At 49.3% G+C, this 57,671-nt stretch carries 53 protein-coding genes and 1 riboswitch (1 of these 54 running past the window's edge); of the genes, 6 read left to right on the forward strand and 47 right to left on the reverse strand.

Annotated features, from left to right (window positions below):
- Nucleotides 1–167: 167 nt before the first annotated feature.
- The 5 genes from rpsP to smc all read right to left on the reverse strand — a co-directional run bounded on the left by rpsP (nt 168) and on the right by smc (nt 6,895).
- The gene (gene rpsP / locus KNQ04_RS00005) at nt 168–443 is read right to left on the reverse strand and encodes a 30S ribosomal protein S16 (RefSeq protein WP_012370770.1); all 276 of its coding nucleotides are present in this window, start codon (nt 441–443) and stop codon (nt 168–170) included.
- A gap of 94 nt (nt 444–537) precedes the next feature.
- Complete coding sequence (gene ffh, locus KNQ04_RS00010; RefSeq protein WP_214846484.1) at nt 538–1,890, reverse strand: signal recognition particle protein; 1,353 nt, start codon at nt 1,888–1,890, stop codon at nt 538–540.
- A 12-nt stretch (nt 1,891–1,902) separates the two neighbouring features.
- Nucleotides 1,903–2,223: a putative DNA-binding protein gene (locus tag KNQ04_RS00015; RefSeq protein WP_214846487.1), complete on the reverse strand. Its 321-nt coding sequence runs from the start codon at nt 2,221–2,223 to the stop codon at nt 1,903–1,905.
- 101 nt (nt 2,224–2,324) lie between these two features.
- Nucleotides 2,325–3,329, reverse strand: a complete 1,005-nt coding sequence (gene ftsY / locus KNQ04_RS00020) for a signal recognition particle-docking protein FtsY (protein ID WP_214846488.1) — start codon at nt 3,327–3,329, stop codon at nt 2,325–2,327.
- Entirely contained in the window at nt 3,326–6,895 is a 3,570-nt protein-coding gene (gene smc / locus KNQ04_RS00025) for a chromosome segregation protein SMC (protein WP_214846489.1), read from the reverse strand. The genes ftsY and smc overlap by 4 nt, the downstream gene beginning before the upstream one ends.
- Nucleotides 6,896–7,021: 126 nt before the next feature.
- On the opposite strand from smc, the gene KNQ04_RS00030 reads away from it, so the two are divergent.
- Entirely contained in the window at nt 7,022–7,222 is a 201-nt protein-coding gene (locus KNQ04_RS00030; RefSeq protein ID WP_029330856.1) for a DUF1128 family protein, read from the forward strand.
- A gap of 51 nt (nt 7,223–7,273) precedes the next feature.
- Here KNQ04_RS00030 and rnc read toward each other — a convergent pair whose 3' ends face one another.
- The 11 genes from rnc to KNQ04_RS00085 all read right to left on the reverse strand — a co-directional run bounded on the left by rnc (nt 7,274) and on the right by KNQ04_RS00085 (nt 17,457).
- Entirely contained in the window at nt 7,274–8,044 is a 771-nt protein-coding gene (rnc, locus tag KNQ04_RS00035) for a ribonuclease III (RefSeq protein WP_251136804.1), read from the reverse strand.
- A gap of 58 nt (nt 8,045–8,102) precedes the next feature.
- Nucleotides 8,103–8,342, reverse strand: coding sequence for an acyl carrier protein (gene acpP, locus KNQ04_RS00040; RefSeq protein WP_012370777.1), 240 nt, complete (start codon nt 8,340–8,342; stop codon nt 8,103–8,105).
- A gap of 69 nt (nt 8,343–8,411) precedes the next feature.
- Nucleotides 8,412–9,143, reverse strand: coding sequence for a 3-oxoacyl-[acyl-carrier-protein] reductase (fabG, locus tag KNQ04_RS00045; protein WP_214846490.1), 732 nt, complete (start codon nt 9,141–9,143; stop codon nt 8,412–8,414).
- Nucleotides 9,140–10,063 (reverse strand): ACP S-malonyltransferase, encoded by a 924-nt coding sequence (gene fabD, locus KNQ04_RS00050; protein ID WP_214846491.1) that lies wholly within the window; start codon nt 10,061–10,063, stop codon nt 9,140–9,142. The genes fabG and fabD overlap by 4 nt, the downstream gene beginning before the upstream one ends.
- Nucleotides 10,064–10,076: 13 nt before the next feature.
- Entirely contained in the window at nt 10,077–11,069 is a 993-nt protein-coding gene (gene plsX, locus KNQ04_RS00055) for a phosphate acyltransferase PlsX (RefSeq protein ID WP_214846492.1), read from the reverse strand.
- Nucleotides 11,069–11,635 carry a transcription factor FapR gene (gene fapR / locus KNQ04_RS00060; protein ID WP_214846493.1) on the reverse strand — a complete coding sequence of 189 codons (567 nt, stop codon included), beginning with the start codon at nt 11,633–11,635 and terminating at the stop codon, nt 11,069–11,071. The genes plsX and fapR overlap by 1 nt, the downstream gene beginning before the upstream one ends.
- An 85-nt stretch (nt 11,636–11,720) precedes the next feature.
- Nucleotides 11,721–13,751 (reverse strand): ATP-dependent DNA helicase RecG, encoded by a 2,031-nt coding sequence (gene recG, locus KNQ04_RS00065; protein WP_214846495.1) that lies wholly within the window; start codon nt 13,749–13,751, stop codon nt 11,721–11,723.
- Nucleotides 13,735–14,631: an L-serine ammonia-lyase, iron-sulfur-dependent, subunit alpha gene (gene sdaAA, locus KNQ04_RS00070; RefSeq protein WP_214846497.1), complete on the reverse strand. Its 897-nt coding sequence runs from the start codon at nt 14,629–14,631 to the stop codon at nt 13,735–13,737. Before sdaAA ends, recG begins: the two co-directional genes overlap by 17 nt.
- Before the next feature lie 4 nt (nt 14,632–14,635).
- Nucleotides 14,636–15,298, reverse strand: a complete 663-nt coding sequence (sdaAB, locus tag KNQ04_RS00075; RefSeq protein ID WP_214846499.1) for an L-serine ammonia-lyase, iron-sulfur-dependent subunit beta — start codon at nt 15,296–15,298, stop codon at nt 14,636–14,638.
- 91 nt (nt 15,299–15,389) lie between these two features.
- Nucleotides 15,390–17,069, reverse strand: coding sequence for a DAK2 domain-containing protein (locus tag KNQ04_RS00080; RefSeq protein WP_483299236.1), 1,680 nt, complete (start codon nt 17,067–17,069; stop codon nt 15,390–15,392).
- A 25-nt stretch (nt 17,070–17,094) separates the two neighbouring features.
- Nucleotides 17,095–17,457, reverse strand: a complete 363-nt coding sequence (locus KNQ04_RS00085; protein ID WP_214846503.1) for an Asp23/Gls24 family envelope stress response protein — start codon at nt 17,455–17,457, stop codon at nt 17,095–17,097.
- 284 nt (nt 17,458–17,741) lie between these two features.
- On the opposite strand from KNQ04_RS00085, the gene rpmB reads away from it, so the two are divergent.
- Both rpmB and KNQ04_RS00095 read left to right on the forward strand, forming a co-directional pair.
- Nucleotides 17,742–17,930, forward strand: coding sequence for a 50S ribosomal protein L28 (gene rpmB, locus KNQ04_RS00090; protein WP_023468758.1), 189 nt, complete (start codon nt 17,742–17,744; stop codon nt 17,928–17,930).
- 139 nt (nt 17,931–18,069) lie between these two features.
- Entirely contained in the window at nt 18,070–19,482 is a 1,413-nt protein-coding gene (locus KNQ04_RS00095; protein WP_214846505.1) for an amino acid permease, read from the forward strand.
- A 204-nt stretch (nt 19,483–19,686) separates the two neighbouring features.
- On the opposite strand, the gene KNQ04_RS00100 is transcribed toward KNQ04_RS00095, so the two are convergent.
- The 12 genes from KNQ04_RS00100 to gmk all read right to left on the reverse strand — a co-directional run bounded on the left by KNQ04_RS00100 (nt 19,687) and on the right by gmk (nt 32,466).
- Entirely contained in the window at nt 19,687–20,286 is a 600-nt protein-coding gene (locus KNQ04_RS00100) for a thiamine diphosphokinase (RefSeq protein ID WP_214846506.1), read from the reverse strand.
- 1 nt (nt 20,287) lies between these two features.
- A complete protein-coding gene (gene thiT / locus KNQ04_RS00105) occupies nt 20,288–20,848 on the reverse strand; it encodes an energy-coupled thiamine transporter ThiT (RefSeq protein ID WP_214846508.1) in 561 nt (186 codons plus the stop codon).
- A gap of 64 nt (nt 20,849–20,912) precedes the next feature.
- Nucleotides 20,913–21,019: riboswitch (TPP riboswitch) on the reverse strand.
- A gap of 20 nt (nt 21,020–21,039) precedes the next feature.
- A complete protein-coding gene (rpe, locus tag KNQ04_RS00110; RefSeq protein WP_214846510.1) occupies nt 21,040–21,696 on the reverse strand; it encodes a ribulose-phosphate 3-epimerase in 657 nt (218 codons plus the stop codon).
- Between the two features lies 1 nt (nt 21,697).
- Complete coding sequence (gene rsgA, locus KNQ04_RS00115; protein ID WP_214846512.1) at nt 21,698–22,603, reverse strand: ribosome small subunit-dependent GTPase A; 906 nt, start codon at nt 22,601–22,603, stop codon at nt 21,698–21,700.
- 37 nt (nt 22,604–22,640) lie between these two features.
- Nucleotides 22,641–24,557: a Stk1 family PASTA domain-containing Ser/Thr kinase gene (gene pknB, locus KNQ04_RS00120; protein WP_214846514.1), complete on the reverse strand. Its 1,917-nt coding sequence runs from the start codon at nt 24,555–24,557 to the stop codon at nt 22,641–22,643.
- A gap of 2 nt (nt 24,558–24,559) precedes the next feature.
- Nucleotides 24,560–25,294, reverse strand: a complete 735-nt coding sequence (locus KNQ04_RS00125) for a Stp1/IreP family PP2C-type Ser/Thr phosphatase (protein WP_214846516.1) — start codon at nt 25,292–25,294, stop codon at nt 24,560–24,562.
- A gap of 61 nt (nt 25,295–25,355) precedes the next feature.
- The gene (rsmB, locus tag KNQ04_RS00130) at nt 25,356–26,684 is read right to left on the reverse strand and encodes a 16S rRNA (cytosine(967)-C(5))-methyltransferase RsmB (RefSeq protein WP_214846517.1); all 1,329 of its coding nucleotides are present in this window, start codon (nt 26,682–26,684) and stop codon (nt 25,356–25,358) included.
- Nucleotides 26,681–28,066 carry a methionyl-tRNA formyltransferase gene (gene fmt / locus KNQ04_RS00135; protein WP_214846519.1) on the reverse strand — a complete coding sequence of 462 codons (1,386 nt, stop codon included), beginning with the start codon at nt 28,064–28,066 and terminating at the stop codon, nt 26,681–26,683. The genes rsmB and fmt overlap by 4 nt, the downstream gene beginning before the upstream one ends.
- 9 nt (nt 28,067–28,075) lie before the next feature.
- On the reverse strand, nt 28,076–30,400 hold the full coding sequence (gene priA, locus KNQ04_RS00140; RefSeq protein ID WP_214846520.1) for a primosomal protein N': 2,325 nt from the start codon (nt 30,398–30,400) through the stop codon (nt 28,076–28,078).
- Entirely contained in the window at nt 30,397–31,587 is a 1,191-nt protein-coding gene (gene coaBC, locus KNQ04_RS00145) for a bifunctional phosphopantothenoylcysteine decarboxylase/phosphopantothenate--cysteine ligase CoaBC (RefSeq protein ID WP_214846521.1), read from the reverse strand. The genes priA and coaBC overlap by 4 nt, the downstream gene beginning before the upstream one ends.
- A gap of 56 nt (nt 31,588–31,643) precedes the next feature.
- Complete coding sequence (rpoZ, locus tag KNQ04_RS00150) at nt 31,644–31,847, reverse strand: DNA-directed RNA polymerase subunit omega (protein ID WP_029330878.1); 204 nt, start codon at nt 31,845–31,847, stop codon at nt 31,644–31,646.
- 1 nt (nt 31,848) lies between these two features.
- Entirely contained in the window at nt 31,849–32,466 is a 618-nt protein-coding gene (gene gmk / locus KNQ04_RS00155; RefSeq protein WP_214847362.1) for a guanylate kinase, read from the reverse strand.
- A 169-nt stretch (nt 32,467–32,635) separates the two neighbouring features.
- On the opposite strand from gmk, the gene KNQ04_RS00160 reads away from it, so the two are divergent.
- On the forward strand, nt 32,636–34,330 hold the full coding sequence (locus KNQ04_RS00160; protein ID WP_214846522.1) for an Rqc2 family fibronectin-binding protein: 1,695 nt from the start codon (nt 32,636–32,638) through the stop codon (nt 34,328–34,330).
- A 328-nt stretch (nt 34,331–34,658) separates the two neighbouring features.
- On the opposite strand, the gene KNQ04_RS00165 is transcribed toward KNQ04_RS00160, so the two are convergent.
- The 4 genes from KNQ04_RS00165 to KNQ04_RS00180 form a co-directional block, all read right to left on the reverse strand.
- A complete protein-coding gene (locus KNQ04_RS00165; protein ID WP_214846523.1) occupies nt 34,659–35,570 on the reverse strand; it encodes an FUSC family protein in 912 nt (303 codons plus the stop codon).
- On the reverse strand, nt 35,567–36,466 hold the full coding sequence (locus KNQ04_RS00170) for a DUF4097 family beta strand repeat-containing protein (protein ID WP_214846524.1): 900 nt from the start codon (nt 36,464–36,466) through the stop codon (nt 35,567–35,569). Before KNQ04_RS00170 ends, KNQ04_RS00165 begins: the two co-directional genes overlap by 4 nt.
- A gap of 767 nt (nt 36,467–37,233) precedes the next feature.
- Nucleotides 37,234–37,923, reverse strand: coding sequence for a metal-dependent hydrolase (locus KNQ04_RS00175; protein WP_214846526.1), 690 nt, complete (start codon nt 37,921–37,923; stop codon nt 37,234–37,236).
- 36 nt (nt 37,924–37,959) lie between these two features.
- Nucleotides 37,960–38,262, reverse strand: a complete 303-nt coding sequence (locus KNQ04_RS00180; RefSeq protein ID WP_214846528.1) for a winged helix-turn-helix transcriptional regulator — start codon at nt 38,260–38,262, stop codon at nt 37,960–37,962.
- Nucleotides 38,263–38,368: 106 nt separating this feature from the next.
- Here KNQ04_RS00180 and KNQ04_RS00185 point away from each other — a divergent pair, with 106 nt between their 5' ends.
- Nucleotides 38,369–38,860: a lactoylglutathione lyase family protein gene (locus tag KNQ04_RS00185; protein ID WP_214846530.1), complete on the forward strand. Its 492-nt coding sequence runs from the start codon at nt 38,369–38,371 to the stop codon at nt 38,858–38,860.
- Between the two features lie 2 nt (nt 38,861–38,862).
- The gene (locus KNQ04_RS00190; protein ID WP_214846532.1) at nt 38,863–39,834 is read left to right on the forward strand and encodes a zinc-binding dehydrogenase; all 972 of its coding nucleotides are present in this window, start codon (nt 38,863–38,865) and stop codon (nt 39,832–39,834) included.
- Nucleotides 39,835–40,041: 207 nt separating this feature from the next.
- On the opposite strand, the gene KNQ04_RS00195 is transcribed toward KNQ04_RS00190, so the two are convergent.
- The 15 genes from KNQ04_RS00195 to KNQ04_RS00265 all read right to left on the reverse strand — a co-directional run.
- Nucleotides 40,042–40,854 (reverse strand): GNAT family N-acetyltransferase, encoded by an 813-nt coding sequence (locus KNQ04_RS00195; protein WP_214846534.1) that lies wholly within the window; start codon nt 40,852–40,854, stop codon nt 40,042–40,044.
- 153 nt (nt 40,855–41,007) lie between these two features.
- The gene (gene pyrE, locus KNQ04_RS00200) at nt 41,008–41,640 is read right to left on the reverse strand and encodes an orotate phosphoribosyltransferase (RefSeq protein WP_214846536.1); all 633 of its coding nucleotides are present in this window, start codon (nt 41,638–41,640) and stop codon (nt 41,008–41,010) included.
- Nucleotides 41,637–42,335: an orotidine-5'-phosphate decarboxylase gene (pyrF, locus tag KNQ04_RS00205; protein WP_214846537.1), complete on the reverse strand. Its 699-nt coding sequence runs from the start codon at nt 42,333–42,335 to the stop codon at nt 41,637–41,639. The genes pyrE and pyrF overlap by 4 nt, the downstream gene beginning before the upstream one ends.
- Nucleotides 42,310–43,239, reverse strand: a complete 930-nt coding sequence (locus tag KNQ04_RS00210) for a dihydroorotate dehydrogenase (protein WP_159172386.1) — start codon at nt 43,237–43,239, stop codon at nt 42,310–42,312. The genes pyrF and KNQ04_RS00210 overlap by 26 nt, the downstream gene beginning before the upstream one ends.
- The gene (locus tag KNQ04_RS00215) at nt 43,236–43,967 is read right to left on the reverse strand and encodes a dihydroorotate dehydrogenase electron transfer subunit (RefSeq protein ID WP_214846538.1); all 732 of its coding nucleotides are present in this window, start codon (nt 43,965–43,967) and stop codon (nt 43,236–43,238) included. Before KNQ04_RS00215 ends, KNQ04_RS00210 begins: the two co-directional genes overlap by 4 nt.
- Entirely contained in the window at nt 43,964–47,176 is a 3,213-nt protein-coding gene (gene carB, locus KNQ04_RS00220) for a carbamoyl-phosphate synthase large subunit (RefSeq protein ID WP_214846539.1), read from the reverse strand. The genes KNQ04_RS00215 and carB overlap by 4 nt, the downstream gene beginning before the upstream one ends.
- Nucleotides 47,169–48,257: a carbamoyl phosphate synthase small subunit gene (locus KNQ04_RS00225; RefSeq protein ID WP_214846540.1), complete on the reverse strand. Its 1,089-nt coding sequence runs from the start codon at nt 48,255–48,257 to the stop codon at nt 47,169–47,171. Before KNQ04_RS00225 ends, carB begins: the two co-directional genes overlap by 8 nt.
- Nucleotides 48,250–49,521 carry a dihydroorotase gene (locus KNQ04_RS00230; protein ID WP_214846541.1) on the reverse strand — a complete coding sequence of 424 codons (1,272 nt, stop codon included), beginning with the start codon at nt 49,519–49,521 and terminating at the stop codon, nt 48,250–48,252. Before KNQ04_RS00230 ends, KNQ04_RS00225 begins: the two co-directional genes overlap by 8 nt.
- Nucleotide 49,522: 1 nt before the next feature.
- On the reverse strand, nt 49,523–50,437 hold the full coding sequence (locus KNQ04_RS00235; protein ID WP_214846542.1) for an aspartate carbamoyltransferase catalytic subunit: 915 nt from the start codon (nt 50,435–50,437) through the stop codon (nt 49,523–49,525).
- 122 nt (nt 50,438–50,559) lie between these two features.
- Nucleotides 50,560–51,879: a uracil-xanthine permease family protein gene (locus tag KNQ04_RS00240; RefSeq protein WP_214846543.1), complete on the reverse strand. Its 1,320-nt coding sequence runs from the start codon at nt 51,877–51,879 to the stop codon at nt 50,560–50,562.
- A 52-nt stretch (nt 51,880–51,931) separates the two neighbouring features.
- On the reverse strand, nt 51,932–52,462 hold the full coding sequence (gene pyrR / locus KNQ04_RS00245) for a bifunctional pyr operon transcriptional regulator/uracil phosphoribosyltransferase PyrR (RefSeq protein ID WP_214847363.1): 531 nt from the start codon (nt 52,460–52,462) through the stop codon (nt 51,932–51,934).
- A gap of 237 nt (nt 52,463–52,699) precedes the next feature.
- A complete protein-coding gene (locus KNQ04_RS00250; RefSeq protein ID WP_214846544.1) occupies nt 52,700–53,623 on the reverse strand; it encodes an RluA family pseudouridine synthase in 924 nt (307 codons plus the stop codon).
- Nucleotides 53,623–54,096 (reverse strand): signal peptidase II, encoded by a 474-nt coding sequence (lspA, locus tag KNQ04_RS00255; protein WP_214846545.1) that lies wholly within the window; start codon nt 54,094–54,096, stop codon nt 53,623–53,625. The genes KNQ04_RS00250 and lspA overlap by 1 nt, the downstream gene beginning before the upstream one ends.
- 73 nt (nt 54,097–54,169) lie before the next feature.
- On the reverse strand, nt 54,170–56,905 hold the full coding sequence (gene ileS / locus KNQ04_RS00260) for an isoleucine--tRNA ligase (protein WP_214846546.1): 2,736 nt from the start codon (nt 56,903–56,905) through the stop codon (nt 54,170–54,172).
- A gap of 288 nt (nt 56,906–57,193) precedes the next feature.
- Nucleotides 57,194–57,671: the 3' portion of a DivIVA domain-containing protein gene (locus tag KNQ04_RS00265; protein WP_214846547.1), read on the reverse strand. Its footprint extends 44 nt past the window's final position; 478 of the gene's 522 nt are visible here — the last part of the coding sequence; its start codon lies beyond the right edge, outside the window; the stop codon is at nt 57,194–57,196.

Consider the following 57,671-nt stretch of genomic DNA (forward strand, 5'->3'; position numbering starts at 1 on the left):
GGTAAGATGAACATAGCTCATAACGAATCCTCCGTTGAATGTGGTGTGGTAGCTTTATTCTACACGAGGTCGTTATGGGTTTTTTTGTGTTTTCTCCTAGGTGTTGCACTTAATATTACAATTCGTCCAACAAAAAGGAGGTAAGCTTTCGCTCACCTCCAAATGTCTTACTTCGCGAGTTTCGCGTTGTGGAATTTCTCCATGATACCAGCTTTTGAGAAGAGGTTACGAACTGTGTCTGATGGTTTAGCACCTTCAGCGAGCCATTTAAGAGCGAGCTCTTCGTTAAGTTTTACTTCTGCTTCTGGTTTAGCAACCGGGTTGTAGTATCCGATTTGCTCGATGAAACGACCATCACGTGGTGCACGTGAGTCTGCTACTACCACACGGTAGAAAGGTGATTTGTTTGCGCCCATGCGCTTAAGACGAATTTTAACTGCCATTCGTAAGTCCCTCCAGATATTAAATAGTTTTTTTGGTTTAGTCAAATTGACAACTTCACTAGTATACAACGTTACAGCAAAAGAGAAAAGACTTTTAGAAGAATGGGAGGCCAAAGCCGCCTTTCTTTTTCCCTTTGCCCATTTGGCCGGAGAATTGTTTCATCATCTTCCGCATGTCTTCAAATTGCTTAATCAACCGGTTCACTTCTTGAATGCTACGACCACTGCCGCGCGCAATCCGTTTCCGACGACTCGCATTGAGGATTTCCGGTTCAGTCCGCTCCCGTTTTGTCATCGATTGAATAATCGCTTCGACATAAACAAGTTGCTTCTCATCGATTTGAGCATTTTTCAAGCCCTTCATCTTCCCTTTACCGGCACCCGGAATCATTCCTAACAACTCATCCAAAGGACCCATCTGTTTCACTTGCTGCAACTGCTCGATGAAATCGTCAAACGTGAACGATGCATCGCGCATTTTTCCTTCGAGTTCCTTGGCGCGTGTTGCGTCCATTTGGAACTCTGCTTTTTCAATCAGCGATAACATGTCTCCCATACCGAGAATCCGTGACGCCATCCGCTCTGGGTAGAATGGCTCGATTGCGTCTAGCTTCTCTCCAAGACCGACGAACTTAATCGGTGCTCCGGTGACTGCCTTGATGGAGAGTGCTGCTCCGCCTCGAGTATCTCCGTCGAGTTTCGTCAGGACGACCCCTGTTACACCAAGCTTTTCATTAAAGCTTTCTGCAACATTGACCGCATCCTGACCCGTCATCGAGTCGACGACAAGGAAGATTTCGTTAGGCTTGGCGATTTCCTTCACATCCACGAGTTCCTGCATGAGGCCCTCATCGACATGTAAGCGTCCCGCCGTATCGATCAACACGATATCGTGGTGATGCTCTTTTGCATAGTCGAGCGCGCCGGTAACGATTTCTTGTGGACTTACCTGATCTCCCATCGAGAAGACCGGTAATTCAAGTTGTTTTCCTAGCGTCTCAAGTTGTTTAATCGCAGCCGGACGGTAAATATCCGCTGCGACGAGCAGTGGACTGCGATTGTGTTTTTTCCGTAAATGATTGGCGAGTTTTCCGGTTGTCGTCGTCTTACCAGCCCCTTGAAGACCTGTCATCATGATGACGGTCGGTGGTCGGTTAGCGAGTGTCAACGGAGATACTTCTCCCCCCATCAATTTCGTCAATTCGTCATGGACGATTTTGACGACTTGTTGACCAGGTGTGAGAGACGTCATCACGTCTTGACCGACGGCGCGCTCTTTCACATCATTAACGAACTGTTTCACAACTTTGAAGTTGACGTCGGCTTCTAATAACGCAAGACGAACCTCACGCATCATTTCCTTTACGTCCGCTTCAGAAATCTTACCTTTACCTCGCATTTTGGCGAGACTGGCTTGAAGCCGTTCCGATAATCCTTCGAATGCCATTGATGATGCCTCCTACTCTAATTGCTCTAGTGACTCAATCGCCACCAGTGCCTCGCTTGGAAGGTCGAGCTGCTTCAGTTCTTCAAGAAGGATCTTTCGTCGCTCATATTTTTGAAACAAGGAAAGTCGTTCTTCATATTGCTCAAGCATCGCTTCCGTACGTTTTATGTTGTCGTAGACTGCTTGTCGGCTGACTTCAAACTCATCGGCGATTTCACCTAACGAAAAATCATCTAAATAATAGAGTGACATATAATTTCGTTGCTTTGGCGTCAAAAGCTCCTGATAAAAGTCAATCAGATAATTCATCCGGTTCGTTTTATCAAGTGTCATCCGAGCACCTCCACGGTTGTTAAGTGAAATTCCTTTACAGATAGTATAGTACAGCCCCCACAGTGTGTTGTCAAGTTTTTTTCTTTACAAGCAAACCTAGCTTATTCCTCTGCTGATGCCTCGTCCGTCGTTTGCTTTTCCTCAAATAAGTCACCGAAGAGACCATGGACGAATTGCTCGGCATTAAACGGTTGGAGATCGTCAATTTTTTCACCTAATCCAACGAACTTCACGGGTAGGTCCAGTTCGTTCTTGATTGCGAGAACGATACCACCTTTTGCTGTCCCGTCGAGCTTCGTCAAGACGATGCCGCTGACATTCGTCGCTTGTTTAAATGCCTTTGCTTGTACCATCGCATTTTGTCCGGTCGTCGCGTCGAGCGCCAGCAGGACTTCGTGTGGAGCGCCTGGAATTTCACGTTCGATGACGCGTTTGACTTTTTCGAGCTCATTCATCAAGTTGACTTTGTTTTGGAGACGTCCTGCCGTATCACAAATCAAGACATCGACTTTCCGCGCTTTTGCCGCCTGAACAGCATCGAAGACGACGGCAGCAGGATCTGACCCTTCTCCTTGACGGATGACCGGTACGCCGGAGCGTTCGCCCCAGACTTGCAACTGATCGATGGCTCCGGCACGGAATGTATCGCCTGCTGCGAGCATGACCGTTTTCCCTTCATTCTTCAATCGATTCGCAAGTTTCCCGATTGTCGTCGTTTTCCCGACACCGTTGACACCAACGAATAAGATGACACTGAGGTCGTGGTCTAAATCCAGTTCCGTTTCTTCTTCTTCAATCAACATGTTAGCGACGACTTCGACGAGCACGTCCCGGACCTCTTTTGTATCTTTAACATTTTTTCGTTTCACTTCAATCTTTAATTTTTCGACGAGATCCATCGTCGTCGTCACACCGACATCAGCTTGAATCAACACTTCTTCTAACTCTTCGAAAAATTCTTCATCGACTTCACGGAAACGGTAGACGAGGTCATTGACGGCACTCGCTAGCCCGTCCCGCGTCTTTGACAGACCTTCTGTAAATTTAGTCGTGACTTCTTGTGTCGACGTCGTCAAACGGTCTTTTAGTTTCTTAAAAAAACTCATCGTTTTAGCTCCTTTGATTCTACTTCTTCACTCAATGTTCGCCGTGCTTCTTCTAGTTTAACGGATAATACTTCCGAAATACCGTTTTGTTGCATCGTCACACCATATAAAACGTCTGCCGACTCCATTGTCCCTTTTCGGTGCGTGATGATGATGAATTGTGTGTCACGTGCCAGTTGATGAACGAATTCGCCAAACCGGGCGACGTTCGCTTCGTCGAGTGCGGCTTCGACTTCATCAAGAACACAGAACGGGACAGGGCGCGTCTTCAAAATTGCGAACAATAGTGCAATCGCTGTTAATGCCCGTTCCCCACCAGACAGGAGAGACAAGTTTTGCAGCTTTTTCCCAGGTGGTTTCGCGACGATGTCGATACCGCTCGTCAAGAGGTCGCTCGGATCAACTAAAATCAAGTCAGCTTCGCCGCCGCCGAACAGTTCGCGGAATGTCTCACGGAAGTGTTCCCGGACCGCCGTAAAGGTCTGTTTAAAGAGCCGGACGACTTCCCGGTCCATCTCGTCAATGACGGCATACAAATCTGTTTTCGCCGTCACTAAATCATCGCGTTGCGTCGAGAGGAATGTAAAACGTTGATCGACTTCTGCAAACTCTTCAATCGCACCGATGTTAACGATGCCGATTTCTTCTAATTGGCGTTTGAGCAAATGTAACTCTTCTTTCGCCTCTTCGAACGGAATCGTCAGTGGTTCGATCAATTCAAGAATCAAGCCCATCTCATCAAGTGTCTCTTGGCGTGTTTCGAGACGGGTACTGATTCTCCCTTGACTCAGTCGCGCTTGGTCGAGTTGGTATTTTGCTGTTTGCTGTTCTTCCTTGAGCTTCGCTTCCCGGATTCGGAGTAGTCGTAAATTCTCCCCCTCCTGCTGAATCCGTTCCGTGATGGCTTTTAATTCTTGTTCGACCGTTGCTTGTTCTTGTAGCATCTGTGTCTGCTCCGCGTGTAAGGCGACAATTTGATCTTCACCGAATCCCTCGAGGACATGTCTCAAATCACGTCGCTTGTGACTCCGCTCGAGTTTCGTATGATTCAATGATTCCTCGATTCGCTCAACTTCACGATTGACTTGATCAAACTTCAAGGCCATCGTTCGTTCTTCGAGTAAAGCATCTGCCTGTTGTTGCTTCAGCTCATCGATCGTCACAGCCCCCCGTGCCTGTGCCTCTTTTAGCTGATCGAGATCACGTCTGAGTTCTTGTTGACGCTTCGTCAACTTCGCGATATCGTGTTCTGCTTGTTCAATCGTCGCCTTCGCGTCCCGTTCTTGCTCCGCCAATCGTTGCAATTGACCATCTTGGACGGACAGCTCAGAGGCTGTGATTGCGAGACCATGTTTCGCCTCCGTCAACTCATCCCGAAGTGATTCAAGTGTCGTTCGTATCGTTTTCATGTCTTGCGCAAGCGTCTCAAGCGTAGCGTTCAATTGTTCGCCCGCTACTTTCATCTCCGCGAGGCGGCGCTCTTGTTCACGAATGACGGCTTGTCCTTGTGTCAGACCTTCTCGGAGTTCGTCTAACTCCCGTGATTGACTAAAGAGTGGCGTCCCTTTTTTCCGACTCCCCCCTGTCATCGAACCACCGACGTTGACGACATCTCCGTCAAGCGTCACGAGTCGATACCGATGTCCCGTCGCGCGGGCAATCGCATTCGCCTGTTCAAGCGATTCGACGACAAGCGTCGTCCCAAGCAAATTTTGCTTTAATTTCGTCAGCTCATCCGTCGTCGTCACGAGTTCACTCGCAACGCCGATGTATCCTTGCATCGCAGACAGTTGATCGCGCACCGATTGATTCAAATCACGCCGTTGAATCGAACTGAGCGGCATGAATGTCGCACGTCCCGCATTTAGCCGACGTAATTCCTGGATCAATGTCCGCCCCGTCGCGTCTGTATCGACGACGACGTTTTGCATGGCACCGCCAAGTGCCGTTTCAATCGCCGCTTCATAGCGCGCGGGGACTGAAATCAACTCAGCGACCGCACCGTGAATCCCTGAAACCCGCTCCCGTTGTTTGAGAATCGTTTTGACAGCACCGAAATAACCGCTGTAATCCGCCTTGACGGACTCGAGAAACTCAATCCGGTCCTCTGTTTTATCACGCCGGCGATGAAGATCGACAATCGATCGTTCGACCTGACTGATCGTTGTTTGTTGCTCCTGCCGCTCCCGCTCACTGTGTGCCTCTTGCTCGACCAACAAGTCTAGTTGTTGACGCGCTTCCTTGACTGCCGCTTCGAGTCGCGTGACGTCGGCTTCGTAAGCAGACCGGACAGATTGTTTTGTCCCGGCCCCTTCCGTAAAGGTCCGCCGTAACGCCTCCGCATCATGCAAGTCTTGTTTCGCACGATTGTAGGCATTGTTTGTCGCCGCCAGTCGACTCGCCACTTCGAACGCTTCAGACCGAAGTTGTTCCGCTTCTTTTTCAAAATCACGATCCGAGTAGGTTAATGCAGCATCTGCTTGTTCACGCCGCTTGACGGTCCCCATGTGTGCTTGTTGTGTCTCTTCTCGCAACAAGGCTGCTTTTTTTGCTTCCCCATCGATTTGAGCAACACGGGCTTCGAGTGTCGCGACTTCTTGTTCGAGCCGTTCCTTCATCTGCGTCCCATGTTTCTCCCGTTCTTTTGCTAAATTCAACGAACCCTGAATTTCAACGAGCGTCGTCGAGACGTGACGTAACCGTTCTTGCATATCCGTTTCCATCCGGCGAATTTCTTCCAGTCCGGCTTCTTGTGTTTCTCTCGCGGCCTGTGTTTGTTGCAGGCGTTCTTGTTCTGTTCCTAGCTGCTGATCAAGTGTTTCGATTTCCATCGTCAACTGCGTCAGTTGTGTCATGTATCCTTGAATTTCTTCCGCGATGATACCACGCTCTAAAAACTCAAACCGGTCGCGGGCAATCAAATATTCTTTCGCAAGCGACGCTTGTTCGCGTAACGGTTCAATCCGTCCGCCGAGTTCAAACAAAATATCATCGACACGTGATAAATTCGTTTCCGTGTCACTCAGCTTCCGTTCTGCCTGTTTTTTCCGGTGGCGGTATTTTAACACACCCGCTGCTTCCTCGATGACGGAGCGCCGCTCTTCCGGTTTCCCGGAGATGACCTGCTCGACACGACCTTGACCGATGATTGCAAAAGCATCGCGGGACAGACCCGTGTCCATGAAGAGATCGAGGACGTCCTTTAAGCGACATGGTTTTTTATTCAGGAAATAATCGCTATCTCCATTACGACTGACGCGTCGTGTCACGCTTAACTCTTGATACGGTAACGCGACCGTTCCCGATTCATTATCGAGGACAAGTGTCACCTCAGCGAACTGCTTTCGATGTTCTGACATACTGCCGGCGAAGATGACATCTTCCATCTTCGCGCCGCGCAATGATTTAGCCGATTGTTCACCGAGGACCCAGCGCACGGCATCCGATATATTCGACTTCCCACTACCGTTCGGTCCGACGACTGCCGTCACTCCCGGTAGGAAGTCAAGTTCTGTCCGGCTCGCAAAAGATTTGAAGCCGTTGATTTCAATTCGTTTTAAGTACATCTTTACCACCCGTATGTTTAAATTTCTTTTAATTTTCTTTTAGTTTACCATAGCCGAAAGGTCTACAAAATGGTAGGTTTTATGGTAATGTTAACCGTAAAGACGTGAAGAGGAGAATTCAACGACATGACAATTGAACAAATGATTGAAGCAATTTTGGATAAATTGAATATTATTAATAAAGGTGTCATCAAAGCCGAGCAATTCGACGGCACAAAAAATGACGATTTGAAAGAAATTTATGAGTTCGTCATGATGCGTGAATCGTTATCACTCGCTGAAGTCGATGCGATCGTCGACGAACTGAAATCTCTGAAGACGGTTTAAAACCCGTACAAAAAAGGCGGTCCTACTGGGGCGCCTTTTTTGTACGGGTTTTTAAAATTGTTTTTTCAGTTCAAGCAAAGCTTGTTTCGCCGCTTGTTGTTCTGCCTCTTTTTTAGAACGTCCTGTCCCGATACCTTCTAGCTTACCTGGAACTTGAACACGTGAGATGAACTCTCGGCTATGCGCAGGTCCCCGCTCTTCGATGATCTCGTATTCAATCTGTCCGAGACCGACACGCTGAATGGCTTCTTGTAACTGACTTTTAAAATCGGTCTGTTCTTCAAAAAAGCCAGACGCCACTTTCGGAAAAACCGCTTCGGCGAGGAATCGCTCTGCTGCTTCAATGCCTTGATCGAGATAAAGTGCACCGATAAACGCTTCAAATACGTCAGCAAGTAATGCTGGACGATTTCGTCCGCCTGTCAGTTCTTCCCCTTTACCAAGCAAAATCAGATCAGAGAATTCATAATGGTTCGCAAACTGGACGAGCGATGGTTCACAGACGATAGCTGCTCGCAGTTTTGTTAATTCCCCCTCGGAACGTTCCGGGTAGTGTTCAAATAAATAGCGCGAGACGGTCAACTCTAAAACAGCATCTCCTAAAAACTCAAGTCGTTCATTATCTCCATCTGATTCGCGTTGTTCGTTGACGAACGACGAATGCGTGAATGCTTGTTTCAACAACTCGACGTTTGTAAAATGAATCGCGAGACGTGTTTGTAAATCTGCAAATTTCTGCTCAATCTGCGCTAACGTCCGAGCATCTTTTCGACGTTTTACGTAAGGTCCTTTTCGGACACGTCGTCCTTTTTGATTCGTCATATTTCCTCCTAAACAGCTAAATCCCACCGCAAAAAGCGCGGTGGGTCAGCGTCATTGATTAGACTTGTGTTTCGATGTAGCTGACGACATCGCCGACAGTCTTCAAGTTTTCTGCTTGATCGTCTTCGATTGTGATTTCGAATTTATCTTCGAGATCCATAACGAGTTCCATCACTTCAAGTGAATCGGCACCGAGATCGTCCTTAAACGATTTGTCGAGTGTGATTTCACTCTGTTCTTTTCCTAATTTTTCTGCGATTGCTTCTTGTACGTCTACTAAAATTTGTTCTTTTGTCATTTGAAAATCCCTCCATGAGTTGAGTATATAAGATGATTGCCAATTTGGCAAAGTACTACCGTTGTTACCTTACATTGTCATGCCGCCATCGACGGCAAGTGTTTGCCCCGTGATGTAACGGGCTTCGTCAGAAGCGATGAAGCTGACGAGTGCTGCGATGTCTTGCGTTTGCCCAAACCGTTTCAATGGAATTTGTCCAAGTGACAGATTCCGTTGCTCGTCCGTCAATTCATCGGTCATATCTGTCTCGATGAATCCTGGGCAAATCGCGTTTGCTGTGACACCTTTACTTGCCAGTTCACGGGCGACGGATTTCGTCAACCCAATCAAACCAGCTTTCGCGGCCACATAGTTGGCCTGCCCCGGATTCCCTGTAATTCCGACAACCGAAGCGATGTTGATGATTCGGCCACCTGTCTTCATCAACGGCCGTGACGCAGCTTGTGTGACGAGGAATGCACCTTTGAGATTCGTATCGACGACAGCATCAAAGTCAGCCTCTTTCATCCGCATCAATAAACCGTCACGTGTGATCCCCGCATTGTTGACGACACAATCCAGTTGACCAAACGTATCGACCGTCTGCTTGACTAACGCCTTGACTTGATCGGCGTTCGCAACGTCTGCTTGGATGGCGATTGCCTCACCGCCAGCCGCGATGATGTCCGCGGCGATGGCTTCTGCTTTTTCTGTGCTCCCGGCGTAGTTGACGACCACTTTAAAGCCGTCTGCCGCGAGGCGTGTTGCGATTGCCGCACCAATCCCCCGGGAAGCGCCAGTTACGAGTGCTACTTTACTCATCCACGAATTCCCTCCGCTTCTAGTTGTTCAAGTGTCGTGATACTAATGATCTTGACATCTTTTTTGATTCGTTTGACGAGTCCGCTCAGTGGCGAAGATGGTCCGAATTCGATAAATGTATCTACACCGTCTTCTATCAACTGTTCGACACACGCCTCAAAGCGGACAGGGGAATACAATTGTTGGACGAGCAACCGTTTCAAGTCGTCCGGTTGATCGTGAAACGCTCCGTCAACGTTTGAAATGAATTTTGCTTGCGCTGCTTCGAAGGGTGAAGAAGCGAGGAAATCTTCAAACCGTGACGCGAACGGTGTCATCAAGGACGAATGGAACGCACCTGAAACATCGAGTGGTAAAACACGTTTCGCACCGAGTTCTTTCAATTTTGCTATCGCCGCTTCGACGGCAGCGACGTGTCCCGAGATAACGAATTGCCCAGGGCAGTTGTAGTTCGCGATTTGAACGATTTCACCTGTCGCAGCAATCGATTCGACTGCATGATGCGCCGCTTCGACGTCATTCAACCCGATGACGGCAGCCATTGTTCCACCAGATACTTGGTTCATCAACTTCCCACGTTCGTGGACGAGGTACACGGCTTCACTCGGTGTGATGACCGACGCCGCGACGAGCGCACTATATTCTCCGACACTGTGTCCAAGGACATAATCTGGTTTGTTCCCAAGTGCTGCATAACGGCTCGCAAGAAGTGTGCTGTGTGCGACAATCGCAGGTTGAGCGAGATCTGTCGCTTTCAACTCTTCTTTTGTTCCTGTCGTTAACAATGTTGTTAAATCCAAGCCGATTCGTGTCCCGAGATCGACTAACGCTTGTTTTGTTTCTTCCTCAGTGACAAGCGTCTGACCCATACCGGGCATCTGTGAACCTTGCCCTGGAAACATCCATACCGTTTTACCCATCTCGCTCACTCCTTTAGCTCTGTTTCGTCTTCGCCTCGATGATTTTCGTGACAACGTGTTGCTCGACCATCATCTCTGCCTGCGCAAGTGCGCGGCTGAAGGCATAGGCATTACTTGAACCATGCGCTTTAATGACAGGCGCAGCGATTCCAAATAATCCAGCGCCACCGTATTCCTCATAGGCAAGCAATTGTTTCATTTTTTTTAGTTTTGGTTTTAAAATCAAAGCAGCGATTTTCGAACTGAATGAACTCATGAATTGTTCCTTCATGACCCCCATGATCATACTAGCGGCACCTTCTGTACTTTTCAGCAACGTGTTGCCAGCAAATCCTTCCGTGACGATGACATCCACATCACCACTCATCGCTTCTCTCGCCTCGACATTTCCGACAAAATGAATCGGGGCCGTCTCAAGTAAAGGATACGTCTCCTTCGTCAATGCGTTGCCCTTACCGGCTTCTGAGCCAATATTGAGTAGACCGACTTTCGGTTTCGTAATCCCACGGACTTGTTCTGCGTAGACGGATCCCATAATCGCATAATCAAGCAGATGTTCTGCTTTTGCGTCCGGATTTGCGCCGACATCTAAGATGACGACACCTTTTCCGTTTCGCGTCGGGAACGTCGGGGCCAGTGCAGGACGGTCAATTCCTTCAATCCGACCAATCACAAACAATCCAGCGGTCATCAAAGCACCCGTGTTGCCTGCTGAAATTAAGGCATCCGCCTCTTTCGATTTCACCAGGTTTGCAGCCACGACGAGTGAACTATCTTTTTTCCGCCGAATCGCCCGGACCGGTTCGTCTTCTCCAGTAATGACAGTTGCTGCGTGAACGATCGTCACGCGAGGATCCTTGATGTCATAAGAACGTAATTTTAATTCATCTCCGACTAATCGAATCTCGATGTCTGCTTTCGGGCGCTCTGCTAAGTACTGCGTCACCCCTTCAACGATGGCACGTGGAGCATGATCGCCCCCCATTGCGTCTACTGCTAAAATCATCATGATTCCTCCTTACTGCTGCGATACACCGTGAATTCACCGATAAAAACACACTCGTCGCCGACATAACTTTCGACGTTGATGTCCGACCGTCCATCTTGACGGTGTGAACTGACGAACGCTTTCGCGACGACCCGTTCTCCGACGTGGACCGACCGTGTGAATTGGACATTGGCACGTGTCGTCAATGCCAATTCATCATCAATCAACGCAATCGCAAGCGAATTGGCTTGCGCAAATAAAATATGTCCGCGCGCAATCGCATTGCGGCTAAACGCATGTTCCGGTAAGATTTCTAAAATCGAAATCGCGGATGTATCGAGTTTCAGGTCAATCATATCACCAATGACTTCACTTTCGGTTAAAGTACGCACATCATCGAGTCGCTCTGTCGCAACGTGTTTAATCCGTTCCCGTAATTCAGGAATCTTTAACTCCATTCGATCGAGTCGAATCGTCTGGATGCTGACATTAAATCTGACTGCAAGCGCCTCATCGGTGATGAATGGATTTTGTTCAATCGTATGCTGTAGTTCTACTTGTCGTTCTTTTTTAGGTACCCGCATGTACGTTCCTCCTACAAGAAGGATAACTACTATTATCACCTGGTACTAATAGTAGTATATATCCCCTGTTGTTCACTTTCAAGTATTATTCAATTCTTTCTCCGTCAAGCAAGCCTTGTTCCTCGATATAGTCCCGTAATACAGCATAATCAGCCGCCTGCCAAAACGCGTCTGACCGTAACAAACGAACGGCATCATGACGCGCTGTCTCCATGACTTGGATATCGAGGGCGGGATCTGTCAAAACGAAACGTGGTAATCCGCTTTGTTCCGTCCCGAAGAAGTTTCCGGACCCACGTAATTCTAGGTCTTTTTCCGCCAATTTAAACCCATCATTCGTTTCCGTCATCGTCTTGATCCGCTCTTTTCCGGTATCGGACGACGGGTCAGCAATTAAGATACAGTATGACTGGGCATCCCCACGCCCGACACGACCACGTAACTGGTGCAGCTGCGCGAGGCCAAACCGTTCCGCATCGTAAATGACGATGATCGAAGCATTCGGTACGTTGACTCCGACTTCGACGACCGTCGTTGAGACGAGGACTTGTACCGCATTGTCTTTAAAGGCTTGCATGACCTCGTCTTTTTCAGACGAGCTGAGTCGTCCATGCATTAAGCCCACGGCGTGATCCCGGAACCGTTCGACGAGGAGCATGTGAAGTTCGATTGCATTTTGGACATCAAGTGATTCAGATTCCTCGATCAATGGCGTGATGACATAGGCTTGTCGCCCGAGAAGTAATTCCTTCTCAATAAAACCAAAGACGCGTTCAATCTGTTCTGGTTTCGCCCAGTACGTCTCGATTTCTTTACGTCCTGCCGGCATCTCGTCGATGATCGAAACATCCATATCGCCAAACACGGATATCGCAAGCGTCCGTGGAATCGGAGTCGCTGTCATATAGAGGACATCCGCTTGTTCTGCTTTAGCTCGAAGTCGTTTCCGCTGTTCGACACCAAAACGATGTTGTTCATCCGTAATGACCAGATGGAGGTCTTTGAAAACAACCGTATCTTGAATCAATGCATGTGTTCCGACGAGGATGTCGATTTCTCCTTGTCGTAATGCTTCTAACAACAATTTCCGGGCTTTACCTTTGACGGAACTCGTCAGCAGGCCCACCTTAATCCCGAACGGCTCTAGGAGCGGTGCCAAGGAAGAAGCATGCTGCTCTGCGAGGATTTCAGTCGGAACCATCAATGCCCCTTGTTTGTTTGCACGGATCGTCGCAAACAGCGCAATCGCTGCAATGACGGTTTTTCCGCTACCGACATCTCCTTGAAGCAGCCGGTTCATCCGTTCCGGTCGATGCATATCATTCAATATTTCTTCTGTCACCCGTTTTTGGGCACCTGTTAGCGGAAACGGTAATCCGGCGATGAACTGTGCTACCGCCTCTTGATGTAACGGTAACGCCAGACCTTGCCCCTGTCGTTTACCGAGACGTAAGGTCTGAAGCTTCAGTTGAAAATAGAGACATTCTTCATAGACATAACTTCGTCTTGCCGCCGCCAATTCTTTGCGGTGCGTCGGGAAATGTAAGGTCTTCAGCATCGTCATTCGGTCGAGTAACCGGTACGCCGTCCGGATTGAATCCGGCACACGTTCCCCAATCGATTCAACCGCCGCGAAGGCCAGTTCGACCACACGCCGAAAGGTCTTCATGCGCATGTCACCCTTTAAGGAATAGACCGGTGTCAGCTCCCCTTCGATGGCGCCGAACTGGAGTTCCGTTGCTGAAATCGTCATCCGGTGCAAATCCCACTTGCCGCTGACCGTCACTTCTTCACCGACCTTTAACTGTGCTTTATAAAACGCACGGTTGAACATCGTCACTGTTACACTGTACCGCTCTTCAACAAGCAAGCGGAAGGTCAGCCGGTTTTTCCCTTTTCCGTAATAACGGACGAGTGGTTCTGACTGGACCTGTCCAGTGAATTTGACTTTATCCTCGTGAATAGCTTCCGTCAAACTTCCCGTAACAAAATCATCATAACGAAAGGGGACGTGCTCGAGCACGTCCGCAATCGTTACGATATCCATTTCCGCGAGCTTACCTGCCAAGTCACGACCGATTCCTTTTAAAGTCGTGACTTCACTTGATGGATTCATTCGAAAGCTCTCCGAAAATCTTTGACTCCAGCCAGCGTCCGGTCGGTGTATTCGCAAGTCCACCTTTTGCCGTTTCGCGTAAGGCAGAAGGCATCATCTGACCAATTTCATACATCGCCGAAATGACTTCGTCACACGGGATACGTGACGTGATACCAGCAAGCGCCATATCTGCTGCGACGAGCGCGTTGGCTCCGCCCATCGCGTTTCGTTTAACGCAGGGAACCTCGACGAGTCCGGCGACCGGATCACAGACGAGACCGAGCATATTTTTTAAGGCAATCGCAAATGCGTGCGCCGATTGATCCGGTGTTCCGCCCGCCATTTCGACGATCGCAGCAGCAGCCATCGCGGTAGCAGAACCCACTTCCGCTTGACACCCACCGGCAGCACCTGAAATCGACGCATTATTGGCGACGACGAAACCGAACGCACCCGATGTGAAGAGATAGCGGAGCATCCCTTCGCGCGAAGGCTGAAGCCGTTCTTTGACGGCGAACAACGTACCAGGGACGACGCCCGCGCTTCCCGCTGTCGGTGTCGCACAAATTTTCCCCATCGCCGCGTTGACTTCATTCGTACCAATCGCTTTACTGACGGCATCTAACAGCAAATCACCGGACAATCCGTTCCCTGACGCCCGGTAACGTTGAAGTAAGACAGCATCTCCACCCGTCAGACCTGTGACCGACTCGACACCGTCACCTGCAAGTGACCGTTCAACAGCTTCTTCCATGACTTGAAGATTTCGTTCCATCATCGCGTACACTTCATCACGTTCTAAGTGACGGACTGCCATTTCTTGTTCAATCATGATTTCCGAAATCGGAACGTTCTTTTCAGTAGCAAGTGCTACGAGTTCCTTTACTGATTTAAACATTTTTTCACTCTCCCATCATGACGGATCGTTCGACTTGTGGTAACCGATTAATTTCTTCTAATACTTCTTTTGGCATCCGATCATCGATTTCGATCGCCATCAGTGCCTGTCGTCCTTTTTCATGACGCGACACTTCCATGTGACCGATATTGATTTCATAGTCGGCAAGAATACGCGTCACTGCTGCAATCGCCCCAAAACGATCGTGGTGTAAGACGACGAGTGCCGGCCCACCGCCTGAAAGGCGTAACGGTACACCATTTAGTTCTGTGATTTCAATCGTTCCCCCACCGATTGAAATACCAACAAGTTCAAATTGATTCTCACCATCTGTCAAATGGACTCGCGCCGTATTCGGGTGGTCCGTCAGTGCCTCACTTGTTTCAAAATGAATCCGAATCCCTTTGCCTTCTGCAATTTTAATCGATTCTGGAATGCGGTCGTCGAATGTATCATAACCGAGCACGCCACCGATGATTGCCACATCCGTCCCGTGTCCACGATACGTGTCGGCGAACGATCCATAAAACGTGATGTAAATGTCTGTTGGTGTCTCCCCGAATAACTTACCAGCCATCAATCCAATTCGCGCTGCCCCTGCTGTATGCGAACTAGAAGGTCCTACCATGACAGGACCGATAATATCAAACACACTCCGATATTTCATCTTTTTTCCCCTCTCTTTTACAGTAAACAAAATCCCACCTCTATTATCGCAGATGGTGGGATTCGTGAACAGGTAACTTCACCTTTATTATTTATTCAACGCTAAGAATGTATGAATAAAGTGGTTGTTTTCCGTCATGGACTTCGACTTCCGCTTCCGGGTTGACGGATTCGATATAGGCGACCAACTCGTCGACCTCATCTTGTGTGACCCCTTCACCGAATAAAATCGTTACGATTTCGTCGTCTTCCGTCACGAGCGTATCGACTAGTTTTTTTGCTGCACCGAGACTTGAATGATCCGTTGCGACGATTTGTTTTTCAGCAATCGCCATGTGATCATCTTTTTTAATCTCGACACCATCGATGCTTGTGTCACGGACGGCATATGTGATTTGTCCTGACTTCACGGCACCAATCGCATCCATCATGTGACGTTCGTTTTCTTCGACTGTCGCTTCCGGATTGTAGACGATTGTCGCAGCGAGTCCTTGTGGGACCGTTTTTGATTTCACGACTGTCACGCCGCACGTCGCAACCGATGCCGCTTGTTCAGCCGCCATGATGATATTCGAGTTGTTCGGATAGACGTAGACGTGGTCTGCATGTGCGTCTTCGATTGCTTTGACGATATCTTCCGTCGACGGATTCATCGTCTGTCCACCTTCGATGACGATACTGACGCCGAGCGATTTAAAGAGTTCACTGATGCCTTCCCCCATCGCGACCGTCACGAGTGCCGATTTCGCTTTCGTTTTCGTTTTCGGTGCAGTTGGAGCCGTCACATGGTTGACACCCTCTTCGTCTAAAATCGTCGAGTGCTGCTGACGCATATTTTCGATTTTAACCGCAACGAGTTCACCAAATTTTTGACCTTTATTGATGACATCACCTGGTGTCTCGACATGGACGTGTACTTTTAAGAGTTCTTCATCCGCGACGACGAGGAGCGAATCCCCGAACTCTGACAGTTCGTTCCGGAAGTCTTCTTCACTGAACGGTGCGTCTGCTAATTTATCTTCTTGGAAACGAACCATGATTTCCGTGCAGTATCCGTAATGGATTTCTTCCGTCGACATGAAGCTTTGAGCCGATTTATGATGCTCTGCTTCGACGAGTGCTTCCATGACAGGTGCATGCGGTTTTTCAAGTTCCTTCCCTTCGAGTGTCGCGAGGAACCCTTCATAGATGCAAACGAGTCCTTGTCCACCTGAATCGACGACACCGACTTCTTTTAAGACCGGCAAAAGATCGGGTGTTCCTTCGAGCGAAACTTTCGACGATTCGACGATTCCACGCATTAATTCAAGTAAATCTGTCGTCGTTTCCGATTGAGCGATTGCCGCGACTGCTGTCTCACGGGCGACCGTTAAAATCGTTCCTTCAACAGGTTTCATGACAGCTTTGTATGCCGTATCGACACCTTTTTGCAAGGCATCTGCGAATTCTTTCGTATCAATCGTTTGTTTACCTTCAATCGATTTTGAAAAACCACGGAATAATTGACTTAAGATGACACCCGAGTTTCCACGGGCACCCATCAAGAGACCACGGGCAAATACAGATGCGACGTCCGAGACAGAATCAGCTGTTGCTTTTGTTGCTTCTTTCGATCCAGATGTCATCGTCAAGTTCATGTTCGTCCCTGTGTCCCCGTCCGGGACCGGGAATACGTTCAGCGAATCGACGAAATCTGCATTTTGATAGAGATTTGCTGCACCATTTTGAATCATCTTGGCTAATTGGGCTCCTGTTAAACGATCTACACTCACTAAAGTTTCCTCCTCTATTTCCGTCTTAGACATTCGTCAAACGGACTCCTTGGACAAAAATATTTACAGATGTCACTTCTAACCCTAATGCTTGGTTCAACGTATATTTAACACGGCTTTGAACATTGTTCGCGACTTCAGAAATTTTCGTACCGTAACTCACAATGATATGCATATCGATGTGAACTTGATCTGAAGATTGTCGAACGATGACGCCACGTGCAAAATTCTCACGTTTCAATAATTCAGCTAGCCCATCTTTGATTTGTGATTGTGATGCCATACCAACGACACCAAAACATTCCATTGCTGCTCCGCCCGCTAGTTGCGCGACGACATCATTATCTACATCAATCTTTCCATAGGTCGTTTTCATCTCGATCGCCACCTGAGTAGCCCCCTTTAACTATTTGTGTTCTTCTCGTAATTCTACTATAAGGACCTACTATTGAAAAGTCGCCGTACTGACTATACAATGAATAAGTGAAAAATAGTAGCGGTCAAATGAACTTTTACCATCATCCTCATTCATTATTTTAAATTTTGAGGTTCTCTGTCAAGTTTTTTTCTTGTCAGCTACTTTTTTTATGTTGCAACCGTCTTAACAGCATGCTAAGATAGCAAAGTGTCTATTAGGACGAACGCAAAACAACATAAAAGGAGGCGGAACGCATGGCACGTAAATGCTACGTTACTGGAAAATCGCCGAAGTCGGGAAACAACCGTTCACACGCATTGAACAAAACGAAACGCACTTGGGGAGTCAACGTACAAAAAGTACGTATCCTCGTTGACGGTAAACCTAAAAAGGTTTGGGTTTCAGCTCGAGCTCTTAAATCAGGTAAAGTCGAACGCGTATAAGGCGCAACTAATCGGACGGGAATCTTCCCTTCCGGTTTTTTTGTCGTCTTTTTTATTTTTCTCCTAAAGTAATTGTCGGAGCGTTTGAAAACGCTTACAATGAATTGGCATTTACTTTATGCTCAAGGGGGAATTCATCATGCAGTTAAAAAGAGCCATGACGAGCCGACATCTATTTATGATTTCGCTTGGTGGTATTATTGGAACGGGGTTATTTCTCGGTTCGGGATTGACGATTTCGCAAGCAGGACCACTCGGGGCGGTTCTCAGTTACATCGTCGGCGGGACGATCATGTACTTAACGATGCTCTGTCTAGGGGAGTTGGCCGTCCACATGCCTGTGTCCGGTTCATTCCAAACATATACGACACGGTTCATCGGTCCAGGTATCGGTTTTGCCGTCGGCTGGATTTATTGGCTCGGCTGGGCCGTGACCGTCGCTCTTGAAATCACAGCTGCTGGCAGTCTGATGGATCGCTGGTTTCCAAACGTTCCCGTCGTCATCTGGTGTGCCTTATTTACCGTCATCTTATTTGGTTTGAACGCCATCTCTGCGAAAGCATTCGGGGAAGCAGAATTTTGGTTTTCAAGCCTCAAAGTACTCGCCATCCTGTTCTTCATCGGACTCGGGGGAGCCGCATGGTTCGGATGGATTGATATGGCGGCTGAACGACCAGCTACGTTGTTCGCAAACTTTACGGCGAACGGTTGGTTTCCGAACGGAATCCTCGGTGTCTTGACGACGATGATCGCCGTCAACTTCGCTTTCCAGGGAACTGAATTGATTGGTGTCGCTGCCGGGGAGTCGAGCGATCCTGAAAAATCGATTCCGAAAGCGATTCGTAATACCGTTTGGCGGACGTTTATTTTCTTCGTCCTCTCGATTACGATCATCGGTGCCTTGATTCCGTATGAATCAGCGGGCGGCATCAGCAGTCCCTTCATCATGGTCTTTGACGCAATCGGCATCCCATATGCTGCCGATTTAATGAACATCGTCGTTTTGACGGCACTCTTATCCGTCGGAAACTCCGGTCTGTATGCCGCGACACGCATGCTCTGGTCGATGTCGCAAGAAGGCATGATTTCAAAGAAACTTGCCATCGTCAATCAGCGAGGTGTGCCGATGCGTGCTTTAGCGTTTACGATGCTGTTCGCGATGTTATCCTTATTGACGGCATTTTTTGCCGAGGACACCGTCTTCATCTGGTTGTTATCCATCGCCGGTCTCGGAGCACAAGTCGGTTGGATTTCGATTTCAGCTTCGCAAATCGCTTTCCGGCGTCAATTCATCAAGGCAGGACACACGCTTGACGAATTGAAGTTCAAGACACCGTTCTTCCCGGTCTTACCGATCGTTTCGTTCTCACTCAACCTGCTTGTCTTAATCAGTTTAGGTTTTCAAGCAGATCAACGTGTCGCCTTATATCTCGGCGTCCCTTTCTTCCTACTGACATGGGCGAGTTACCACCTATTTGTCAAAGGGAAGCACCTTGCTGCCAAAAGCGAACAACAAGCAGCCAGTTCGACACTTCAAGACGAACGACTTTGACGTATTACCTGGTCCTCGGTACATCAGGTGCCGAAATTTAACAATTTCAACTAAACTGCTGACTCAAAAAGCTGCTAAAACATCAAAACGCCGATGCTTCCGTTTTATATACGGACTCATCGGCGTTTGCCATATTCATGACACGTACTTGAAAAGCACATCTCCTGGTCGCTCCAGCAAGATTTGATGGAGGCGTGACACGTATTATTTTTCATGCGTGCGCAAGACGAGGACTTCCCCTTCGGTGACCGTTACTTGCGCGACACCATTCCATTCATTGCTGACCGTCAACGAACCGCCGACCGGAACAGGATGCTCCGTCAAGGGGTATTTGACGCCGCGTAACGTCAAATTCGACGGGACAAGCGGAATGAATGATAGGTAATGATACCCTTCAGACGCGAGCTCGTATTGACCGACTCGCCAGTACCGGACATCCTCACGTTTCGTCACGAGTCGTGCTGCCGGGAATTGTTTTAACAAATAGACGTTTTGCAATGTCATATCGAGTCGTCCACCACTTGCACCGAAGATGAGTAGTTCAGCACCTGCATGATGTTCGTTTGCGTACCGTAACGCAAGTTCTAAGTCCGTTTCATCTTTTTCTGCCGGATGAAGCAATCCCCCATCCGGAACGTATCCGAGCGAGTCGAAGTCACCGATTGCGACATCACAATCAAGTCCTTGCTCTGCTAATGTCGCAATCCCACCATCAACACCGATGACCGTCGTCTGATCCGTGATGAATGGCGCAAGCGCCGGGACGTCTTCGATCGGACCCGCCGCAACGATTAAAACCCGCATCTCAAATACCGCGTGCCGAATAACGTAAGAGACGTGGTGCTGTCGTAAACAAGAGGCCCGCGACGACTCCACATAAGACATACGAAGGAACCATATACGTTGCGTTATAGATTAACGAGTAAGGAACGACCGGTCCCTCGGCATACTCTGCAAAAAAGACGATTCCGCTGATGACGTGACAGATGTAACGTAATCCCGCACCGAGCAGTGTCGCAAACAAGACGACAGTCATGAGACGCTTTTTTTGACCGTCTGCTGCTGCTTTTTTAACCTGACTCGCAAACAATCCACTCAAACCGACGACACCATATGCAAGCGTATAGTCAAGAAGCGGTTGGACGACCGTCAAAATTTGCGGTGCGAACATCAATTGAATCGTTCCGACGAGCGCGCCTGTGATGACACCACCAACGACGCCGTGACGAAAGGCCATGACGAAAATCGGTAACATCGCTAAGCTGATGGATCCCCCTTGCGGCATCTTAAACGGAATCAATAAATCAAATACAACACCGAGACTCGCGAATATCGCAATCTCCATTAACATTTGTAACCGTTTCATACTGTGTTCCTCCTAAAAATAAAATAATGATGACAGCAAAAAGGCAGTACGACGGACGCCGTACTGCCTGCGTGCGCCACATCCCTACGTCCGTCTGAACGGAACAGGTTCGAAGGGTTAAAGTCTACTCACTTCTCTCAGCCGCTTGACGCGACACCCCTTGCGGTCAAAATTTAATTGTCTTGGCTCTATTATACGTGAGCAGCGTTTCGAATACTAGTGATGGCTTCCGCATAGTCTGGTGCATTGTAGATCGCAGAACCTGCGACAAGGACGTTCGCGCCATTGTCGATACACAGTTTTGCTGTTTCCGCATTGACACCACCATCGATTTCAATTTCGAACGTCAAACCGCGTTCGGCCTTCATCGTCGCCAATTGCTTCAGTTTCGTCATGACACTTGGCAGGAAGGCTTGTCCGCCAAACCCTGGATTGACCGTCATCAACAAGACCATGTCGACCTCTTCTAGGACATGTTCAATCGTCGACAGCGACGTGTGTGGATTCAGGACGACGCCGGCTTTTGCTCCAGCCCCTTTAATTTGTTGCAAGACACGATGGACGTGGTTCGTTGCTTCGACATGGAAGGTAACGATATCCGCTCCTGCCGCTACAAATGCTTCGACGAAGTTTTCCGGGCGATCAATCATCAAGTGAACGTCAAGGACCATGTCCGTCTTTTGACGCAGGCTGCTGAGAACAGGCAATCCAAATGAAATGTTCGGGACAAACTGACCGTCCATGACATCGAAGTGGATATAATCTGCTCCTGCCGTCTCAACGGCTTTGACGTCTCGTTCTAAGTTGGCAAAATCTGCTGATAAGATAGATGGGGCGATTTTAATCATTTCAATACCTCCGCGCTCGATTCTTGATTTCCTCTACAAACATACCATAATTCGTATACCGGGACGACATGATTTCGTCTGCCTCGATCGATTTTTTGACGGCACAGCCCGGCTCATTCAAGTGCAGGCAACCACGATACTTACACGTATCTTGTTGCGCAACGAACTCCGGAAAACACCAACGTAATTCTTCAAGCTCCATTTCATGTGGAAAATCAAGGTTCGAAAACCCTGGCGTATCGGCAATCAACCCGTCCGCAAGCGGAATTAACGTCACGTGACGCGTCGTATGCCGTCCACGCCCAAGTGATTTCGAGATATGACTCGTCTCAAGATCAAGCGATGGGTCGAGCGCATTCAATAAAGAACTTTTTCCGACTCCGGATTGACCCGCAAGCACACTTGTTTTTTGTTTGAGTAGTGGCCGGACGTGCTCGACCCCTTCAAGCGTCTCGCTCGACGTTTCGATGACTTGATAGCCGATCTGCCGGTAACCGGCAATCGCCGACCGGACTTCTTCTTCAGCGGAGCCATTCAATAAATCCATCTTCGTCAAGATGATGATCGGTTGAATCTCTTTTGCTTCGATTAAGACTAAAAACCGATCGAGCAAATGGGCTGAAAAATCCGGTTCCGCCGCTGAGACGACAAGTAAGGCTTGATCGATGTTCGCGACCGGTGGACGGACTAAGAAATTTTGCCGATCTTTTACTTCTAGGATGTATCCTGTCTCGCTCTCGATATGCAACACTACTTCATCCCCGACAACAGGGCTGATCCCTCGTTTTCGGAAATTCCCCCGCGCACGCGAGCGCACCTCACCTTGCGTCGTCATGACATCATAAAATCCGCCTTGTAAACGAATGATTGTTCCATCCCGATTTTCTTCGATTCGATTTTCCGCCATCCTATGCCCTCCTTGAGCTTACTTCTGACCGTCTTACTTATTGTTTTGCTTTCGCCTGTTCATACGTAATCGTCTTCGCACGATAGACTTCATCGTCCTTGTAAATCGTGATTTTACCTTCTTCGCCCGGATCAATCGTCAACGGGACATCAAACGTTTCGTCACGATCAATCGATTCTTCGATGACCGTCCGTTTCCCTTTCGCGTCTTCGGTCTCGATTCGGATGACTTGTTGCGGCGGTTCTTCCTCTCCTTCACTCACAGCATCATAAGCGACTTTTTCAGGGAAAGTGGCGGTTACCGTTTTTTCCTCTTCCCCTTTCGAAATGAAGACCGTCACGGCATCGTTCGGTTCGACTTTTACTCCTGCCTGTGGGAATTGACGAATGACTTGATCGAGCCCGATTTCACTTGAAAATTCTTGTTCGAATGTCCCGTCAAGTCCTGTCTCATCCAGATACGCCTTTGCTTCCGCACTCGACATGTTCGTCAAATCCTTCAATTCAAACGCCGACGAGCCTTCTGAGACCGTGATCGTGATGGTCTGTTCTTTCGCGATCACTTCCGTTCCGGCTGAAATCGATTGCCGGATGACGTTGCCCCGTTTAATCTCTTCTGATTCTTCTTTTTCGACATCTACTTTTGAGAAACCAGCATCTTTTAAAATCGTTGTCGCTTTTTTCTCCGTCTCATCTGTGACGTCCGGTACTTCGACCGGATCACTGCCAGTCGAGACGACGAGATTGACCGTCGATCCTTTTTTGACGGTTACTTCTGCCCGCGGCGCTTGACTGATGACAACCCCCTCGTCAATCGTATCGCTTGAGCGTTCCGTCGATTCAACGACGAAGCCGAGTTTCTCAAGTTGTTTTTCAGCATCATCAGCATCTTCTTTTGCGACGTCCGGTACAACAACCGTTGGATCTGGCCACATCGCAAACGTCGTTGCGGCACCTCCGAGCAGCAGAAGGAATACGAGAACCATCCACCATCGTTTTTTCTTTTTTTGTTTCGGAACGACCGTTGCGACTTTGACCGTTTCTTCATCACGTGACGTCTCCGGTGGAAGCGAGACCGGGCTCAAGACCATCGTTTGTTCCATCACATTTTCCCCACGAATGCCTTCATCTGCTCGTTCTGCAGATAAGGCCGTCACCATGTCTTCCCGGAATTCAGCAACGGATTGTTGGCGATCGTGTGGGGCCTTCGCAAGTGCCTGCATGATACAGTTTTCTAATGCTTGCGGGACGGCAGGATTTAAAACGGATGGACGCCGGGCCGTATCTTGCAAGTGTTTTAATGCAACGGCAACGGGGGAATCCCCTTCGAACGGGACGTGTCCTGTCACGAGTTCATAGAGGACCGCACCGAGCGAATAGATATCCGATTTTTCATCGGCAAATTTTCCTTTTGCCTGTTCAGGCGAAAAGTAATGCACGGAACCAAGGACGGACATCGTATGTGTCAATGTCGCGTTCGACATGGCGACGGCAATCCCGAAGTCTGTCACCTTGACCGTTCCGTCTTCCCGGACGAGCATGTTTTGCGGTTTAATATCGCGGTGGATGATCCGGTGTGCATGGGCGTGATCAATCGCATCACAAATTTGGCTGATGATTTCAACCGCTTTATTGATCGCGAGCGGTCGACCCTCACAATACGTCTTCAGCGTCATCCCGTCGATGAACTCCATCACGATATAATAAATTGAATCCTCTTCGCCGACATCATAGACGGCAACGATGTTCGGATGGTTCAAACTTGTCGCGGCATGTGCTTCGCGCTCAAAGCGTCGGATGAATTGTTCATCATGCGAAAATTCAGTCCGTAAAATTTTAATCGCGACATGCCGGTTTAAGATTTCATCATAAGCTTGATAGACATTCGCCATCCCGCCGTTTCCAACTAGCCGTTCTATGCGGTAGCGGTCATTTAATCGATCTCCGTATCGCATATTCAGACCCTCTTTCTTTCTTTAAAACGGATTGCAGCCACTGTGATGTTGTCTGCTCCCCCTCGCTCATTCGCTTCGGAGACAAGTCGTTCGACAATCTGTTCAAGCGGTGCATCTTCTTGCAACAACTGCTGTATCACTTCATCCGGAACTTCATCCGTCAATCCGTCACTACAGACAAGGACGATTTCATAATCGGGTGCATCTCGGACCTGAACGTCGACGTCGACTACTTCATTCGAACCAATCGAGCGTGTGATGACATTTCGGCGCGGATGATTCTCGACTTCTTCTTCCGACAATTCACCTAATTGTTTGAGCATATTGACATAAGAATGGTCATCTGTCAGTTGCCTTAACTGCCCCTCTTCAATCGCGTAGACGCGGCTGTCCCCGACGTGACCAATGACGAGGAGCTCGTCCGACCAGCAGACACACGCCATCGTCGTTCCGACGACGGCCAGGTTTTCTGTTTTAGAATACTGTAAGATTTGAGAATTGGCTTCCTGCACCTGTTGTTCAATCCATGAAGACAGTTCGCCTGGTCGACTTGGCATATCTACGTAAGCATCGGCAAATACTTGATAAACAATCGCACTCGCCTTCTCACCTGCCGCGTGACCACCCATTCCGTCAGCGACGACGGCAAGCCCTTGTTTTTCATCACCGACGAGTAACACCGTGTCCTCATTTTTCAATCGCACTTTCCCCGTCGTCGTCAGATAAGCTAACTCCATGACCGTCCTCCTCTTCTGTCTCACCCGCTACTGCATCGTCTAACAATCTGTAACGTTCATCTCACCCTTGCTTTTTAAAGGCGGCAATATAAAACCCGTCTGTCCCAAGCGTCGTCGGAAGCAACTTCAGTTCTGCCCGTTCTGAAATCAACGGCTGTACCATTTCCGGCATCCGCTCTTTGAATGACTCGTCAAAAACAAATCCTTGGTTTAAGATAAATGCCGTTTGCTGTTCATTTTCAACGGGATCAATCGTACACGTCGAATAGACGAATGTCCCTCCACGCTTGACGAGCGGAAGAACGGCCTCGATGATTTGCCGCTGGATGACAGGTAACTGTGTCAATTGTTCAGGTTGTTTCGTCCATTTGATATCGGGTTTCCGGCGGATGACACCGAGCCCGGAACACGGGGCGTCAACAAGAATCCGGTCGAACGATTCTGGGTCGAACCGGTCGCCGACTTTGCGGGCGTCAAGGGCTTCCGCCTCCACCGTATCGAGCTCAAGCCGTTCTGCTTGTTTCTTCAGCAATTTAATTTTATGTGTGTGTAAATCAAGTGCCTTCAACGAACCTGTCGTCAACCCTTCCGCAATATGCATCGCTTTCCCACCAGGTGCTGCACAACTGTCAAGCACACTGTCGGTCGGATTTGCTCCGACGGCCCGCGCTACGAGCATCGAACTTTCATCTTGAAGCGACAGATACCCACGGTCGAGCAAATCCGTTTGTTGGACACTGCCGCTAATGATTTCAAGTCCGTCCGGGGCGACGACGGCTGGCTTGGCGACAACACCTTGGGCTTCGAGCAATTCGATTGCTTCTGCGATAGTTGCTTTATTTTGATTGACACGGACCGTGACCGGTGCCGGTTCGTTATTGATTTGACAAATCTTTAACGTCTCGTCTTCTCCGAACAGTTCAATCCAGCGTTCAACCAGCCACTCGGGGTGACTCGTTTCAACGCTGATTCGTTTGCTCGTTGAAGCAATCGATGAAAAATTCGGTTTCCCTTGCCGCAAGACGTTCCGCAAGACTCCGTTGACCACTTTTGCGATATGCGGTTTCCCGCGTGTTTTCGCAATCTCGACTGCTTCATGAATGACAGCATGATCCGGAATTCGGTCTAAATAAAATAACTGATAGACACTCATCCGAAGTAACGGACGCATGAACGGGTCGAGTTTTTTTTGCGACGCGAGCAAGGGATCGAGAATATAGTCAAGTGTCAGTTCGCGACTGAGCGTTCCATAGACGAGTTCTGTATATAATCCGACGTCAGCTTTTGAAATCGCCCGTTTTTCAAGCATTTGGTGGACGGAGATCGTCGAAAAAGCACCACCTTGCCCAATCTTTAATAACGTCGTGACTGCTGCATCGCGTACATTCATACGTCTTCGCCTACTTTCTGTCCGATTTCGAGCGTCTGACCAATCCCGCACATGAAGGTCGCACCATCCATCCGTTTTTTTCCGGCCGGTTGGAGATCAACGAGTTTCAAGGCGACGTTCGAGCCTGTCGCAATGATCGGTCCATCACTCTCAAGGGCAATGATTTCGCCAGGCGTTCCTGTTCCTTCACATTTTTCAGCGAAGTAGACTTTAAGACGATCTTTGCCTAGTAGCGTATACGCACTCGGGAAAGGATTCATCCCTCGGATATGGTTGTAGAGTTCTTCCCCGGGGCGAGAGAAGTCAAGCCGTTCCCGTTCCCGACTGATGTTCGGAGAAAATGTCACGTCTTCTTCCCGTTGTGCTTCCGGTGTCAGTGTTCCGGCAAATAACTGCGGAAGCGTTTCAATCAATAACCGTGCTCCAGCGTCACTCAATTTTTCGAACATCGTGCCGACCGTATCCCGTTCTTCAATCGGGACAATAATTTTTGACAACATATCTCCCGCGTCCAGGCGGTCGACCATATACATGATCGTCACACCGGTCTCCGTCTCCCCATCAATGATGGCTTGGTGAATCGGCGCCCCACCGCGGTACTTCGGTAACAACGAGGCATGAACATTGATTGCCCCATATTTCGGTGCCTCAAGCACGGCAGTCGGGACGATTTGTCCGTAAGCTGCCGTGATGATGATGTCTGGGTTCAAATCGAGCAAGTCTTGGTAATCCTCGCGAATCTTCGTTGGTTGCAACACCGGAATCTCATGCGCAAGTGCAACTTCTTTAACAGGTGTCGGTTTGACTTCGCGTTTTCGTCCGACGGGTTTATCCGGCTGTGAAACGACACCGACGACATTGTATCCTGCGTCAATGACTTCACGGAGCGTGCTCGCCGCAAATTCAGGTGTACCCATGAACACGACACGCGGTGCCGCCTCCTGCTCAACGAGTTTATCCGTGAATAACACGCCATCGAGATGATCCATTTCATGCTGAATCGCACGCGCGAAAAAACCGCTCGCTTTGATTTTGACACTACGTCCAAGGCGATCTTGTGTTTTGACGACGATGTGTTCAAACCGGTCGACCGGACCGAAGACACCCGGCATACTGAGACAGCCTTCGTCATCGATTTGTGATCCACTTGATTCGATAATCTCTGGATTGATCAACTCAATCGGACCTGTCTCGTCATCCGTATGGACAACGGCGACACGAATCGGCTGATTGATTTGTGGTGCCGCGAGTCCGACGCCATCATATTCGTACATCGTATCGAACATCCGGTCGATCATCTTGCCTAATTTTTTATCGAACTTCGTGACACGTTGACACGTCTGACGCAATACGTCATTTGGAACTTCCACTACTTTATACATACTGCCACCTCACATAAATACGAATGGATTTAAATCCACTGTTACTTGGATCTTTTGTTTGATGCGTAATGCGAGCATCGCGCGGAGTGCCTCCCGCACCTCTTCTTGCCCTTTGTGTTTAATGATGATTTGCTGCCGATACATGTTTTTCAGTCGGGCGAGCGGCGCATCGAGCGGACCATTGACGACAAGGTCGTCCGACTCAAGGTGTCGTAACTCTGCTGCAATCGCCTCGGCTTCTGCTTGTGCTTCAAGCGGATGGACCGCTGAAACCGTGATGAGTCCTAAAAACCAGAACGGGGGATGCCCACCTAGTTTACGTAATTGCATCTCGCGGTTATAAAATGTCTCATAATCATGTTGTTTTGCGGTTTGAATGACATAATGGTCCGGATTGTATGTCTGAATAATCGATTGACCAGCTAGTTCGCCCCGTCCGGCTCGGCCCGAAACTTGCGTAATCAACTGGAACGTCCGTTCACTCGCCCGAAAATCAGGAATTCCGAGCGTCGCGTCTGCCGCAATGACACCGACGAGCGTAACATTCGGAAAATCAAGCCCTTTCGCAATCATCTGTGTCCCAAGCAAAATATTTCCTTCACGTCGCTCAAAGGCATTGAGTAATTTTTCATGTGCCCCTTTGCGTGATGTCGTATCTTGATCCATCCGAATGATTTTTGCTTCCGGAATCAAATGTGCCAGTTCCTCTTCAATCTTTTGTGTTCCCGTCCCGAACTGTCGAATTTTCTTCGACGAACAAGACGGACATTCTTTTGGCATCGCTGCCTCGAACCCGCAGTAATGGCACTTGAGACGATCGGCTTGTTGATGATACGTCAAGTTGACGGCACAGTGTGGACACTGCAACGTTTCTCCACAGTCACGACACAAGACGAACGTCGTATAGCCACGCCGGTTGAGCAGCAGGACCGTTTGCTCGCCCCGCTCAATCCGTTGTTTGATTCCTTCAATCAACGGCAAGCTAAAAGGTGTCCGGTTTCCACGTTCGAGTTCTTTGCGCATGTCGATGATATCGACTGGAGGTAGCTCACCACCAAATCGTTCTTTGAGCGGTAAATACTGATAGACCCCTTTTTGGGACCGGGCATATGTTTCAAGGATCGGTGTCGCACTTCCGAGGACGACCGGACAATGATGGAACGCAGCCCGCCACGTGGCGACATCTCGCGTATGGTACCTTGGATTTTCTTCTTGTTTATACGTTGTTTCATGTTCTTCATCTAAGATGATGATGCCGACATTCGTCAGCGGTGCAAACACAGCGGAGCGTGCGCCGACGACGACATCGACTTCCCCTTGGGCGATCTTACGCCATTCATCGTACTTCTCTCCGAGCGACAATCCGCTATGCAAGACGGCGACCCGTTCACCGAACCGGCGCTTGAATCGTTTGACCATCATCGGTGTCAGACTAATTTCAGGGACAAGCAAAATCGCCTGTCGCCCCCGTTCAAGCATCGCGTGAATCGACTCGAGGTAGACTTCCGTTTTCCCACTGCCGGTCACACCATGCAGTAAAAATGTCGCCGTTTCGTCTGGCGCCGTAATCGCATCGACCGCCACCTGTTGATCGTCTGTCAACAAGGCAGGGGTGAAGATATCTTGCGTCAAGTGTTCATAAGGATTGCGGTTGATATCCACCGTTTCAACACTGAGGACACCTTTACGTTCTAACGTATGGACGATGCTGAGCGTCAAATCAAGCTCATGCATGACGTGACTCCACATCGTCTCTTTTTGTTCGATTAAATAGTCCCGCAACAACACTTGTTTCGTTGCTTGACTCGACAACGGAATCGACGGATCGAGCAGTCGAATCCGTTTGTCCGTTTTCGTCGTCTTTTTTTCTTTGACGATTGGTCGGAGTTCAATCTCACCTTGGCGTGCAGCCAAAAGAATTTCCTGTTGGACTTCACTCGGGAACTGACTGATTTTTTTGCGGTTCCAGTGAGAAAACTGAGGACTTTCCGCCAAAACCAGTTTATCATAACTGACCTTTAAGGCAGCAGGTAACATCGCGAGTAACGCCGTTGCCTGATAACAAAGCGTCGTCTCGGATAGATAGGACGAGAGCTGTAAAAGTTCCTCAGTGTAGGTTGGGACTTCATCTAAGACGCGGACGATTGGTTTGATCCGTGTTAAATCGCTTTCCGGCTTCGTCCCAACGACGATCCCGAGTAATGCCCGTGGTCCAAACGGGACTTCGACCCGCATGCCGGGGACGACTAATTTCCGCCAAAGTTCCGGTACTTCATAATCGAACGGCCGGTCAACGGTCGCAGCGGCTACATCGACGATGACTTCAGCAATCATCGTAACGCCTCGGCGAATTGTTCAAGCAAAGCTTTTGCTAAGTCTGTTTTCAGTTGTTGGTCATATTTTCTGACGGGACGATTCTTCCCAAATACGGTGACCTGATTTTCGTCGCTTGAGAATCCGATTTCCGGACGGGACACATCATTCGCGACAATAAAATCAGCATGCTTTCGCTCCAGCTTTTTCAGGGCATGTGCTTCGACCTGTTCCGTCTCCGCCGCGAACCCGACAAGCACTTGATGCGTTTTCTGCTCACCTAACGTCCGTAAGATGTCCGTCGTCTCTTCGAGTTCAATTCGTAACGGCCCATCGATTTTTTTCTGTTTTTTCGTATACTGAATCGTCGGACGATAATCGGCGACCGCTGCCGCCATGATGACGAGGTCTTGTGCCGCATACCGCGTAAGCATTTCCTTGAGCATCTCGTCTCCGGACTCAACCGCGACCGTCGTCATCCCGCTCGGCAGTTCGCCTTTGATCGGCCCATGGACGAGCGTCACCGTGGCACCAAAATCACGGGCTGCTTCTGCTAGCGCAACACCCATTTTTCCGGACGAATCATTTGTTAAATAGCGGACCGGATCAATTCGTTCAATCGTCGGACCGGCACTGACTAATACATGGCGCCCAGCGAGCATTTTCGTTTCAAAAAAACCTCGGATGGTCTCGACTAAGTCTTCCGGTTCCGGAAGCCGTCCTTTTCCGACCCAGCCACAAGCTAAGTTACCGACTCCTGGTGCAATCACCTGGACGCCGTCAGCCATCAATTGATCAAGATTTCGGACCGTTGCCGGATGTTCCAGCATATTGACGTTCATCGCCGGTGCGACGACAACGGGACACTTCGCAGCAAGAATCGTCGTCGTGATAAAATCGTCCGCAATGCCTGTCGCGAGTTTCGCAATTAAATTTGCTGTTGCCGGCGCGACGACGATTAAATCTGCCTCGTCCGCCAAATCGATGTGGGCGATTTTTGAAGCATCGTGTTCGATGAAGACATCATCATAAACAGGCTTACGTGTCAACGCCTCAAACGTCGTCTTCCCAACGAATTGTTGGGCATTTTTCGTCATTGCGACCTGGACGCTTGCCCCTGCCTGAACAAGTTTCGAGGCGAGTGCTGCTGCTTTATAGGAGGCAATTCCACCTCCGACGCAGAGTAAGATTTTACGATTCGTTAGCATATTGAACTCCTCCTTATTGAAAAAAACAGCCACAATGAGGAGTGGCTGCTTCAAAATTAGTCTTGCGGTTGGTTCGTGACCAATACCTCTCCGAAGTAGAGCTCTTCAAGGGCTTTCCCGACTGGCTTATGTGATTTCGGATTTGCGACCTTCACGCGTTTTCCGTCTTGGATTTGACGCGCCCGTTTAGCAGCAACCGTCACGATTGTGTATTTAGAAGGAACTTTCTTTTGTAACTTATCTACTGATGGATATAACATGTTATTTAACCTCCATGGCTTTTTTATAAAGGGACGCAACGCGTTCCCGACTACAATGTTCCGCAGTAACGATAGCTTGAATCCGATCACATGCTTTGTGAATCTCATCATTCGTTACGACATAATCATAAGCATCCATCATTTCAATCTCTTCTTTTGCAACGAGGAGACGTTGTTTGATGACTTCTTCCGATTCAGTTCCCCGTCCGATGAGACGATTGCGTAATTCTTGAAGACTTGGAGGCGCTAAGAACAAGAAGACTGCTTCAGGGAAGTGCTCCTTGACTTGCATCGCACCTTGTACTTCGATTTCTAAGATGACATCTTTGCCTTCATCTAAGATTTTGTTCACCCAATCGACTGGTGTACCGTAATAGTTTCCGACAAATTCTGCATGTTCAAGCAATTGGTTGTTTACAATCATATGCTCAAACTCTTCCCGTGTCTTGAAGAAATAATGGACGCCATCAATTTCTCCTTCACGCGGTTTCCGTGTCGTACACGACACCGAATAATGCAAATTATTGTCCTCATCTTCACGTAAGGCACGACAAACCGTCCCTTTCCCGACACCACTCGGACCTGATAATACGAGTAATAAGCCACGCTCTTTGAAAATCACTTCAGAACCCCTCCATCTAACAAACTTCACATTGTTTCATATTAGCAGTATAGATAGGAAGTTCGCAAGTAATCTTTTTCTAGCTCGACTGCTTTATCATACCATAACGAAGCGGTTTCTGTTACCTTTAGAAAGTGGAAACGAAATCAGGAAAGAAGGTAATAGCATGGCTTTTGATGGATTGATGACGACACGCGTCGTCAACGAACTACAGATGCTCGTCGGAGGACGAATCAACAAGATTCATCAACCGTACGCACTCGATTTAATTTTCAGCGTCCGGGCCGATCGTAAAAACGTCACGCTACTCGCTTCTGCGAATGCAATGTATGCACGCTTGCACTTGACGAGCGAGTCGACGAGTAACCCGAGTGAACCTCCGATGTTTTGTATGATGCTCCGAAAGCATTTAGAAGGTGGTTTCATCGAGTCGATTGAACAATTAGGACGCGACCGCGTCATCTTGATGCGCGTTCGGTCTCGTAATGAGCTCGGTGACGAAGAAGCAAAAAAATTGTATATCGAACTGATGGGGCGTCACTCGAATATTTTATTGACGGATGGTCAGGATAAAATTCTTGACGCCATCAAACACCTCCCGCTCAGTCAAAATACATTCCGGACGATCATGCCGGGACTTCAATATCAACTCCCACCGCAACAAGATAAAGTCGATCCGTTGACTGGAGATATTGAAACAGCCTTACACCGGATTGATTGGAACGCCGGAAAAATCGATCGTCAATTACTCGGTCTATTCAGTGGCCTCTCACCACAAATCGCCGAAGAAGTCGTCATGCGTGCCGGACTAGCCAATCGCACTTCTCTCGCGGAAGCACTAAAGTCTGTCTTGAGCGAACTAGAAGGACCTTACTATTTCCAACGGCTCGCGAGTGGCAAGGAACGGTTTTCGCCCGTCGCTTTACAGCACGGCGATATCGTCGATGAAAAAACATTCACGACGAGTGGTGACGTACTCGATGCCTTTTTCCATCAAAAATCAAACCGTGACCGTGTCAAACAACAGGCCGCAGATTTAGAACGTTTCATCAAGAGTGAGTACGAGAAGAACCTCTTAAAACGGACGAAACTCGAACGTGACCTTGCGGCGACTGAGAAGATGGATGAACTGAAGCATAAAGGTGAGCTCTTGACGACCTACTTGTATCAACTACAACGCGGGATGAAAGAAGCGACCGTCGTCGATTATTATGACGAGGAAGGGAAAGAACTCACGATCGCACTCGATCCCCGTTTCTCACCGAACGAAAATGCACAGCGTTACTATAAACGCTACAACAAACTAAAAACAGCGAAAGTCGAAGTCGCAAAACAATTGACGAAAAACCAACTCGAAATCGATTACTTCGAGTCGTTACTTGCCCAACTCGAGGTGGCGTCCCCCGATGACATCCGCGAAATGCGAGAAGAACTCGTCGAAGAAGGTTACTTACGCGAACGGAGTAAAAAGAAAAAGAAACCACTCGTCCCAAAACTTGAAGCGTATCAGTCTTCGACCGGCATCGACTTTTATGTCGGTAAGAACAACAAACAAAATGATTATGCGACGTTCAAATTCGGACGACGTTCGGAAACCTGGTTGCATACGAAAGACATACCCGGTTCGCACGTCATCATTCGGAGTGATGAACCAGATGAAACGACATTAAAAGAAGCCGCGATCGTCGCTGCCTACTTCTCGAAAGCACGCGAATCGAGTCAAGTGCCTGTCGATTTCACGGAACTTCGATATGTCAAGAAGCCGAGTGGTGCTAAACCCGGTTTCGTCATCTATACGGATCAAACGACGTTATACGTCACACCAGATGCAAGTGTCGTACAAGCGCTTCGCTTAAAATGACAAACCGTGGTCGGTGCAAACTCGTCAAGCGCACACTGATAATTATTTTAGTACGTGTTGGAACGGTAGCGTCACACAAAAAAGATGGAACGTCACATTAAAGTGATGTTCCATCTGAAGACTGAAGACAAAGTGCAGTTTTTCTCTTAACGAGAAAGATTGTGCTTTTTTGTTCACTTCGAATCGTTTTCCTGGGACAAGCATCGCGCCGCCTCACTCCGTTGCAGGGTCGCTCCTGCTTGTTTTTCCTTAGGAACCGATTTCGAGTGAACAAAACGATTCTCAACACTTTCTTTCAAGTATAAAAGCGCACAATCGAGGACAACGTCTACTTCATCTTTTCGAGCTGTTCACGGTAATCAAGGAGATGCCCGTTGATGATGTCCTTCGCTTCATTCACTTCTTCATCAAATGAGAACATCGATTGTTTCCGTTCATGTGAATAGATCACATCATAGTGATGGCTCAGTAAAAAATCAATTTCCTGCCCGAGGATTTTTTCCTGTTCCGCGGTAACCGGAATATCCCGGTGGCTGGCGATACTTTCAAGGAGTAACAAAAGTTTATCTTCCAAGTCAACAAGCTGCTTCAGTTCGATGAACGGCTCACTTTGTCCACTTGTCACGAGCGGATACTTTTGATCTTCTTGGAGCATCAACATCATCTCTTCGTGTTTGAGCACTTGCTTACGGACTGCGAGCAGTTTGCCGTCGTCCTTGACGAGACTCCGCCAGTCCTCCATTAATTGTTGCGTCGTTTTTTTGACGAGTAGCATCAACCGGTTTTCGTAATGTGGCGGGAAGACGATATAGTTGACGGCGACCGCCGATAAAACACCAACGACCGTCAATAAGGACCGCGTCAACGCATAATGGACATAGTCGGCAGTCGGGCTTTCAAACATCAAGACGATGGCAAAGGCAGCAAACGTCGACATGTCCGTCCGACCAATCATTGAATTGAAGACGAGCGACACGATGACGGCTAATCCGATCGTCAAGGGGTTTGCCCCTAACGTCGCAACAACTACGAGACCACAGACAAGTCCTAAAATCGTTCCGAACACCCGATTAAAAAAGATTTTAAACGAACGGTGAATCGTCGGTTGCATCGCAACGATCGCTGCGACTGCTCCCATTCCGGAATAAATGTCAAAGACGTACCAAGAGAAGCTGAGCGCAATTGCGACGGCGATACCTGTTTTAATGGTACGGAGACCGATTCGAAATTGGATGTTCACTCGAGCGTCACCTGCCCGACTTCACTTTCGACCGTCACTTCCGGCTTTTCTTGTTTGGATAGCTCATAAATCGTTGCACTGTCGTCTTTTAATTTTGTATAACGTTTTGCGGCGTTCACATCGCCTTCCGTTTCGACCGTAATCGTCCCAGCTGTTTTCGCTGGATTCAAGCGAATCACTCCATCAATCGTCGTGATACTTAAATCTAGTTTTACGCCATACCGATCAAGTTTGACGGTTTCTCCTGTCACATCGGCATGAACCGTGTTTAAATCCTCGATGTCGACTTTCCCGCTGCCTGTCAGCGTCACATCATCGGCGTTCATTTGATTGAGGCGAATCGTCTCCGCATCGAGTTTGATGACTTTTGCAAAAACACCCATCCCTGTGAGCGAACCTGCTTTGACATCGATTCGGTTCATGTAACTTGGTAAACCGACTTGAATCTTATAGTCTCCATTTCGTGTACTCGGACGATTCCCGAGACGGGCCATCCATCCGTCGCGCCCCGTGACGGTGATGGTATTGCCGGATGTTCCGACTTTTAAGCGCTTTTTACTTGAAGCGCTATCGACAAGTTTTAATTGGACATTCCCGTCCGTACTTCTGACGAAATGGATTGACGCATTCGGTGCTTCAATTTGTAGTGTTTTGTATCGATTCGTCGTCTTAAAGGTCTCGCCACGCGATAACGATTCCGTCGTGACGAACAGTGTGACCGTATAAAGAAGAATAAGGGCGAGTCCAACCGAAGCATACACAATCCATGGACGTTGAATCGGTTTGCGTTGTCCGATCCGTTCAAAAGAATCTTTCTGCTTCTGTCTTTTTGCTTTTAGCCGTGTAAACGTCGACTGTTTTCGTTTTCGTTCTGACCTACTCGTTGTATCGTCCATCCGTCTACCTCCATCCAGTTCTCTTCCATTATTCCGAATTTATGATTGTCCTGTCAACATGCCCTCTTTATCATACGAAAAACAGGACCCTCCTGCCATCGGGCGGAAGAATGAACGGCGGCTAAAAAGCAGGTCGCAAAAAGAGACGAGGCTGACTCAAAGGTGGGAACGATTATCGATTAAACTGAATGAGGACTTTTCCATACGTGTCCCAGGCACACACTAACCATCATGAAAAAGAAGAATTTACATAGAAATGGCCGATGATTCCGTGAAAAGTGGGATCATCAGCCATTCCAGCGTGTAGACGAACTCTTATGAAGCGTGAACATGCGCTATCGAGAAGCAATCCGTTCGCGCTCCCCTGTCTCAAAGCGGCAATCGGTCGCGCCCTAAACCGTCTGCATGACTGGATTTCCCTCACGGTATTATCTAAAAAGCGTCGCGTTTCGTTGACTCCTACGGGGAAAAGTGCGTTTTTAACGCACTTTCAGAGGCAGGCAAGACCCTGCTTCTTGTCCGTTAGGATCAAGGAGCAACGGCTTGCGCCTCGCCCGAGGAAAGCAACGAAAAAAGACGCTTGATCTCCCGATGGCACGTTGTCTACAGTCTGAAATAGGTAAGACCCGGCAGACCGCATGAAATATGGGGTGCCGCGGCTTACCTTCCGCCCATGGAAAGCGAGGATAGCGGAAACGTCCGTCATAGGGATGGATGTTCGTCCGACTTATGAGTCAGCCCCGTCTCTTTAAAACGAGTAGGCCATCTTACAGTTCAAGCGACTCATCGATCGCTAAGGCATGACCAGTCTGTCCTTGCGCTTCAAGTTGCTCACAAAATGCCTTTGCATCTTGTTTGATTAAGTCGAACGTATCGTAATGAATCGGTAAAACAGCGTTCGCCTGCAACATATCGGCAGCGATTAACGCATCTTCCGGTCCCATCGTGAAATTGTCGCCGATTGGTAAAAAGGCAAGATCAATGTCATGATGTGCGCCATACAGTGCTAAATCACCGAATAACGCCGTATCTCCTGCATGGTACAGTATCTTATCTTCAATCGTCAGCAGGAATCCTGCCGGCATTCCCATGTACATGATTGTTTGCTTCTCTTCATCAATGATGCTTGACGAATGGAAGGCTTGCGTCATTTTTACTTTTCCGAACGGAAACTCGAATTGCCCCCCGATGTTCATCGGGTGAACATTCAGCCCTTGAAAACTTAAATATGTTGCTAATTCGTGTGTCGCGACAATCGTCGCTCCGGTCGCTTTCGCAATCGTCTCCGCGTCCGCCATGTGATCGGCGTGCGCGTGCGTCAAGAGGATGAAGTCTGCTTTGACGTCTTCTGGTCTTGTCATTGCTTTGTCGTTCCCACTAAAGAACGGGTCAATCACGATGTGACGTCCGTTCGTTTCGATCGTTACCGTCGACTGTCCATGATATGTCACTTTCACTTTAAATGACCTCCCCTAACAAATAATCGTAACGAATTATAGTTTCCCCTCTCCCCAGGCACATAAACCTTTCATTGCCGGTTGAAGCGTAAATGCAGCGTCCGTCAACCGGTACTCGACATGGAGGACCGCTTCATCGAATTCAATCCGTTCGACCATGCCGAGACGTTCGAGTTCCTTCAATTGATCCGTCAACACTTTACGGGAAATACCAGGAATCGACCGATGTAATTCTAGAAAACGTTTCGGACCGTCCTCTAACGTGCAATATAACTGTGGGCGCCATTTTCCACCGATGATTTCAAGCGCCCGATTGACCGGGAATTGTTCTGTCGTCATTGCTTCTTTCTCTCCTTCAGGTAGTTACTTCAAAGTGCGTACTATGCAATCGAGTGTATCGTAAGTTACCGTTAGCGTAAATCAAAAAGCAAAGGAGATAACTAACATGACTTACCCACGTAATTTTTCACACATTGGACTTTCGGTTCCGGATTTAGAGGCAGCCATTACATTTTATTCGGAGGTCATGGGATGGTACGTCATCATGGAACCATCGGATGTCGTTGAAGATGATTCCCCGATCGGTGTGATGTGTACAGACGTATTCGGAGCAGGATGGGGAAAATTCCGCATCGCGCATATGGCGACGGGCGATCGGGTCGGGATTGAACTCTTTGAATTCCCGAACAATGAGCAACCGGAAAATAACTTCGAATTTTGGAAGACAGGTATTTTTCATTATGCGATTCAAGACCCGGACATCGAAGGGATGGTCGAAAAAATCGTCGCCCATGGCGGCAAACAACGGATGCCGATCCGTGAATACTACCCGGGTGAAAAACCGTACCGGATGGTGTACTGTGAAGACCCGTTCGGTAATCTCGTCGAACTCTATTCGCACTCATATGAATTAACATACTCGGAAGGAGCCTATTAACTATGAAAGCATGGCTTAATCAAGAAGGAACAGGTATTGAAGATTGGCAGTATCGTGACGTCGAAGTTCCCCAAATAGACTCGCATGAAGCATTGATTCGTGTTAAAGCCGTAGGACTGAACCCTGTCGACTACAAAGCGACGAACAATCCCGCCTGGACGTTTCCGCATATTCCAGGTGTCGATTTAGCTGGAATCGTCGAACAGGTCGGTTCAGATGCCGGTGATTTGTCGGTCGGAGACCGCGTCGCGATTCATACGAACCTTCAAAAAAATGGCGCGTTCGCGGAATACGTTGCGGTCGACGCCCGTGCGCTCGCTCTCATTCCGGACGCCATCAGTTTTACCGATGCCGCAGCCATTCTCTGCGCTGGGATGACGGCTTATGAAGCGATCCATCAAAAGATGAATACGACAGATAAACAGACGATTCTCATCCATGCCGGTGCCGGTGGTGTTGGCGGATTCGGTATCCAGCTTGCGAAACGGCTTGGCTTACGTGTCGCGACGACCGCGTCGACGGAAAATCATGACTGGGTGAAACAATTAGGTGCCGACTTAGCCATCGATTACAAACAGGAGAACGTCACCGATCTGATCCGTGACTGGACGGATGGACGTGGCGTCGATTTAATCTTGAATACGGTCGGACGTGCTGAAGCGACGGACGATTTAGGACGGCTCGCCTTTTCCGGTCAACTCGCTTATATCGCCGGCGGTCCCGATTTGTCGATCGTCAAACCGTTTACGTTATCACCGTCAATCCATGAAGTCGCGCTTGCTGCTGCTTACGCGAGTCAAAATGACCGCGCGATCCGTAATCTTGGTCAGATGGCGGCAGCATTACTCGAGCTCGTCCAACAGAACGCACTCGATCCACTCGTCACCGATGTCATCCCAGCCGATCAACTCGTTGAAGGGCTAAAACGGTTGGCAAAACGACACGTCCGCGGTAAAATCATCGCGACGTTTTAAGCAGACAACACCCGAAATTAAAACGCCGTCGCTTCCATTTTTCAGATGGAAGTATCGGCGTTTTTATATGTATCTTGATTTGATGCAGAGCTGTAACAGTTCAACAACAGTACGTATCCCGTGTTGAAAAATTCATCCGCTTTGCACGCACCAAACTGGAAAAAAAGCTTACGTTTCGTTGTCAAAGACAAACAGACCGACGTTTGCCTACCGGTACTTGTCCGTTTTCGTGATTTGTAACGAACGTCCGACGAGTTGAAAACCGATTGCTTGGTAGATTTTATTGGATGTCGGGTTCGACCAATCCGTATAGAGTGTGATCATCGGATAGCCTTGCTTTAATAAGTAGATGCATACACGGGCCACGAGATCAGAAGCAAGACCTTGCCCTCTAAGTTCCGGCGGTGTGTAGACGTAAGAAACGGTCACTCCTGACGCCGTCGGCCGACTAGCGGATGCCATCGCGATCAGACGGTCAGCGTTGAACAGACCAAATAACGTCTGGTTTGAACGATGACGACGAATCGTCTGTTCATTTTGAAGACGATTCCGCTCCGTCACGGCTAATGCTCCGGTCTCACAAATGAAGTCCCAGCCGAATGAGACGGCTTGGTCGACGACCTGTTCGTCGACAAGACGAAAAACGTAGTTGAGTCGCGGCGGCGGTGTCACGTGATTTAAGGCATACATGCCTTGATCCATCTTCACACGATACTTGGAATGTGGGGCAAGAAGCGGCTTGACGAGGGCATGTTCTCCGACATATCCCTTACAGTCAAGAATCCGGGCCAGTTTCCGCATGCTTTGGTCAGAAAACGCATCACCTGCTAAAATTGCCTGTTCTTCAATCGTTTGTAAGATGATAATTTTTCGGTCGTCTTCTTCAGCGACTGCCATCAAAAGTGGCGTATCCCCCCGTTCCAAGATACCGAGCGACAATTGGTGGACCTCACTGCGCTGTTCAAGGAACGGAACGGCCATGCGTTTAAAACTCTCATAATCCCGATAATGCGTTACCATCTGAAGCGACCTCCTTTGTTCTACATACTAGTGTAACAAAAAAAGTTTCCACCCCACATGACAAGTCAAAAAACATTCATCTAAAATCAATAAAGCTCCTCATCCGTTCGGACAAGGAGCCTTGACTTACAATCTATTATTTGATTCACTCAATCAAATCGTCGCTGTGAAACGGTCACTCCAAGCAACTGGATCAACGGACCACGCGAGCAGTTGTGTCTGCTCGTCCCTCGAGATCGCACTTGTCGTGACCGCCGTTTCGAGCAGTTCAGAAAAGTTCAGTAACGATGTCGCTTTCAGATTCGCCGCTGTTAAATTAGCTTGTAAACGATTCATCCCATAAGAGAAGATGGCTTGAATCTGCACGACTTCTGCCCCTGCCTGTTGCAACGCTTCCGCCGCTTCAATCGCTGATTTACCTGTCGATAACAAATCTTCGATGACGACGACGCGTTGACCCGGTTCGATCCGCCCTTCGATTTGATTGCCTTTTCCGTGCTGTTTGGCACTACCACGGACATAGACCATCGGTAAATTGAGTCGATCCGCGACGAGCGCGGCGTGTGGAATACCCGCTGTCGCCGTCCCTGCGATGACGTCGACTTGTAACGATTTGACCTGCTGCGTCAATAAATCGGCAATCATCGAACGAACTTCCGGACTCGACAACGTCAGACGATTATCACAATAGATTGGTGAACGGAGTCCGCTCGCCCAGGTGTACGGTTGACGCGGTGAGAGTGTGACGGCTTCGATTTCGAGTAATGCAGTCGCTAATGGATTCATTGTTTGATCCCCTTCCATTGTGCCAGTAAGTCTTCGTACATCGCTGCCGGGTCATCCGCCTGCGTGATGGCGCGTCCGATGACAAGATCCGTCGCTCCCGCATCGCGGGCAACTCCAACCGTCGCGATTCGTTTTTGATCATGCGCTGCTGTCCCTGCCGGTCGAATGCCTGGTGTGACGAGTTGAAATCCATCGCGACAACTCGGCTTGATTTTTTCAACGTCGAGTGCTGAACAGACAACGCCGTCTAAGCCGGCTTGTTCGGCTAGTTGCGCATACGCGACGACGACGGTTTCCAACTTCTCGTAAATCAGTAACTGTTCGACCATCACCTGATCCGTCGACGTCAGTTGTGTCACGGCAATCAATCGGGTGTTGACAGCCGATTCGTTCAATCCTTCCCGTGCCGCACGCATCATTTCGAGTCCTCCCGCAGCATGGACGTTCGTCAACTCAACGCCGAGCTGACCGATGACACGGAGGGTTCGTCGCGCCGTTTCCGGGATATCATGGACCTTCAAATCCAAAAAGACGGCATGTCCCCGTTCGACCAATTGTCGGACGAATGCTGGACCTTCAGCATAATAGAGTTCCATGCCGACTTTGACAGCAGGTCGGACTGGACCGAATTTTTCTAAAAATCGAGTGACGTGTAAACCTGACGGAAAATCAAGCGCGATGTAAAGCTGCCCCATATGCGTTCCCCCTAATATCTAAAATATGTTCGATCCCGAGTTCGTCCATTCGTTTCGGAAGAGCCGCAATCAACTCTTGGCAAATGAACGGATTGACGAAGTTTGCCGTCCCGACCGCTACTGCCGATGCACCGGCATAAATCATTTCTAGCACATCATCGACCTCCATGACGCCGCCCATCCCGATGATCGGAATCTCGACGACTTGTGCGACATCATGAATCATTCGGATGGCAACGGGTTTGATGGCGGGGCCAGACAAACCGCCAATCCGATTTGCAAGAATCGGTTGACCGGTCCGGACATCAATTCGCATCCCGACTAGCGTGTTGATCATCGTCAGCCCGTCCGCTCCTGCCTGTTCGACGGCCTGTGCCATCTCGACGATTGACGTGACGTTCGGTGACAGTTTGACGTAGACGGGTTTATCCGACACTGCTTTGACACGTCGCGTTAATTCTGCTGCCATCTTCGGGTCCGTTCCGAACTGCAGTCCGCCGGATTTGACGTTCGGACAAGAGATATTCAACTCGATTGCTTTAATGACCGGATTTTGACTGATTAACCGGGTGACCGCCTCGTATTCTTCCGGTGTCGATCCTGCGACATTCGCGATGATTTCCGTATCGAACTGGCCTAAGAACGGTAACTTCGTTTCGATGATGCCTTCGACGCCTGGATTTTGCAACCCGATTGCGTTCAACATCCCCATTCCGCTCTCCGCGACGCGTGGGGTCGGGTTTCCGTACCGTTCCTCGCCCGTCGCCGCCTTAATCATGATGCCACCAAGGACAGATAAATCGTAGAACTTGGCAAACTCTTCCCCGAAGCCGAAGCAACCGGACGCTGGCATGATGGGATTTTTTAAATTCAATCCCGGTAACGTGACCGCTAATCGATTCATAATATCACCGCTTCCGCCCGAAAGACTGGACCATCGGAGCATGTCTTAACGTAGTTTCCGTCCGGCGTCTTACAGACACAGGCGAAACAAGCACCAATCCCGCAACCCATCCGGTTTTCGATTGACAGGAAACAATCTTGAATCGGGACCGTCTGCAAGGAGCGTAACATCGGTTCCGGACCACACGCGAGTAACGTATCGAACCGCTCTGGTGTCAGTGCCGTCGTCACAAATCCCTGAATACCCGCTGTTCCGTCGACCGTCGTAATTGTCGTCGGCCCGAGCTTTTTAAACTCCTCTTCGTAAAACACACTGTCTGCTGTATCAAAACCAAGAATCGCTTCACACGTCACCCCACGTTCGACGAGTTTACGCATCGTATAATACAGCGGCGGAACACCGATTCCCCCACCAACGAGTACGACACGACTCGTTGGATCAATCAAGTTCACCGGAAAACCGTTCCCAAGTGGTCCGAGGGCATCGACGAAATCTCCAGGCCGCAAGGAAGCGAGTTCTTTTGTCCCTTGACCAATCTCCTTGAATAAAAAAGTGATGAGATCCCCCTCGACATTCGCGATTGAAATCGGACGCCGTAATAACGGACCAACGCGTAGGTGCATGAAGCGACCCGGTTCAATTTTTTTCACCTCCGGCATCCGACAAATCAGCGCTGTCGCATTAACTGCGACCTTCTTCGTTGAGACGACCGTTAGGAGTTCAATCATCGTGTCACCGCCTTTTTCATATGCGTGAATGCTTGAATCGAACTCGCTTCGAACGAGAGACTTTCAATGACTCGGAGTAGGGCTTCTGCCGTATCGAGTGATGTCAGACAGACGACATTGTTTTCTGCGGCTGCCCGGCGAATGATGAAACCATCTTTCGTCACTTGAGAGTCGCGACTCATCGTGTTGATGACATACTCGACTTCTGCTTTTTCGATTAAATCGAGCATTGACCCTTGATCGGAACCAATCTTTCCGACGACCTGGACGGCTAACTCATGTTCTGCCAAGAAACTGGCTGTTCCGGCTGTCGCGAGCAATGTGAATCCGAGTGCTGCAAACCGCTTGGCGAGACCCAGCATTTCTTGTTTATCTTGGTCAGCGACCGTCATCAAGATGCGGCCATGTTCAGGAATTGCCATCCCGGAAGCGAGTAACCCTTTATACAGCGCTTTCTCGAGCGTCCGGTCCGTTCCGATGACTTCTCCGGTCGACTTCATTTCCGGTCCGAGTGACGGATCCACTTCTTTTAGTTTCGCGAAGGAGAAGACCGGTACTTTGACGGACACGAGCTCCTCTTCCGGCAAAAGACCGCTTGTCAATCCGTAAGACGCGAGGGTTTCCCCTAAGATGACGTTCGTCGCGAGACGTGCGACCGGTAATCCTGTGACTTTTGAGATGAACGGTACAGTCCGGCTCGCCCGCGGGTTGACTTCGAGGACATAGAGTTCCCCGTCCGCAAAGACAAACTGGATGTTGAGCAATCCTTTGATGCGGAATGCTTTTGCAATGCGCGTCGTGTAATCAACGATTTGATCTTTGATGGCTTGTGCGACACGTTGCGGGGGATAGACCCCGATCGAGTCACCGGAGTGGACACCCGCACGTTCGATGTGCTCCATGATACCCGGTATGACAACATCTTCCCCGTCGCAAATCGCATCCACTTCAAGCTCCATTCCTGTCAAGTAACGGTCGACGAGGACTGGTCGTTCCGGTGAAGCGATGACGGCATACTTCATATAATGTTCGAGCTCTTGTTGTCCGTAGACGATTTCCATCGCGCGTCCACCGAGGACGTAGGATGGTCGGACGAGAACGGGATAGCCGAGACCCGCTGCCGCTGCCGTCGCTTCTTCGACCGTGACTGCTGTTTTCCCGGGCGGTTGTGGAATCTCAAGTTTCGTTAAAGCAGCTTCGAATTGTTTCCGGTCTTCTGCCATATCAAGATCTTCTAGCGCCGTTCCGAGAATCTTGACCCCTTCGTCAGCGAGCGACTCGGCTAAGTTGATGGCGGTTTGCCCACCGAATTGGACGATGACGCCGATCGGTTGTTCATTTCGGATGACTTCGAGGACATCTTCCGTCGTCAGTGGTTCAAAGTAAAGCCGGTCCGAAATCGAGAAGTCGGTCGAGACCGTTTCCGGGTTGTTGTTGACGATGATCGCTTCATACCCCGCTTCACGAATCGCTTGAATCGAGTGGACCGTCGCATAGTCGAATTCGACCCCTTGCCCGATTCGGATCGGCCCGGAACCCAGTACGAGAATCGATGGGCGTGTCGTCGGTGCCGCTTCGTTTTCGACTTCATACGTTCCGTAGTAATACGGTGTATCGGATGCAAACTCCGCTGCACACGTATCGACCATCTTGTAGACGGGATGAATTTGTTCTTGATTTCGCGTGTGGCGAATCACTGTCTCACTTTTCTTCGTGATTCGGCCAATCATCGCATCGCTGAAGCCGTAACGTTTTGCGTGTAATAAACGCTCGCGTGTCAGCTCTTCGCGTGCCAACTCCTGTTCAATTCGGAAGATATGGTGTAATTTCTCCAAAAAGAGTCGGTCGATGCTCGTCCATTCGTGGATTTGTTCGACCGAATAACCACGCTCAATCCCCGCGTAAAGGGCGAATAACCGTTCATCCGTAGCTTTGACGATGTACTGTTTGAGTGTCACTTCATCCATATCGAGGAAACGGTCCATCCGGAGATCCGACATCCCGATTTCGAGCGAGCGGACTGCCTTGAGCAAGGCTTCTTCCATCGTCCGTCCCATCGCCATGACTTCGCCTGTCGCCTTCATTTGCGTCCCGAGCGTCCGGTCTGCCGATTCAAATTTATCAAACGGCCAGCGCGGAATCTTCGCGACGACGTAGTCGAGTGCTGGTTCAAACGAGGCAAAACTCGTTTCCGTGATCGGGTTCTTCAGTTCCGATAAGGCATAACCGACAGCAATTTTTGCCGCAAGTTTTGCAATCGGGTAGCCTGTCGCCTTCGACGCCAAGGCCGACGAGCGTGAAACGCGTGGGTTCACTTCGATGACATAGTAGTCGAAACTATGCGGATCAAGTGCAAACTGGATGTTACATCCGCCTTCGATGCCAAGGGCGCGAATGATGTCGAGTGAAACATTTCGCATCATTTGATAATCGCGGTCGGACAGTGTCTGGGTTGGAGCAAAGACAATCGAGTCGCCCGTATGGACGCCGACCGGGTCAAAGTTTTCCATCGCACAGACGATGATTGCTTGGTTCGTCGCGTCACGCATGACTTCGAACTCAACTTCTTTCATCCCGGCAATCGATTTCTCAAGCAAAACTTGGTTCGCCGGACTCGCTTTGATACCGCCCTCGACGATTCGGACGAACTCGTCCATCGTTTCGGCAATCCCGCCGCCTGTACCACCGAGCGTGTAAGCCGGTCGAATGATGATCGGTAGACCGATTTTCGCGCAAAATTGTTCCGCTTCTTCTACTGTATGAACGATTTCACTCTCCGGGACACCGTGTCCAAGTCTGAACATCAATTTTCTGAACAAATCACGATCTTCTGCCTCTTCAATCGCGGACAGTTTCGTTCCGAGCAGTTCGACACCATATTCAGCCAAAACGCCGAGTCGGTCGAGTTCGACCGCTAGATTCAATCCCGTCTGCCCACCGAGTGTCGCAAGCAAGGCATCCGGACGTTCCTTGCGGATGATCCGGGAAACGAACTCCGCTTGGAGCGGTTCGATGTAAACCCGGTCCGCGACAGTCGGGTCTGTCATGATCGTTGCGGGGTTTGAGTTGACGAGGATGACTTCGTAGCCTTCTTCCTTGAGTGCTTGGCACGCTTGTGTTCCGGCATAATCAAACTCTGCTGCTTGTCCGATGACGATCGGACCTGATCCGATCACGAGAATCTTCTGGATATCTTGACGTTTAGGCATGAGTGACCTCCTGTTGGTTCGTGATTTCTGTTAAAAACTGATCGAATAAATCATTGGCATCCATTGGACCGGGTGATGCTTCCGGATGATATTGAACAGAGAAGACGGGTTCCGTCCGGTGTCTGACACCTTCGACCGTCCCATCATTGATCGCGACGTGTGTCACGATTAACTCGAATCCCTTCAATGACTGTTCGTCGACGGCGTAGCCATGATTTTGTGAGGTGATGCTGACGTGACCGGTTTGAAGATCTTGAACCGGGTGATTGGCACCGCGATGACCGAACGGTAACTTGAACGTATCTGCGCCGTGCGCAAGCGCAATCAATTGATGACCGAGACAAATGCCGAAGATGACGATTTTCCCTGTCAACTCTTGAATCAAGGGAATCGCCGTTGGAACGTCTTTCGGATTCCCGGGACCGTTCGATAACATCATCCCGTCCGGTTGATAACGCAAGACTTCCTTCGCCGTAACATTGTAAGGTACGACGACCACTTCGCAACCGCGGCGGACGAGTTCACGGACGATGCCGAGCTTCGCGCCAAAATCGACGAGGACAATCCGTGGGCCGGCACCCGGAATGATGTACGCCCGTTCCGTCGAAGCACGTTGTACCTGATCCGTTGCGAGCGGCATGTTATGCAAACGGTCTAATTGGTCGGCGAGATTAAATTCACCATCGACGAGCAATCCCCGCATGACACCTTTCGACCGTAAGTGCCGCGTCAGTTGACGTGTATCGACGCCGGTTAAGCCCGGAATATCGAATTCTTCTAACGCCTCTGCTAACGACGATTGGGAGCGAAAGTTCGACGGGGTATGGCAGACTTCACGGACGATGAGTGCTTTCGCGAGTGGTCGCGTCGTTTCGTAATCTTCCCGGTTGATGCCATAGTTCCCGATCAGGGGATTCGTCAAGACGATCATCTGGTCACAATACGATGGGTCGGATAACATTTCCTGGTAGCCCGTCATCCCTGTCTGGAAGACGACTTCCCCCATCGTGACGCGTGTTGCGCCAAACGCTGTCCCTTCGAACGTCATACCATCTTCTAAAATGAGTGTCCGTTTAGACATGTGCCGTTTCCCCCTTGAATACGATTTTTCCACCGACGAGTGTCATGACAGGGTATCCTGTCAGTAACTGACCCGCGAACGGTGTATTTTTCCCTTTTGAATAAAAACGTTCTGGCTCAACCGGTCGGACGGTCTCTAAATCAAGCAAAACGAGATCTGCCGGTGCCCCGACTTCTAAGCGACCATATGGCAAGTCGAACAAGGCGGCAGGCTTGCGTGTCAATGCATCGACTAAGTCGTTTAGCGTCATCTGGTTCGTTTGGACAAGTTTCGTATAAAGTAGTGGAAATGCTGTCTCGAAGCCGGTAATTCCAAATGGTGCCCGCTCGATGCCGAGTGCTTTTTCATCAGCCGCGTGTGGCGCGTGATCCGTTGCGATACAATCAATCGTGCCGTCGCGTAACCCCTCGAGCAATGCCGCCCGGTCCGCCTTACTCCGAAGGGGCGGATTCATTTTAAAGTTCGGATCCTGCCCCTCGATGTCATCTTCCGTCAGGACGAGATGGTGCGGTGTCACTTCTGCCGTGACACGAATTCCTGCCCGTTTGGCGTCACGAATGACCCGGACCGATTCTTTTGTCGAGACATGACAGACATGATAATGGCAGCCGGTCGCTTCTGCGATTAAGACGTCGCGTGCGATGTGGATACTTTCCGCGAGTGATGGAATCCCCTGCAATCCTTCCCGTTCACTATACGCACCTTCATGGACAGAGCCGGCTTTCAGCGTATCGTCCTCACAATGGGCGACGACCGTCTTCCCTAGTTTTGCGGCATGTCGCATCGCTTCCCGCATGACGGCGGCACTTTGTACGCCGACGCCGTCATCTGTAAACGCAAAGGCATCCGTTAGTTCTTCAAACGCGACGAGTTCTTGTCCTAGCTGATTTTTTGAAATCGCCGCATAAGGCAAAACCCGGACAGACGCCGTTTCTTCGATTTTCTTGAACAAGGCGTCTAACGTCTCGCGATCGTCCGGAACAGGACGCGTATTCGGCATCGGGCAGATTGTCGTGAATCCGCCTGCTGCGGCTGCGGCCGTCCCCGTTGCAATCGTTTCTTTATGTTCGCCACCCGGTTCGCGGAGATGAACATGGATATCGACGAATCCTGGTGCTAACAAGCGGTTGCTTGCATCGATGACTTGCTCACCTGCCTGGGGCGAAGCGTCGAGATCCGTAATCAAACCATCCTCGATGCGAATGCTTGATTGTTGCAATTGTCCGTTTTGATACCATGTCGCGTGATCGATACGTAGTGTCATATTAAACCGCTCCTTCAGTTGAGTTAGGATGAAACGCACGTTCTAAAATCGCCATTCGGGCGAACACACCATTTTTCATCTGCTCGAAGATCCGTGACTGGGTATGTTCGACCAATTCGTCCGCAATCTCGATCCCGCGATTGACAGGTGCCGGGTGTAAAATGATCGCATCCGGTCGGACCCGTCGCATCCGGTCGAGTGTCAAACCATATTGTTCGTGATACGTTTCTTCGAGCTCCATCGATTGATTGTGCCGTTCCTGTTGAACGCGGAGTAACATGATGATGTCACTTTGCTGCAGTGCCTCGTCCATCGGGACATAGGCAATCCCCATCGTCTCGTCAAACCATTCCGGGGGACCGGAACCGATGACAATCGCCCCGAGCCGTTGCAACACGTCCGCGTTCGACCGGGCGACCCGGCTATGCCGTAAGTCCCCACAGATGACGACCGTTTTCCCGTGAACATGACCGAACGCTTCATACATCGTCATCAAATCGAGTAACGACTGGGACGGATGTTGACCGCTCCCATCACCCGCGTTAATGACTGGAATCGTCAACTGCTCAATCAGCGCGTGGTAGTATCCTGTCTCCTGATGGCGAATGACAAGTGCTTCGACCCCAAGTGCTTCGAGCGTCTTACATGTATCGAGTAACGTTTCTCCTTTTTGGACGGACGATGTCGTCGTCTCAAACGGAAGGACATGCATTCCTAAGCGATGTTCCGCCATTTCGAATGAACAGCGTGTCCGTGTCGAATTTTCAAAGAACAGGTTGGCGATCGTTTTATTCGCAAAGGTTTTTGACGGTTGTCCATGTTTCAAATCAAGCGCCCGCTCAATCAACTGCTCGATTTCTAGAATCGAGAGCTGGTCGAGACTGACGAAATCGGGACTCACTGGTTGGGTTTTCATCTCGTTCACTCCTTTTTCGGCCGCAAAAAAGCGCACCTTCTGATGTGAAGGTGCGCTGAAGAAAGCAGATGAACATCTGCAATCTAAAAGGGCCTCCACTTTATCGTCCTCTCGGGAACGTCTTAAAAGTCGTTAGCTGCTCGTTTCGATTGTAAAGGTGTGTCTTCTATTTCCTCGACTTCTTCCTGTGCTGCCTTCGGTAAAATCAAGTTCAGGACAACTCCGAGGATGGTTGCGAGTGCCATTCCTTCTAACGAGAAGTTCCCAACTTTCAAAGCCGCACCGCCGATGCCGATGACAAGGATGACGGCCGTGATCGTCAAGTTTCGTTTATCCGCTAAATCGACCTTACTTTCGACAATCGTCCGGAGACCGTTCGAGGCGATGACACCGAACAAGAGGATGCTGATGCCGCCCATGACGGGTGTCGGAATCGTTTTAATGAAGCCTTCGACGTATCCAAGGAATCCGAAGCTGATGGCAAGTAATGCTGCGCCACCGAGTACAAACACGCTGTAGACACGCGTGATTGCCATGACACCATTGTTTTCGCCATATGTCGTGACAGGTGGACCACCGAGCATCGAAGCGACCGCTTTGGCAATCCCGTCTCCAAGCACGGTCCGGTGCATTCCCGGATCAAGGAGCGTCTCGCGCCCAATGATGCGGGAAGTGACCTTTTGTTCACCGATATGTTCCGTCAACGTGACGAGTGTGACCGGGACGATCAAGGCGAGTGCCGCCCAGTTCAAGGTCGGTGAATAGTCGAGGAACGGAATCGTAAAGTCAGGTAGATGGAAGAATGTTGCCTCACGCAGTGGTGCGAAATCGACGATACCGCTGATTGCTGCGACGAGGTATCCGGCGAGAATTCCGAATAAAATCGGCACCGTGCTCCACATGCCTTTAAAGTACGTCATCGCGAGGAGCGTAACAGCGAGCGTCGTCAAAGCGACGAAGAAGAACAAGCCGTTATATGTGCCATCCGCTCCGTTCATTGCCATGCTGACAGCCGTTGGTGCAAGCGATAGACCGATGACCATGATGACCGGACCGATGACGACCGGCGGGAGCAGTTTCATCAACCAAGAGACGCCGGTGTAGGTGATGATTAAGGAGACGAGTCCATAGACAAGTCCAGCGACCATCCCGCCGACCAGAGCATCTTCGACACCCCAGCGTTCACTGACGGCGATGATCGGGACGATGTAGGCAAAACTAGAACCAAGATAGGTTGGGACTTTGAAACGGGTGACGGCGAGGAAAATCAACGTGCCGACTCCGCTCGCGACGAGTGCGACAGAGGTGTTCAATCCTGTAAGTAACGGAACGAGCACGGTCGCACCAAACATCGCGAAGACATGTTGGAGGCTGAGCATCAGCCACTGAAGAGGGTTTTTAGGTAGTTCACGGACATCAAGAATTGCTTTATGTTTTGACATGAGAGCATCTCCCTTTCTGGTCTCTCTGGACCACGTTAAAGGTATTTTTGTTTTAACGTTTAATGAATACTTGATCAGCGTCGTCGACTTCTGATAAGGCGACAACGACTTGTTCTTCGCGTGACGTCGGAACGTTTTTACCGATGAAGTCTGGTCGAATCGGTAATTCACGGTGTCCCCGGTCAACGAGGACCGCTAACTGGATCATGCTTGGCCGACCATGGTCGACGAGTGCGTCCATCGCCGCGCGGACCGTCCGTCCCGTGTACAGGACATCATCGACGAGTACAACGATTTTTCCTGTGACATCTTCCGGCATCTCGGCCCCTTTGATTTCCGGCTCAAGGCTTTTTTTCGAGAGATCATCGCGGTACATCGAAATGTCGACGACACCGAGTAACACGGCTTTTCCTTCAATCTCTTCAATCCGTCGGGCAAGTCGTCTCGCAAGTGTTTCGCCCCGTGTCTTGATACCGACGATCATCAACTCTTCAATCCCTTTGTTACGTTCGATGATTTCATGGGCGATTCGTGTCAAGGCACGACTGATTGCTGCTTCATCTAAAATAATGGCTGGTTTCATGGCTTCTCCTTTCATAAAAAAACCTCCTGCTTAATCGGCAGGAGGTTGTTGAAGACAAATGTGTACATGGCAGAGCCATGCGTTTACACGCGTTACGGTGTCTCCCTTTCGTAGCCTCTCCGGACTCGATTAAAGGTGTTCTAATTGGGTAGGATCGTCACGCGGACGACCGATTTGATGAGGCTGATGTCTCGCATCGCTCTCTAGGTGTTACTCTACCGTTTTATCAGAAAAACGTCAAGACTCTAATTCAAGTTTTTTCAACTGGCTGATCTCAAACGTCATTTCTTCCGGGAGTGGTGCTTCGAACGATAACCATTCACCAGTCCGGGGATGTTCGAATCCGAGAACCGCCGCATGGAGTGCTTGCCCATTCATCTTCATCGTCTTCCGTGGTCCATATTTCGGGTCACCCGCAAGCGGGAATCCGATATAGCGCATGTGGACACGAATTTGGTGTGTCCGCCCTGTTTCGAGTTTACACTCAACGACCGTAAAGCCTTCATACCGGTCAAGGACACGGAAATGCGTGACAGCGGCTTTTGAGTTTTTGTCCGTGACCGTCATCCGTTGACGGTCATTTTTATCACGGCCGACCGGTGCTTCAATCGTTCCGAGTTCATGGGGAATTTCACCGTGGACAAGCGCGATATACAGACGTTCCGTCGTCTTATCTTTTAATTGTTGCGCAAGCGATTCATGGGCTAAATCATTTTTAGCGACCATCAAGAGACCTGACGTATCTTTATCGATCCGGTGCACGATTCCTGGTCGTTTGACCCCATTGATGCCTGAGAGGTCTTGACAGTGATGGAGCAACGCGTTGACGAGTGTTCCTGACACATGCCCCGCTGCCGGGTGGACGACCATCCCTTTTGGTTTGTTGATGACGATGACATCACTGTCTTCGTAGACGACATCTAGCGGAATGTCTTCCGGTAAGATTTCGAGTTCGACGGCTTCCGGAATATGCACGGTGATGTTTTCCGTTCCCGTCATCTTATAGTTCGGTTTCACGATACGCCCGTCTACTTCGACGTGCCCCGCCTTTAACCAGTCTTGCACTTGCGAACGAGACCAGTCCTGTTGTTCAGCCAACCATTTATCGATTCGCCCTGTCGCGCCTTTTGCTTCAACCGTCCATACTTGTTGTTCATTCATTAATCAATCGTTCCCTTCTTCGTCAAACGCTCTTCGAACATGACGCTAATCAGCATCAAAATCACTCCAAATGTCAAGCAGACGTCTGCGACATTAAAGATCGGAAAATTATAGCCGAACGGATAAAAGTGTAAGAAATCAACGACTTCTCCACGCGCCATCCGATCGATGAAATTCCCGATCGCTCCACTTAGTAGTAAAGCGACACTCCAAGCAAATACTTTGTTTTTTGTTCCTTCTTTGTACAGAAAATAAATCAGACCCACAACAACGAGAACCGTCACGATGAAGAAGAAGCCGAATTTTCCTTCAAGCATTCCCCATGCCGCTCCACGGTTGCGGTATGAATTGAGATAAAAGAAAGTTGGAATGACTTCAATCGCTTGACCAATCGTCATCTGCTGGATGACGATCCATTTCGTCAATTGATCCACTCCTACGAGTAAAGCAGCAATCACTAAGTAAAGCCACATCCTGTTTTCCCCCACATCAAAAAATAATGAGGGGCAGCTACGAAGTCGCAGTAGCCGCCCCTCCCCTTATTCATTATAAAGAATTGACGACCGCAGTACAACGAGGACAAAGTGTCGGATGAGCCGGATCTTGACCAAGTTCAGTCGAATATGTCCAGCAACGTTCACATTTCTCTCCGTCCGCTTTTAAAACAGTGATTGCCGTCGTCTCGTAGTTCCGTTCTGCCGAATCGACAAAATCGATGTGTGAGACTTGAAGCAACTGTTCAAGGTGGTCGATCGTCGCAAGCAATGCTTTCGTTTCAGCATTCGGTGCGAGCTCGAGTTTGGCTTCGAGCGTTTTTCCGACGAGTTTCTCTGCCCGTGCTTCTTCAAGCGCCTTCAAGACATCATCGCGGAAGACAAGGAAACTGTTCCATTTCGCGATCAGTGCCAGTCCTTCTTCTGATACGTCGACTGCTTCCGGTAAATCCGTCAAGAAGATACTTGCCGTCTCGACGCCAGGAACGAATTCCCATGCTTCGTCCGCCGTATGTGGTAAGACAGGTGCCATCAATTGTAACAATGTCACGACTGTATCATACATGACCGTTTGAACGGCCCGACGCGCCGGAGCATCTGCTTGTTCGATATACAAGATGTCTTTCGTATAGTCGAGGTAGAACGAAGACAAGTCAAGGACACAGAAGTTATGCAACAGTTGGTAAACTGCCATGAAATCATACGCATCATAGGCTTTCTTGACCTTGCCGACAAGTTGATCAAGCTTCGTCCGCATGAAACGGTCTGCTTCCGGTAAATCTTCAAACGCAACACGATGTGTCGTGTGATCGAATTGATCGAGGTTCCCGAGCAAGAAGCGGACCGTGTTACGGATTTTACGGTATGATTCTGACACTTGTTTAAAGTTATCCATCGATGCCCGAACATCTGATTGATAATCGACTGACGCAACCCACAGACGAAGAATCTCAGCACCGAATTGTTGCATGATTTGGATCGGGGCAATCGTATTCCCGATCGACTTCGACATCTTCCGTCCTTGACCGTCTAATACGAAACCATGACTGACGACGGCTTTATAAGGTGCTTTTCCAGTTGTCGCAACAGCTGTCGAAAGCGACGAGTTGAACCAGCCACGGTATTGATCCGACCCTTCGAGGTAGAGATCAGCCGGACGCTCAAGTTCCGGACGCGCTGCTAGCACACCGGCATGGGACGAGCCGGAATCGAACCAGACATCCATGATATCTGTTTCTTTTTTGAACTGACCATTCGGACTTGCCGGGTGCGTAAAGCCTTCCGGCAATAAGTCGATTGCTTCGCGTTCGTACCAAACGTTCGAGCCATGCTCTGCGAACAAGTTCGCGATGTGGTCGATTGTTTCCGGTGTAACGATTTCGGTTCCGTCTTCTGCATAGAAGATTGGAAGTGGCACACCCCATGCCCGTTGACGTGAGATGACCCAGTCACCACGATCTTTAAACATGTTGTGCAGACGTGTTTCGCCCCATGCAGGTACCCACTGAACACCTTTGATTTCGTCGAGGATTTCCGCACGGAAGTCTTTGATTGACGCGAACCATTGTGGTGTCGCCCGGAAGATGACCGGTTTTTTCGTCCGCCAGTCGTGCGGATACGAGTGTTTGATGAACGATAGTTTCAACAATGCGCCCGCTTTTTCTAACGCAAGACCGACTTCTTTGTTCGCATCTTCATAGAACATGCCTTCGAATCCAGGTGCTTCCGCCGTCATGACTCCTTTATCGTCAACTGGGCAGAGGACGTCGAGTCCGTACGCTTGTCCGATACGATAGTCATCTTCCCCGTGTCCAGGTGCCGTGTGTACGACGCCGGTTGCTTCCGCCGTAACATGATCACCAAGCATGACGAGTGATTCACGGTCGTAGAGCGGGTGTTTGGCTTTCATGTATTCGAAATCTGCTCCATTGAAGACACGACCGACTGTCGCGTCTTCCCATCCGAGCGCCTCGATGACTTCAGGAACAAGCGTTTCTGCGACGATGTAACCTTTTCCTTCGTACTCGATTCGAGCATACGTGAGTTCCGCACTGACAGCGATTCCGAGGTTGGCAGGAATCGTCCACGGCGTCGTCGTCCAGATGACGAAGTGGTCGGTCGGCTCTAAGATGTTGTTTCCTTCTAAGACAGGGAACGCAACATAGATGGCAGCAGAACGTTTATCATGGTATTCGATTTCCGCTTCTGCTAGTGCCGACTCAGAAGAAGGTGACCAGTAGACCGGTTTTTTGCCTTTATAGATATAGCCTTTGTTCGCCATGTCACCGAAGAGGCGAATTTGCGCTGCTTCAAATTCCGGTTGGAGCGTGATGTATGGATTATCATAGTCACCGAGAACACCTAAACGTTTAAACTGTTCACGCTGATGATCGACTTGTTCGAGTGCATATTTCGCACACAACTCACGGAACTCAGCGACGGACATCGTCTTCCGGTCGACACCTGATTTTTGGAGCGCTGTTTCAATCGGTAACCCGTGTGTATCCCAACCGGGTACGTATGGCGAACGGAAACCATTCATCGATTTGTAACGGACGACGATATCTTTTAAGACTTTGTTTAATCCGTGCCCCATGTGGATATCACCGTTAGCGTATGGCGGTCCATCATGAAGGATGAAGGTTGGTTTCCCAGCATTTTTTTCTTGAACTGCTTGATATAAGTTCATCTCGTTCCAACGTGCCTGCATGTCCGGCTCACGTTTCGGCAAGTTACCTCGCATTAGAAATTCAGTTTTCATCATCAGTAATGTATCTTTGTACTCCATCTGGCATTCCCTCACTTCTTTTATTTAAATACACAAAAAAGCCAAACGCATCCCTGGTATAGGGACGAGTTTGGCTTGAACTCGCGGTACCACCCTACTAGCAGTCCAACCGTACGAACTGCCACTTAAGAGCCCGGTAACGGGGGCGAATCGGCGAGCCTTACTAAACAAACGGTTCAGACTCACACTCAAAGGGGATATCTGTCCTCACTTACTGTTCGGGCTCGCACCAGTTCCCGATTCGCTTGCAGCAGTCTGAGTAAGACCTGTCCTTCTCATTGATTTAAGTTATACGACATCGTCGTCATTATACGCAACTGCAGGAATCTCGTCAAGCGCACCACGCGTCGAGCTGTCAAACGCATCCCAGTCGTGACTCGTCAATAATTCCATCTGTGCATCAATCAAGACTTTAAAACGATTGCGGTACAATTCGATTTTCTTACGCATCTGTTCGACTTCGAAATCTGTTCGTTGTGCACGACGTTGGGCAGAATCTTGAAGCTGCTCCGCTTCCCGCTCCGCCTGTTTTAAAATCAAGCTTGCTTCTTTCGTTGCATTGGCTTTGACTTCTTCCCCTGCTTCTTGGGCGACAATGATTGATTTATTCAATGTTTCTTCCATCGAACTGAAGTAATCGACACGCGACTGCATGTTTTGAATCACTTCTTGCTGTTGGCGGTTTTCCCGCAACAACACTTCAAAGTCCTTAATGACTTGATCCAGGAATTCGTTGACCTCATCCTCGTCATAGCCACGAAACTTA

It is taken from the genome of Exiguobacterium sp. s193, from assembly GCF_018618755.1.
Taxonomy (GTDB): domain Bacteria; phylum Bacillota; class Bacilli; order Exiguobacteriales; family Exiguobacteriaceae; genus Exiguobacterium_A.

Coding starts and splice junctions, on each gene's coding strand:
- KNQ04_RS00240 (WP_214846543.1), bottom strand. CDS start 51,879: ATGTCAAAACATAAAGCAATTCTTGATGTCCGTGAACTACCTAAAAAC.
- KNQ04_RS00250 (WP_214846544.1), bottom strand. CDS start 53,623: ATGAATGAACAACAAGTATGGACGGTTGAAGCAAAAGGCGCGACAGGG.
- rpmB (WP_023468758.1), top strand. CDS start 17,742: ATGGCACGTAAATGCTACGTTACTGGAAAATCGCCGAAGTCGGGAAAC.
- KNQ04_RS00195 (WP_214846534.1), bottom strand. CDS start 40,854: ATGGTAACGCATTATCGGGATTATGAGAGTTTTAAACGCATGGCCGTT.
- KNQ04_RS00180 (WP_214846528.1), bottom strand. CDS start 38,262: ATGACGACAGAACAATTCCCGGTCAATCGGGCGCTTGAAATCATCGGT.
- rpe (WP_214846510.1), bottom strand. CDS start 21,696: ATGATTAAAATCGCCCCATCTATCTTATCAGCAGATTTTGCCAACTTA.
- KNQ04_RS00015 (WP_214846487.1), bottom strand. CDS start 2,223: ATGACACTTGATAAAACGAACCGGATGAATTATCTGATTGACTTTTAT.
- lspA (WP_214846545.1), bottom strand. CDS start 54,096: ATGTGGCTTTACTTAGTGATTGCTGCTTTACTCGTAGGAGTGGATCAA.
- sdaAB (WP_214846499.1), bottom strand. CDS start 15,298: ATGAAATATCGGAGTGTGTTTGATATTATCGGTCCTGTCATGGTAGGA.
- recG (WP_214846495.1), bottom strand. CDS start 13,751: ATGAATCCATCAAGTGAAGTCACGACTTTAAAAGGAATCGGTCGTGAC.
- KNQ04_RS00160 (WP_214846522.1), top strand. CDS start 32,636: ATGGCTTTTGATGGATTGATGACGACACGCGTCGTCAACGAACTACAG.
- acpP (WP_012370777.1), bottom strand. CDS start 8,342: ATGACAAAAGAACAAATTTTAGTAGACGTACAAGAAGCAATCGCAGAA.
- smc (WP_214846489.1), bottom strand. CDS start 6,895: ATGTACTTAAAACGAATTGAAATCAACGGCTTCAAATCTTTTGCGAGC.
- rsmB (WP_214846517.1), bottom strand. CDS start 26,684: ATGAATGTACGCGATGCAGCAGTCACGACGTTATTAAAGATTGGGCAA.
- KNQ04_RS00215 (WP_214846538.1), bottom strand. CDS start 43,967: ATGATTGAACTCCTAACGGTCGTCTCAACGAAGAAGGTCGCAGTTAAT.
- rpsP (WP_012370770.1), bottom strand. CDS start 443: ATGGCAGTTAAAATTCGTCTTAAGCGCATGGGCGCAAACAAATCACCT.
- rpoZ (WP_029330878.1), bottom strand. CDS start 31,847: ATGTTATATCCATCAGTAGATAAGTTACAAAAGAAAGTTCCTTCTAAA.
- carB (WP_214846539.1), bottom strand. CDS start 47,176: ATGCCTAAACGTCAAGATATCCAGAAGATTCTCGTGATCGGATCAGGT.
- KNQ04_RS00095 (WP_214846505.1), top strand. CDS start 18,070: ATGCAGTTAAAAAGAGCCATGACGAGCCGACATCTATTTATGATTTCG.
- ffh (WP_214846484.1), bottom strand. CDS start 1,890: ATGGCATTCGAAGGATTATCGGAACGGCTTCAAGCCAGTCTCGCCAAA.
- KNQ04_RS00190 (WP_214846532.1), top strand. CDS start 38,863: ATGAAAGCATGGCTTAATCAAGAAGGAACAGGTATTGAAGATTGGCAG.
- fapR (WP_214846493.1), bottom strand. CDS start 11,635: ATGCGGGTACCTAAAAAAGAACGACAAGTAGAACTACAGCATACGATT.
- fabG (WP_214846490.1), bottom strand. CDS start 9,143: ATGAGTAAAGTAGCACTCGTAACTGGCGCTTCCCGGGGGATTGGTGCG.
- KNQ04_RS00185 (WP_214846530.1), top strand. CDS start 38,369: ATGACTTACCCACGTAATTTTTCACACATTGGACTTTCGGTTCCGGAT.
- KNQ04_RS00100 (WP_214846506.1), bottom strand. CDS start 20,286: ATGCGGGTTTTAATCGTTGCGGCGGGTCCGATCGAAGACGTCCCGGCG.
- pyrE (WP_214846536.1), bottom strand. CDS start 41,640: ATGAATCCATTAGCGACTGCATTACTCGAAATCGAAGCCGTCACACTC.
- thiT (WP_214846508.1), bottom strand. CDS start 20,848: ATGAAACGGTTACAAATGTTAATGGAGATTGCGATATTCGCGAGTCTC.
- KNQ04_RS00230 (WP_214846541.1), bottom strand. CDS start 49,521: ATGACACTACGTATCGATCACGCGACATGGTATCAAAACGGACAATTG.
- ileS (WP_214846546.1), bottom strand. CDS start 56,905: ATGGAGTACAAAGATACATTACTGATGATGAAAACTGAATTTCTAATG.
- pyrF (WP_214846537.1), bottom strand. CDS start 42,335: ATGGGGCAGCTTTACATCGCGCTTGATTTTCCGTCAGGTTTACACGTC.
- KNQ04_RS00235 (WP_214846542.1), bottom strand. CDS start 50,437: ATGAAAACCCAACCAGTGAGTCCCGATTTCGTCAGTCTCGACCAGCTC.
- pyrR (WP_214847363.1), bottom strand. CDS start 52,462: ATGAAACCAGCCATTATTTTAGATGAAGCAGCAATCAGTCGTGCCTTG.
- ftsY (WP_214846488.1), bottom strand. CDS start 3,329: ATGAGTTTTTTTAAGAAACTAAAAGACCGTTTGACGACGTCGACACAA.
- fabD (WP_214846491.1), bottom strand. CDS start 10,063: ATGGGTAAAACGGTATGGATGTTTCCAGGGCAAGGTTCACAGATGCCC.
- rsgA (WP_214846512.1), bottom strand. CDS start 22,603: ATGGCGGAAAATCGAATCGAAGAAAATCGGGATGGAACAATCATTCGT.
- KNQ04_RS00125 (WP_214846516.1), bottom strand. CDS start 25,294: ATGGAGTTAGCTTATCTGACGACGACGGGGAAAGTGCGATTGAAAAAT.
- pknB (WP_214846514.1), bottom strand. CDS start 24,557: ATGCGATACGGAGATCGATTAAATGACCGCTACCGCATAGAACGGCTA.
- KNQ04_RS00225 (WP_214846540.1), bottom strand. CDS start 48,257: ATGTCTAAACGGACACTCATTTTAGAAGATGGTATGACGTTCGAAGGG.
- coaBC (WP_214846521.1), bottom strand. CDS start 31,587: ATGCTAACGAATCGTAAAATCTTACTCTGCGTCGGAGGTGGAATTGCC.
- KNQ04_RS00210 (WP_159172386.1), bottom strand. CDS start 43,239: ATGAATCGATTAGCGGTCACGTTACCGGGATTGAATTTAAAAAATCCC.
- sdaAA (WP_214846497.1), bottom strand. CDS start 14,631: ATGTTTAAATCAGTAAAGGAACTCGTAGCACTTGCTACTGAAAAGAAC.
- rnc (WP_251136804.1), bottom strand. CDS start 8,044: ATGACGAATCAAAAAGGACGACGTGTCCGAAAAGGACCTTACGTAAAA.
- priA (WP_214846520.1), bottom strand. CDS start 30,400: ATGATTGCTGAAGTCATCGTCGATGTAGCCGCTGCGACCGTTGACCGG.
- KNQ04_RS00170 (WP_214846524.1), bottom strand. CDS start 36,466: ATGGACGATACAACGAGTAGGTCAGAACGAAAACGAAAACAGTCGACG.
- KNQ04_RS00030 (WP_029330856.1), top strand. CDS start 7,022: ATGACAATTGAACAAATGATTGAAGCAATTTTGGATAAATTGAATATT.
- fmt (WP_214846519.1), bottom strand. CDS start 28,066: ATGTATAAAGTAGTGGAAGTTCCAAATGACGTATTGCGTCAGACGTGT.
- plsX (WP_214846492.1), bottom strand. CDS start 11,069: ATGATTTTAGCAGTAGACGCAATGGGGGGCGATCATGCTCCACGTGCC.